Here is a 57671-nt window from a genome sequence, read left to right on the forward strand (position 1 = left end):
ATCGAACCACCCCGCGGTCGCGTAGTCCTCGTTCATCGGCATGTAGGTCCCCGAGCTGCCCGGGTGTACCAGGGCGCTGCTGCCGGCCGCGTCGAGTGTGTGCTCGGCCGCGGTCTGCACCGCCTCGGAGCCCAGCAGCTTCAGCACCGACAGCGCGGGCACGTCCTGCTCGCCGCGGGCCGCCTGAGCCAGAGCCACCGAGCCGAGCAGCTGCAGCGCCTGGTTGTCCATCAGCAACGTCGCGAAGCGGTCGCGGTTCAGCGCTCCGGCCGGCCGGAAGTCGTGGATCAGGTCGCGCAGCCGGTCGGCGAAGCTCATCCACAACAGGGTGCGTTCGTGCCCCAGCGAGCCGTTGGCCACCCCCCAGCCGCCGTTGAGCGGCCCGACCAGGTTCTCGGCGGGGACCACTACGTCGCTGAAGAACACTTCGTTGAAATCGACGTCGTCGTGGTCGCACGCCGAAGCGAACGGCCGCCGCACCACCCCGGGGGCGTCGGTCGGGATCAGCAAGACGCTGATGCCCTTGTGTTTGGGGGCGTCCGGGTCGGTCCGCACGAAGGTCAACAGCACGTCGGCGTCGTGGGCGCCCGAGGTCCACACCTTCTGACCGTTGACCACGAAGTTGTCGCCGTCCAGCACCGCGCGCGTCTGCAATCCGGCCAGGTCCGAGCCGGCACCCGGCTCGCTCATGCCCAGCGACGCGGTGATCTCCGCACGCAGGATCGGGACGGCCCATCGCCGCTTCTGCTCATCGGTGCCGAACGACAGCAGCGATGCCGCGATGATGCCCACTCCCTGCGGGTTGAAGCTGGGGTAGATCCGCCGGCGCGACAACTCCTCGGAGTGCACGTACTGCTGCAGGATCGTGGCATTGCGGCCGCCGTATTCCGGCGGGTTGCCGGGCAGCAGCCAGCCGTTGTCGAACAGCAGCCGCTGCCAGCGCCGCGCCCATTCCGGGACGTGGGAGCACGACCGGGACCGCTCGATCGCCTCGGCGTCGGTGGGCAGATGTTCGTCGAGGAACGCCGAGAACTCCGCCCGGAAATTCTCGACGTCGGAATCAAAGGCCAGTTGCACCGACACTCCTCAGCTCGGGCGTCCCGGGCTCTCCATCCGGACCGGCTCGGATGTTGCGAGTCCGCTTCCCTAGACGCAGCGATGAGAATATCATTCTCGAATGGAGAAGTTGCGATCTCAGAATCGTCAGCGCCAACCCGGTGTGGCGCGGCGCCGGCTGGTTACCGTCCAGTACAGTTGCGCTGTGCCTCGCCTACCGCACACCCGCCCGGAGTGCCGGTGACCAGCCCGAGCGAAGAACCCGCCTGGAAGCAGCGCGCGGTCGAACGCTCCATCAAGACAGCGAAAATCCGCGCGGCACAACGGGTCCAACGGTTCCTGGACGCCGCCCAGTCGATCATCATCGAAAATGGCAGCACCGACTTCACCGTGCAGGAGGTCGTCGACCGCTCGCGGCAGTCACTGCGCAGCTTCTACCTGCAGTTCGACGGCAAGCACGAGCTGCTGCTGGCACTGTTCGAGGACGCCCTGAGTCGCGCGGCCGAACAGATCCGCGCCGCGGCGGCCAATTACACCGATCCGTTGGAACGCCTCAAGGTCGCGGTGGAGTTGCTGTTCGAGTCGTCGCGGCCCGACCCGGCGGCCAAACGGCCGCTGTTCACCGACTTCGCCCCGAGCCTGCTGCTGACCCACCCCGCCGAGGTCAAGGTCGCCCACACCCCGCTGTTGGCGTTGCTCACCGAGCTGACCGAAGACGCGGCCGCCGCCGGACGGTTGCGCGCCGGCTCCAATCCCCGACGGGTGGCGGCGATGATCATGCAGACGGTCATGTTCAATGCCCAATCCAGCCCGGCCTCAACGGATCCGGCGGTCAAACCGCTGACCGCCGACGAGGTGTGGGACTTCTGCGCGAACGGCTTCGCGCGCAGCTGATCGACCGGGCCCGGCCCGGTTCGCCCGCACGCTGATCGTCGGCGGCGGGCCGGACCAGTCCGCACTTCCGAACCCTGGACTTCCCCTCGTGAAGCGCATAACCTCATGCTGCGAACCTAATTTTCAAAAATCGAGAAGAGGATTACCCATGTCGGTGCGCACGGTGCTGGACGACATTCGGAAAGTCCCCGGTACCGGTGACGTGATCCCGATCATCGATCCGGCCACCGAAGAGCAACTCACCGAGTTCACCGACTGCGGACCCGAAGCCGTCAACGACGCCGTCGCTCGCGCCAAGGCCACCGCCGAGTCCGGGGTGTGGTCGCAGATGGCCGACTACGACCGGGCCCGGGTGCTGTGGCGGATCGCCGACCTGATCGACGAGAACGCCGAGATCCTCGCCGAACTCGAGTCCGTCAACGCGGGTATCCCCGCCTCCCAGGCCGCCATCATCACCAAGGTCGGCTCGGAGTGGTTCCGCTACTACGCCGGTTGGTGCACCAAGATCGATGGCATCGCGCGCGACGTGAACACCGGCGGCCTGACCGGCATCGAGTCGCACCAGCACGTCTACACGCTGCGCGAGCCCTATGACGTGGTGGGGCTGATCTTCCCGTGGAACGGCCCGGTCTTCAATTTCTGCGCCAAGCTGGCCCCATCGCTGGCCGCCGGTTGCAGCAGTGTCGTCAAGCCGGCCGAGGAGACCCCGCTGTCGGCGCTGGTGCTGAACCGCATCCTGAGCGAGGCCGGCGTGCCCGACGGCGTGGTCAACATGGTGCTGGGCTACGGCCACACCGCCGGCGCGGCGATCACCGCGCATCCCGACGTGGACAAGGTCGCGTTCACCGGGTCCACCGAGGTCGGCCGGGAGATCGTACGGGCCTCGGCCGGAAGCAATCTCAACAAGGTGACCCTGGAGCTCGGCGGCAAGTCTCCGGTGCTCATCTACGACGACGCCGACCTCGACATGGCCATCACCATGGCCTCGTTCGGCACGTTTGTGCACTCCGGACAGGCGTGCGTGTGCGGCTCGCGCATCTTCGCCCAGCGCGGCGTCTACGAGCGGGTCGTGGAGGGCGTCGCCAACATGGCCAACAGCATGCAGCTCGGCGGGCCCCGCGACGACGGCGTCATGGTCGGCCCGCTGATCAGCCAGAAGCAGCTCACCCGGGTGCTCGGCTACCTGGAGCAGGGCAAGTCCGACGGCAACGAGCTCGTGACCGGCGGGCACCGGCTGGACCGCAAGGGCTACTTCGTGCACCCCACCGTCGTCACAGGCGTCGACCCCGACTCCAGCCGGCTGTTCCAGGAGGAGATCTTCGGGCCGGTGGTCACGATCCTGCCGTTCGACGACGACGACGAGGCGATCGCGCTGGCCAACAACAGCAGCTACGGGCTGGCCGCCACCGCGTGGACGTCCAACCTGGGCCGGGCGCACCGGCTGGCCAAGCGGCTCAAGGCCGGAACGGTGGGGTTGAACTGTCAGATGCAGTTCGACCACTCGATGCCGTTCGGCGGGTACAAGCAATCCGGCTGGGGCTACGAGTCCGGCAAGGCCGGTATCGAGACCTATCTCCAGACGAAGGTCGTCTGGGCGCAGATGTAGGCAAGACAAGGTGATACATATGGCGACCGTCCCCTATCGGATCGTCCAGTGGACGACGGGCAACGTCGGCAAGAGTTCCGTCCGGGCGATCGCCGCCAGTCCCGACTACGAACTCGTCGGAGCGTTCGCATGGTCTGATGACAAGGTCGGCCGCGACGCGGGCGAACTGGTCGGCATCGATCCGCTCGGGATCCCGGCCACCAACGACACCGCGGCGCTGCTGGCACTGAAGCCCGACTGCGTGGTCTACAACCCGATGTGGATCAACGTCGACGAACTGGTGGAGATCCTGTCGGCGGGCGTCAACGTCGTGACGTCGGCGTCGTTCATCACCGGTCACAACCTCGGCGACGACCGGGCCCGCCTCGAGGAGGCGTGCCGCAAGGGCGGCGCCACGCTGTTCGGTTCCGGCGTCAGCCCGGGCTTCGCCGAACTGCTGGCCATCGTGGCGGCGACGGCCTGCGACCGGGTCGACAAGATCACCATCACCGAAACGGCCGACACCACGCTCTACGACTCCCCCGACACCGAGCGTCCGGTGGGCTTCGGCGCCGCCATCGACGACCCGGACCTGGCGCCGATGGCCGGCAAGGGCACCGCGGTGTTCGCCGAGGCGGTGCAGCTGGTCGCGGACGCGATCGGCGTCGAGCTCGACGAGATCACCTGTGTGTCCGAATACGCGCAGACCACCGAAGATCTGGCGATGGCGTCGTGGACCATCCCGGCGGGCCACGTCGCGGGTGTGTTCGCCAGCTGGCGGGGCATCGCGGGCGGCGAGACGGTGATCGACATCAATGTGCGGTGGCGCAAAGGCCAGACGCTGCAACCAGATTGGCAGCTCGACGGGGACGGCTGGAAGATCACCATCGACGGCCGCCCGACGGTCAACATGCAGGTCGGTTTCACACCGCCGCCGGACATGATCGCCTCGGCGACGTCGATCGACGATTTCTTCGAGCTCGGCCACATCATGACCGCGATGCCGCCGATCAATGCCATCCCGGCGGTGGTGGCCGCCGAACCGGGCATCGCCACCTACAACGACCTGCCGCTGCACCTGCCGCGCTGGCCGGCCCGCAACCGGACCTAGAACTCCTCCGGCGACAACAGCCGCTCCGCCGCCGAATACGGGTCGTCGCTGCCGTCGACGACCGACTCGGCGAGTCTGTTGAGCCCCGGGTGGGACCGCAGCCGGGTCTGTGCCAACGACAGGATCTGCGACCGCGCCCGCGCCAGCCGGCGCTCCCGACTGTCGGTGCGGTGGTGGGCCTCGATGGTGTCGACCAGCTCACCGAGCCCCTCGCCCCGCGCGGCGATCAGGGTGAGTATCGGTGCGCCGGTGTGCTTCAGCTCGACCCGGAGGTCACGTACGGTCTGTTGCGCGCCTTCGCGGTCGGCCTTGTTGACCACCACGATGTCGGCCACCTCCAGCAGTCCGGCCTTGGCGGCCTGCACCGCGTCGCCGGCGCCCGGATTGAGCACGACGATGGTGGGGGCGGCAATCGCGGCGATCTCGATCTCGGACTGGCCCACCCCGACCGACTCCAGCAGCAGCACGTCGTAGCCGAGCCCGGCCAGCAACTGGATGGCCGCGGGCACCGCTTCGGCCAGCCCGCCCAGGTGGCCGCGGGAGGCCACCGAGCGGATCAGCACCGCCGGATCGTTGATGTGCGCAGCCATCCGGATGCGATCGCCCAGCAGCGCGCCGCCGCTGAACGGCGAGGACGGGTCGACGGCCAGCACCGCCACCCGCATGTCCCGTTCGCGGTATGCCCCGACCAGGGCCGCGATCGTGGTGGACTTGCCGGCGCCGGGCGGCCCGGTCACCCCGATGACCCGGGTGGTGGCGGGCCCCACGGCGGAGAGCACCTCGGTGCGCCGGCCGCTTTCGACCAGGCTGAGCAGCCGCCCGGTGGCACGCACCGAGCCGTCCCGCGCCGCGGCGAGCAACTCGGCGATCTGCATCAGCGGGGTCAATTCTTCTTCGCGATGAGCCGATCGATGATGGCGTTGAAGTCGTCGGTCATAAACGACTGGTCCTCGGCCATGTTCGCGAAGTCCAGGGTGGCCAGCACCGCCCGCTCCAGGTGGATGTTGAGCAGCCGCTTGGTGCTCTCCACCGCCTGGCGGGGCAGTTCGATGATGCGCTTGGCACACGAGATCGCCTCGGCCACCGGGTCTTCCACCACGTGGTTGGCCAGGCCGAGCTCTACCGCCCGGGCGGCCGGAATACGGGCCCCGGTCAGGGCATACTCCTTGGCCTGCAGCAGGCTCATCTGCAGCGGCCAGGTCAGCGGGCCCCCGTCGGCGGCGACCAGGCCGACCTGCACGTGCGGATCCGCGAGATAGGCGCCTTCGGCCATGTAGACGATGTCGCTGAGCGCCACCAGGCTGCAGCCCAGCCCGACGGCGGGCCCGTTGACCGCGGCAATCACCGGGGTGCGGCAGCGCGCCATACCCAGCACGATCTCCCGGCCGTGCGCAATCGTCCTGGCCCGCAACTTCTCGTCGCGGCGGATCTCGTCGAGGTAGGTGAAATCGCCGCCGGCGGAGAACGCCCGTCCGTTGCCGGTCAGCACCGCGGCCCGGGCATCGTGATCCTCATCGAGCTGGACCCACAGCTTCGCCAGACCGGTGTGCAGCGCGTCGTTGACGGCGTTGAGCGCATCGGGACGGTTGAGCGTGATGATCCGCAACGGACCGTCGGCGCGCACGTCGATTTCAGCAGGCATGTCGTACATGTCTAAACTCCCAATCCCAGGATTCGGCCGGCAACGATGTTCTTCTGAATCTGCGAGGTCCCGCCCATCACACTCTGGGCCCGACTGTAAAGGTAGGCGCTGAGCAGGTCGGGGTCGTCGACGCCGCCGACCGCCAGCGCGGCGTGGCCGACGGACTGTTCCACCCAGGTCATCAGCAACTTGTCCAGCGAACCCTCGGGGCCGTGCGAGAGCCCGTCGAGCTGTTCGGACAGCCGCCGGCGGACGTGCAGCCGCAGCATCTCGGTTTCCACTGCCGCCCAAGCCAATTCCTCGGGCACGTCGGCGCCGTCCTGACCCACGCGAGCCGCCATCTGGCGAACCAGTTTGCCGTAGCGGGCGGAGTACCCCAGCGTCGACGGCTCACGCTCGTGGCCGACCACGGTCATCGCCAGCTTCCACCCCTCGCCCGGTTCTCCCACCATCTGACTGGCCGGGACCGTGGCGCCGTCGAAGAGCACCTGCCCGAATTCGGTGGTCACACCGTTGATCATCTGCAGCGGCCGCTGGGAGATGCCGGGCTGGTGCATGGAGATGATGAACGCCGAGATACCGCGGTGCCGCGGCGCGTCCTTGTCGGTGCGGGCCAGCAGCAGGCACCAATCGGCGACGTCGGAGTAGCTGGTCCAGATCTTGTGGCCGGCAATGACATAGTCGTCACCGTCGCGGGTCGCGGTGGTGGTCAGCGACGCCAGGTCCGAGCCGGCTCCGGGCTCGGAGAACCCCTGGCACCAGCGCTGGGTGCCGTCGATCATCCCAGGCAGGAATCGTTGCTGCAGTTCCTTGCTCGCGTGGCGGCCCAGTCCGACGACCAGGTAGCCCAGGCTCGGCCGCGGCGGGGCGCCGGCGGCGGCCAGTTCCTCGTCGACGATCACGTCGTAGACCGGTGCCAGCTCCTGGCCGCCGTATTCGCGGGGCCAGGACACCCCGAAGAAGCCGGCGCCGTAGAGGGCCTGATGCCATTCCCCCTGGCGCTCCCAGTACTCGTCGTCGCCCGCGGCGGGGAAGGTGTCGGCCCGCTCGGCCAGCCAGGTCCGAAGCCGGTTGCGGAAGTCGGCCTCGGCGGGCGAGTCACGAAAGTCCATCAGCGATCTCCCTTATCGTCACGGGCCACAGGCCGGTCGAGGTCAGCGCGCGCCGAAGGTACACGTGCGCCAGGCATTCCCAGGTGTTGCCGATACCGCCGTGCACCTGGATCGCGGTCTCGCAGACCGTCCGGGCGGTGCGGGCGCAATAGATCTTGGCGATGCGGGCGGCACGCACCGCGTCGGCCGCGTCGGCCTCGTCGACCGCCCAGGCGGCGTGCCGCAACACGCTCACCGAGCCCTCGATCAGCGCCAGGCCCTCGGCGAGCAGATGGGCGATGGCCTGATAACTGCCGATCGGTTTGCCGTACTGTTCCCGGATCTTGGCGTAGTCGCACGCCAGCGCGTGCGCGCCGCGCGCGGTGCCGATCAGATCGGCGCCGGTGGTCACCAGCGCCAGCGCGTGGGCGGCCGCGGCGTCCTCGGCGCTGAGCTCGCCGACCTGGCGCGGCTCACCGGCCAGTTCGGCGCCGGGCCGGGTCAAGTCGGCTCCGCACCGCAGCGCACCGAGCGGGGCGGTCAGCACCGCGTGCTCGCGCACCGTGACGGCCTGCTCGGCCCCGCGGGCGTCGACGGCGCTCTGGTGGTGGGTGACGGTGGCCGGTTCTGCTCCCAGCTTCACGTGCCGGACCAGGTCGTCGGCGAGCACCGGACCGAGGAACGGCACGTCCACCAGGCCGCGACCGAACTCCTCGGCCACGATGGCCACTTCCACGCCGGACGCTCCGTCGGAGCGCAGCTCGCGCCAACCCGTCTGGACGACAGCCTTTTCCAGCCGGGCCACTCGACCGGCATCGTCGAGTTCTGCGACCGAGCCGGGCCCCAGATCGTCGGCGAGCTTCGCCGCGGCCTCCCGCAGTTGTCGCTGCTCGGCGTTCAGCCGGACATCCATAGGCGCTCCTTCAGTAGTCGACGCAACAGCTTTCCGGACGGCAGCCGGGGTATCTCGGGAACGATCACCAGCCGGCGCGGATGCTTGTAGGAGGCGAGCCGACCGGCCACCAGCTCGGTCAGCTCGGCCTCGGGGACCGGGGCGCGCAGTGCGACCGCTGCCACGACGGCCTCCCCGTCGCGCTCGTCGGGCACCCCGAACACTCCGCAGTCGGCGACGGCGGGGTGCTCGTGCAACACCGCCTCGATTTCGGCGGGGGCCACCTGGAAGCCGCGCACCTTGATCATCTCCTTGCAGCGGTCGGTGATCCGCAACCAACCGTCGGCGTCGAGATAGCCGACATCGCCGGTGTGAAACCACCCGTCGCGCACCACTTCCGGCGTGGCCTCGTCCGGGAGATAGCCGGCCATCAAGGACTCCGAACGGGCCAGGATCTCGCCGGGGACGCCCGGCGGCAGCGGTTCGCCGGTGGCCAGGTCCACCACCTGCAGCTGCACCCCGGGGACCGGGCGGCCGACGGTATCCAACACCGCGTCGTTCCCGCCGGCTCCGTCGGTCGGGCTGCAGGCCAGCACCGGCAGTTCGCTGGTGCCGTACGCCGGCACCCAGCCGACCCCGGTGCGCCGGGTGACCTCCTCGGCGACGGCGGCGGTGATGGGGGTGGCGCCCCACATGATGTACCGCAGCGACGACAGGTCGAACGATTCCAGCTCGGGGTGCGCGGCGATGGCCAGCGCGATCGGCGCCACCGCCATCTCCACCGTGATCCGGTCTTCGCCGATCGTTGCCAGCATCACGTCGACGTCGAAGCGGCGGTGCAGCCGCACCTGCGCCCCGACGCTCAGCGCGGTCAGGATGTTGAGCAGGCCGAGGATGTGCGACGGCGGGGTCACCACCTGAATCCGGTCATCGGCGGTCAATCCCAGCGCATCCCGCCAGTGCCGCACCCCCGCGGCCAGCGAGGCGTGGGTGTGGCGGACCGCTTTGGGCAGGCCGGTGGTACCGGAACTGAATACCAGCAGCGCGTCGGCGTCGGGCGGCGGTGGATCACCCTCCCAGGTTCCGGCCGGAATCTCGGCCGTCACGTCATCGAGGTGGCGCATCGGCATCAGCTCGGCCAGCACCGGGTGGTCGCCGAGCGCATAGCGGGGCCGGGTCAGCGCCAGCGCGTTCGCCACCTCGTCGCGCTTCCAGGCGGGACTGATCAGGGCGGCCACCGCCCCGAGACGCCAGATGGCCTGCACGGCGACGACGAACTCCGGCCGGTTCGACGCCATCAGCGCGACCCGATCACCGGCCGTCACGCCGTCGCCGGCCAGCGCGGCCGCCAGTGCGCCGGCCCGCGCGTCGAGCTCCGGCAGGGGTAACTGCCGGTCCTCGAACGTGAGCGTCGCGGTGGCTGCCGCACCCAACCCAGAAGACATTTGAGAAGATCCTATCGGTTTGAGAGAATACTATTCTCTGTAACGAAGAACGCAAACCGGAAGGGGTGGTCATGGCGGTCACTCAAATTTTCCAACGGGCGACCGTGACCCGCATCGTCAAGGAGACCGCTGACGCGTACACGTTCGTGCTGGACCCGCACGAGGGGTCGTTCCCCTACCGGGCCGGTCAGTACTCGACATTCCAGGTACACGTCGACGGCGAGGAGCTCTACCGGTCCTACTCCATGTCGAGCGCCCCGGAGACCGACACCGAGCTGATGACCACGGTCAAGCGGGTGCCCGGCGGGAAGGTGTCGAACTGGTTGCTGGACAACCTCGCCGAAGGCGACGAGTTGACCATGACCCGCGCGGCGGGGACCTTCTGCCTGGACTCCTCGGACTCCCCGCTGCTGGGATTCTCCGGCGGCAGCGGCATCACGCCGATCCTGTCGCTGGCCAAGAGCGCGCTGGCCACCACCGACCGCACGGTGCGGCTGCTCTGCGCCGACCGCGACGCCTCGGCGGCGATCTTCGACGACGCGCTGAGCGAACTCGCCGCCCGCTATCCCGGCCGGCTGTCGGTGCAGCGGCATCGCGACGCCGAGGACGGGCTGCTCGACGCGGCCGGCGTCGCCGCGTTCGTCGGCGCGGACACCGGGGCCGACTGCTATCTGTGCGGCCCGGAGGGATTCATGGCTGTGGTGCGCGAGTCCTGGCCCGGGCCGGGACGGCTGTTCGTCGAGGACTTCGAAGTGGCGACCGCACCGGCGGCACCGCTCGGCGCCGGCACCGCGGCCGAGGTGACCGGGACGGTGACGATTCACCTCGGGCGCAAGAAGGAGTCGGTGCCGCGGGTCGCCGGCGAGACCCTGCTGGAGAGCGCCCGGCGGGCCGGGCTGGCACCGCCGTTCTCCTGCGAGGCCGGCAACTGCGGCACCTGCATCGCCCACATCAGCGAGGGCAGCGCGAAGATGATCGCCAACACCGCACTCGACGACGACGAGGTCGCCGACGGCTACATCCTGACCTGCCAGGGTGTCCCCGAGGGCGGCTCGATCACCGTCCACTACGAGTAGTCATCGAATAGTCGTGCCAGGCCGGGCCCGGCCACCGGTTGTCAGCCGGCGGCGGCCCCGTAGCCCAACGTGCTCTTGATCTCCAGATATTCGTGGAAACCGGCATCGCTCCACTCGCGGCCGTTACCGCTGCGCTTGTAGCCGCCGAACGGTGCGTTCATGTCGAAGGCGTGGTTGATCGCCACCGAGCCGGCCCGGATCCGGCGGGCGATGCCGCGTGCGGCGTCGAGGTCGGCGCCCGATATGTAGCCGGCCAGGCCGTAGTCGGTGTCGTTGGCGATCTCGACGGCCTCGTCCAGGTCGTCATAGCCGAGGATGCACAGCACCGGGCCGAAGATCTCTTCGCGCGCGATCGTCATCTGGTTGTTCACGTGCCCGAATACCGTCGGCCGCACGAAGTAGCCGCTGTCGAGCCCGTCGGGCCGGCCCGCGCCGCCGGCGGCGACGGTCGCGCCCTCGGCGATGCCCTGCTCGATCAGGCCCTGCACCTTGGCGAACTGCGCCGCCGAGGCCACCGGGCCGATCGCCTTGGCGTCGGCGGGGTCGCCCACCTTCACCTGCTCGGCGACCGCCTTGGCGATCGCGATGGCCTCGTCCATCCGGGAGTTGGGCACCAGCATCCGCGACGGCGCATTGCAGCTCTGCCCGGAGTTGACCATCATGACCGACACGCCCGCCGTCACGCTGGCGGCGAACGCATCGTCGTCGAGCACGATGTTGGGGCTCTTGCCGCCGAGTTCCTGGGTCACCCGCTTCACCGTCGGCGCGGCGTTCTCGGCCACTGCGACACCGGCCCGGGTCGAACCGGTGAACGACACCATGTCGACATCGCGATGTTGCGCCAGGGCAACCCCGACGCCGGGCCCGTCGCCGTTGACCATGTTGTAGACGCCGGCCGGGACGCCCGCGGCGGCCATGATCTCGGTGAAGATGTAGGCCGAGAACGGCGCGACCTCCGAGGGTTTGAGCACCATGGTGCAACCGGTCGCCAGCGCCGGATAGACCTTCACCGCGATCTGGTTCAGCGGCCAGTTCCACGGGGTGATGAGACCGCAGACCCCGATCGGCTCCCGCACCACCAGGGTGTCGCCGCGCTGTTCTTCGAACGCGAAGTTCTTCAGCGCCTCGATCGCGGTGAGCATGTGGCCGAGCCCGAGCTGCACCTGGGTTCCTGCAGCCAGCGCCGGCGGCGCCCCGATCTCCTCGTGCACCGCATCGCCGAGATCACCGCTGCGGCGCTGATATTCGGCCAGGATCGACTGCAGCAGATCCAGGCGCTCGGTACGGCTGCTCTGCGACCAGCCGGGAAACGCCCGCCGTGCCGCGGCGACGGCACGGTCGACGTCGGCGGCCGAACCGAGTGCGATCTTGCCGGCGACCTGCTCGGTGGCCGGGTTCTCGACGTCGAGGGTGTTGAGCTCGACCGGGTCCACCCACTGGCCGTCGATGTAGAACTTGAGGTATTCGCGCATCACTACACTCCTTTGAACTACCGGGTTCCCTGGGTCTCATCGGGCGCCTGGCCGGGGTGGGCCAGGCCGAAGCTGTATCGGATGTGGTCGGCGTGGCCGTCCGGCACCACCGGGAAGATCACCGGCGCCGTGACGTCCCGGATCTCCTCGATTCGTTCGGCGACCTCGTCGAGTGTCCACGACGGCTGGTAGACGCCGGGGCTCTCGGCCACCACCGCCCGGGCCACCCGGCCCGCCAGCGCGATCAGCACTTCGCCGGTGACCGAGCAGGATTCGTGTGCGAGCCAACCGACCACCGGCGCGACCAGATCCGGTTCCATCGGCGGGTAGCCGGAGGTGTCGATCCCCTCGGCCATCCGCGTCACCGCCGCCGGCACCACAACGTTGCACCGGACACCGGCGGGCGCCCCCTCCAGCGCCACGACATTGCTCAGCCCGATCACTCCGGCCTTCGCGGCCGCATAGTTGGCCACGCACGAGTTGCCGTAGAGGCCACCGATCGACGAGGTCAACACGATGCGACCGTATCCCGCGTCACACATCACCGGGAAGGCCGGGCGCACCACGTGGAAGGCCCCCCGCAGGTGCACGTCGAGGACGGCGTCGAAATCTTCCGAACTCATCTCCCGCAACGAGCCCCGCCGGACGTTGCCGGCGTTGTGGATCACCGCGTCGAGCCGGCCGTAGTGCTGCAGCGCCGCCGCGATGATGTCCCGGCCGCCCTGCGGTGTCGCGACCGACGCGGTGCAGGCGATCGCGTCGCCGCCGGCGTCGCGGATCTCGGCGGCCACCGCCTCGGCGGGATCCTCGCGCACGCCTTCCCCGCTGAGGTCGGCCCCGGTGTCGTTGACCACGACACGCCCGCCCCGCTCGGCCAGCAGCTGCGCGTAGGCACGACCCAGCCCCCGCCCGGCGCCGGTCACCACGGCGACCCGGCCATGGAAGTTCAGCGGCTGCCCTGTGCTCAAGCGAAGGGTTCCTCACCGGCGAGCTTGGTGCGGCGCAGCATCCGGCCCGAGTCGGGGTCGTACGGCAGCGCCCGGTGCATCGTGCCGGTGTTGTCCCACATGACCAGATCACCGACCGACCATTGGTGGCGGTAGACGAACTGCGGCTGGGTTGCCCAATCCCGGAGCCGCACCAGGGTTTTGACGCCCTCGGAGTACTCCATGCCGACGACGTTGCTCGCGGTGCAGCCCAGGATCAGCGATTTGCGCCCGCTGCGGTGCGTCCAGACCACCGGCAGCTCGGTCTGGCCGATCGCCATCATCTGCCGCAGTGTCGCGAAGTCGGGCTCGGGATCGTGGTAGAGCAGCGAGTTCCAGGCGGAGTGCATCGCACGCAGCGACGCGATCTGGCCCTTGTCGTCTTCGGGCAGCTCCTCGTAGGCGGCATAGGTGTTGCAGAACTCGGTGTCACCGCCGCCGCCGGCGGGCAGCACCTTGCTGGACAGCAGCGAGGCAAGGATCGGCACCTGGTTCATGGTGCCGTCCAGGTGCCAGTAGAAGGAGCCTTTGAGGTAGTCGGCCTGCTTGTTGACCTTGGTGTCCAGGGTGACGTCGTAGACGGCCTCGCCGTCTCGCTCGGGTGCCAGCGTGCCCAGCGTTTCGGTGAAGGCGACCTGTTCGGCGTCGGTGAACCCGATCTGCGGGAACACCAGCACGCCGCGCTGTTCGAGCAGCTCGCGGATCGCCCCGGCATGCTCGCCGCTCAGCAGCGCCTCCTTGCCGGCGCGGACCTCGGTTCCGATGCGCTCGGTGAGGTCGCGTATCGACAACGTGGTCGTCGTCTTCGATGTCACTGCAGCTCCATACCTTTCAGGTCGCCCGCCTCGCGCCACTGCTTCAGCAGATCATCGAAGGCGTAGAAGCCCGGGGAGTACACCTCGCCCAGGAACGAGCGGCCGCCGTCGCCGAACCCCCGGCCTTCGTTGTTGTAATAGCCGGGCGTGCATGACAAGTCGAACGCCGAGTTGTCGAATGCCAACTCCCGGATGGTGTTCACCCAGGCGTCCTGGCCCTCTTGACTGGGCTCGACGACCGTCGCTTTCCGGTTGAGGGCCTCGGCGATGACGTAGGCGATGTGCTCGGCCTGTTGCTCGAACATCGCGGTGGTGTTGGCGGACACGCCGCCCTGGATGAAACCGGTGTGGAACTGGTTGGGGAATCCGCGGCTGGCCATCCCGTGCAGCGTCTGGAACCCGTCGCGCCAGTGGTCGAACAGCGATACCCCGTCGCGGCCCTCGATGACGTCGATCGCGTACCGGCGGCTGATCTCCGTGGAGATCTCGAAACCACTGGCGAAGATGACGCAGTCGACCTCGTACTCGACTCCGCCCGCGACAATACCCTTCTCCGTGAGTTTTTCGATGCCCTTGGACTCGGCCACATCGACCAGCGTGACGTTGGGCCGATTGAACGCCGGCAGGTAGGTGTCGCTGGAGGTCGGGCGCTTACACATGAACCGGTAATACGGCTTGAGCGCCTCGGCGGTCTGCGGATCCTCGACGATGTCGGCGATCCGGCGACGCAGCCGCTCCATGATCTTGTAGTCCTCTTCTTCCCGCATCGCCATGATCTCCTCGACGCCCAGCGCCGTCGGGTCGGGACTGGCGCCGATGCGAGCGGTCAGGTTGCGGCCCAACTCGGTCCAGAAGTCGCACACCATGTCGGGGGCGTCGAACACCACGCCCTCGAACGGCGACCAGCGGTGAAAGTTGCGCTTGCGCTCGGCCTGCCAGCCCGGCTGCAGCGACGCGGCCCACTGCGGGTCGGTGGGCTCGTTGCCGCGGAAGTCGACCGACGACGGTGTGCGCTGGAAAACGTAGAGCTGCTTGGCGTCCCGGCCCAGATGCGGGACGAGTTGCACGCCCGTCGCGCCGGTGCCGACCAGCGCCACACGCTTGTCGGCCAGCTTGTCCAGGCCACCGTTCGCGTCGCCGCCGGTGTAGTCGTAATCCCAGCGGGCCGAGTGGAAGACATGGCCGCCGGCGTTCATGAAGTCCGTGATGCCCGCGATGCCGGGCAACTTGGGCCGGTTGTAGGAGCCCTGCGCCATCACCACGAAACGCGCCCGCAGGTCATCGCCCCGGTTCGTCGTCAGCCGCCAGCGCCTGATCTCCTCGTCCCAGCGGACGGTGCGTACCTGGGTCGAGAAGATCGCCCCGTCATAGAGGCCGAAGTGCTTGCCGATGTTCTGGCAATGCTGGAATATCTCGGCGCCGTCGGCGAACTTCTTGGACGGCATGAAGTCGAGCTCTTCGAGCATCGGGACATAGCAGTAGGCGTCGTTGTCGCACTGGATTCCGGGGAAGCGGTTCCAGTACCAGACGCCGCCGAAGTCGCCGCCCATCTCGATGACCCGCACGTCGCGCACGCCGGCCTTCTTCAGGTAGGCGCCGGCCAGCAGTCCGGCGATGCCACCGCCGAGGACCGCGACTTCGATGTCGGCGTCGATGGGGTCACGCGGAGTCACCGCGGTGTGCGGATCGACCTCGGCGAACTCCACGAAGTCGTCTTTGAGTTCAAGGTACTGACTCGAGCCCTCGGGGCGAATGCGTTTGGCCCGCTCGGCGGCGTACTTCTCCCGGGTCGCCTCGATGTCGAAGTCATCCGGGGTCTGGGTCGGCCGGCAGTCCGTCATCGATCGTTTCCTGTCGGGATCTGCTCGGGCTCGCCGGCGGCCATGTACTTCGCCAGCTGGTGGTGCAGGTTGACGATGGCGCGCTCCCGGTAGGGATTGGGTCTGGCGCCCTGGTAGCCAAGGGATTTCATCCCCTGCTGCACGGCGGCCATGTTGGAGAAGTCCTGCGGCAGCACCGATCGCCACCGCGGGTCGCCCACCGGGGTGTACTCCCAGCGGGTCTGCGGCGCTTCGTCTTTGGGGAAGAGTTCGAACACCGCGACCTCGAAGATGCACTTGTCCGGGTTGTAACTGGGATGCGGCCGGGCGCTGTAACACAGCGCGCTGGTGAGACCCTGGCCGATCTGAAAGTTCGGGAAGATCTGCCACGCGGTGCCGGCCTGCCCGAGCACGTCGGCCGAGATCGTGGGCCAGATGACGCCGCGGGCTTCGTCGTCGCGGCGCGCCGAGGCCAGCCAGTGTTCGAGCACCTTGTCCGCCGGGGTCCCCTCGGGAAGCTCGTCGACCAGTCGCTTGGCGGCATTGACCAGCGTCGTCGTGGTGGTGGCGTTGGTCTCCTCCATGGTGTAGATCTGCATCTCCGCGGTCGACACCCGAGGGTCGGCGCCGGTGCCCAGCCGGATCTTGGACTTGGTGGTCTCCAGATCCGCGGGCGCGTCGTAGCCGATGTTGCTGTGCTTGCCCTGCACCTTGGCCCAGCCCTTGAACTCGCCGAACCTGTTGAACTCCGGGTGGGTCGTATAGACGTGGTAGGTCTCGTTGAAGGCCTCCATCGCGACCTTCCAGTTGCAGTCGAATTCCAGCCACTTGCGCCACTTGTAGCGCATGTTCTCCAGGCCGAACGGTTCGAGGATCTTCGCGGCGGGGAACAGGTAGTCGGCCAGTGATTCGCAGTCCGCGTCCATGTTGATCCAGACCCAGCCACCCCAGGTGTCGACGCGCACCGGGCGCAGGTGGGTGTTCTCCGGGGTCAGCGTGCCCTGCCAGTCGTCTTGCTCGCGGATGTGGGTGCAGGCGCCGTCCAGGCCGTAGCTCCAGCCGTGGAAGCCGCAGACGAACGACTTGCGGGTGCGCGCGCAGGCGTTCTTCTCCCCGGCCGGGGTGTCGACCAACCGGCGGCCGCGGTGCATGCAGACGTTGTGATGCGCTGCAAAGGCGTCCGGTGCGGTGCGCACCACGATGATCGAGTCGTCGAGGATGTCATAGGTGAGGTAGCTGCCCACCTCGGGCAGGTCTTCGACCCGGCCGGCCTGTTGCCACACCTTGCGCCACAGCTTGTCCCGTTCGGCGCGGGCGTAGTCGCCGCAGGTATAGGCCTCGACGCCGATCGTCATCGGTTGCGAGAGTTCTTCGGCCGCTTGCGGATCGGTCATCACATCCTCCTTATCGCCGCACGGAAGGTGTCGTCTTTGAGGAACAGCGAGGTATTGTCGGCGGCCAGGTGACTCCACTTGAGGTCGAGCCCGCCGTCGACCAGCAGGGTTTGGCCGGTGATGTAGCTGGACAGCTCGGACAGCAGGAACAGGATCGGCCCGGCTTGTTCCTCGGGCCGGCCGCGGCGTCCCATCGCGATCGCCTGCCGGTCGCGCTCGGAGTCGTCGTCGACGTAGGTGGCCGATGCCGCGGTCTCGGTGACGCCCGGAGCCACCGCATTGACCCGGATCCGGGTGGCCGCCAACTCGAGGGCCATGGTGCGGGTCATCGCCACGACGCCGGCTTTGGCGGTGCCGTAGGCGATGTGGAACGGCGCGGTGTTCATCCCGCTGATCGAGGAGATCGACACGATCGAGCCCGGCAGCTGCTGCGCCACCAGTTCGGCGGCGACCGCGCGACTCATGAAGAACGTCGTTTCCAGGTTGTGCGCGAAGATCTCCCGCCAATCCGAGCGGGCCACCCGGGTCGAGGGCATCCAGGTCGAGGGCGCCGCCCCGCCGGCGACGTTGACCAGCCCGTAGAGCTGCCCGTCGGCGCTGCGCGCCGCGTCCAGCACCGCGGCGACGCCGTCGTCGGTGCCGGCGTCGGCGGCCACCGGCACCACCGGCAGGCCGGCGGCGGCCAACGGCCCGATGTGCTCGTCGAGGTTGTCCGCCGAGCGGCTCACCGCGATCACCGTGGCGCCGGCCTGCGCGGCCATCGCGGTGACCGTCGTGCCGATGCCGCCGCCACCGGCTCCCGACACGACGACGACACGGCCATCAAGGCTCAGCAGGCTGGTGTGATCCGCCATGACCCGCCTTCTCCTGGCACAAGCAGCAGATCCGCACTCCCGGCTGGCAAGCTGAGGCACCGGGTATGCGGATTTGTCCGGACAACATACGTGATTCTTCGTTCTGAAGAACACTATTCCGCAGCACGATGGGCACAGTCAAGGGCAGAGCCGCGCCGCCTGGCGGTTTTATTGTCTGGACTAACGCGCCGAGCCCGGAGCGCCTGCCGCGGCGCGGCGGGCCCACCCTGCGCACGACGTCGACCTTCGGGCCGGCCCGGTCCGCCTGTCGACCGGCGCCGAACCGGGGTGAATCACCGCCGGACGAAGACGCCCCACCCCCGCCTTGCGTCATGATGGAACTCGGCAAGCGCAGGAACGACCACCATCGTTGCCCGACCCTAGGAGAGCTGAAGTGCCGTCCGGTCACCGCCGGGGCCGCTGGTCCGGGGTCCCACTCGAGGAACGCCCGGCCCTGCGCCGGGACGAATTCATCGAGGCCGGCGTCGGGCTGCTCGGCGGCGAGAGCGGACCCACGCTGACCATCCGGTCGCTCTGCCGCGCCGCCGCGCTGACCGAACGCTACTTCTACGAGAGTTTCACCGACCGCGACGAATTCGTCCGCGCGGTCTACGACGACGTGTGTACCCGCGCGATGACGACACTGCTGTCGGCACAGACGCCGCGAGCGGCCGTGGAAGCCTTCGTCACGTTGATGGTCGACGACCCGGTGCGCGGCCGGGTGCTACTGCTCGCCCCGGCGACCGAGCCGGTGCTGACCCACTCCGGCGCCCAATGGATGCCCAACTTCATCGGGATGCTGCAGCGCAAACTCACCCGGATCGGCGATCCGTCCCTTCAGCACATGGTCGCGACCGGGTTGATCGGCGCGCTGACGGCCCTGTTCAGCGCCTACCTGGACGGGCGGCTCGCAGCCACCCGCAGCGAGTTCATCGACTTCTGCGTCGACATGCTGCTCAATACCGGCCGGCCCGAAGACGGCGGCGACAACACGCCCGCGCGAACTTGATGTCACCGGAAGACACAGATATATTGCCTGCAACTAGCGGACACAGATACCAGGAGCTGTTATGGCGCGTGAGTGGACCGATCTGGAGCTGCTGCACGAACTCGAGCCCGTCGTCGAGAATGCGGTCAACCGGCACTTCTCCATGACCAAGGACTGGAATCCCCACGACTACGTCCCCTGGTCGGAGGGCAAGAACTACTACGCCCTCGGCGGGCAGGACTGGGACATCGAGCAGTCGAAACTGTCCGAAGTCGCCCGGACGGCCATGGTGCAGAACCTGCTGACCGAGGACAACCTGCCCTCCTACCACCGCGAGATCGCGATGAACTTCACCATGGACGCCCCGTGGGGCACCTGGGTGAACCGGTGGACCGCCGAGGAGAACCGGCACGGCATCGCGCTGCGTGACTACCTCGTGGTGACCCGCAACTGCGACCCGATCGAGCTGGAAACCCTGCGGATGGAGACCGTCAACCGCGGCTTCAGCCCAGGCCAGAACCAGCAGGTCTCCGGCGACCTGTTCGCCAAGAGCCTGTTCGACTCGGTCGTCTACGTGACCTTCCAGGAGCTCGCCACGCGCATCTCGCACCGCAACACCGGCCGGGCCTGCAACGACCCCGTGGCCGATCAGCTGCTGGCCCGGATCTCGGCCGACGAGAACCTGCACATGATCTTCTACCGCGACATCAGCGCAGCCGGTTTCGACATCGCGCCGGAGCAGGCGATGTACTCGCTGCACCGGGTGCTGGCCAACTTCCAGATGCCCGGGTACGTGGTCCCGGAGTTCCGCCGCAAGGCGGTGATCATCGCCGTCGGCGGTGTTTACGACCCGCGCATCCACCTGGACGACGTGGTGATGCCGGTGCTGAAGAAGTGGCGCATCCTCGAACGAGACTTCACCGGCGAAGCGGCCCGCTACCAGGACGAGATCGGCAAGATCGTCGCCGAACTGGAACAGACGTGCGAGAAGTTCGAGGTGGCCAAGCAGCGCAGGCTCGAGCGTGAGGCCAAGGTGGCCGAGAAGCGCGCCGCCAAGAAGGAATTCGCCTCATCAGCGCCGTAGTCGGCGGCAGCGGCGGTAACGTGCTGACCGCACAGCGTCGCGGACTGCGGATCGGTTCGCTCACCCTCGCCAGCCCGGTGGTGCTGGCCCCGATGGCCGGCGTGACCAACGTCGCCTTCCGCACACTCTGCCGCGAGCTGGAACAGTCCCGGGCCGGAACGGTCAGCGGGCTCTACGTGTGCGAGATGGTGACCGCTCGCGCGCTCGTCGAGCGCCACCCGGCCACCCTGCACATGACGACGTTCTCCCCCGCGGAGTCACCGCGCTCGCTGCAGCTCTACACCGTGGACCCGGACACCACCTACGCCGCGGCGAAGATGATCGCCGACGAAGGCCTGGCCGACCACATCGACATGAACTTCGGCTGCCCGGTGCCCAAAGTGACCCGGCAGGGCGGCGGATCGGCGCTGCCCTACAAGCGCCGGCTGTTCGGCAACATCGTCGCGGCCGCGGTCAGAGGAGCCGGCAGCGCCAATATCCCGGTGACCGTGAAATTCCGCATCGGGATCGACGAGACCACCCACACCCACCTCGACGCCGGACGTATCGCCGAGGCCGAGGGCGCCGCGGCGGTGGCCCTACACGCCCGGACAGCGGCGCAGCGCTACTCCGGCACGGCCGACTGGGAGCAGATCGCCGCGCTCAAGGCGCAGGTGCGTTCGATTCCGGTGCTCGGCAACGGAGACATCTTCGAGGCGGGCGACGCCCTGGCCATGATGGCAGCGACCGGCTGCGACGGCGTCGTCATCGGCCGCGGCTGTCTCGGGCGCCCGTGGCTGTTCGGCGAACTGTCCGCGGCCTTCGCGGGCCGCCCCACCCCGACCCCGCCCACGCTGGGCGAGGTCGCCGGCATCATCCGCCGCCACGGCGAACTGCTGGCATCGCACTTCGGCGAGAACAAAGGCATGCGGGAGATCCGCAAGCATGTGGCCTGGTACCTGCACGGGTTTCCGGCCGGCTCGGAGTTGCGGCGCGGGCTGGCAATGGTCACGAGGCTGGCCGAACTCGACGCGCTGCTCGAGCAGCTCGACGGATCGATCCCGTTCCCGGCCGCCGCGACCGGACCCCGCGGTCGGCAGGGCTCACCGGCCAAGGTCACCCTTCCCGAGGGTTGGCTCGCCGACCCCGACGACTGCACGGTGCCGAGCGGAGCTGACATTATGCACTCGGGTGGCTGAAATGAGACGTTCTCGACATCGCGTGTCTGGAAACTTCTCAGTAGAATAAGTAGCTTGTTGCCCCAGGGGGTTGTTCCCCCCTGCGGGGGCGGAAACAGGCACGGAGAATCAACGGCGATCACCCGTGCCAGGCTGACGTCGTGATCGACGCCCGTCAGTCCCGAAGACTCGGAGGCCCGTGAGGACATGAGTGACGGCGATAGCGCCACTCCTGGACGCTGGCCCGGAGAGGGCCGGGACGACGGTGACCATCAGCTGATGACGATGACGCCGCCCGGACCCGCGCCGTGGGAGCGCTGGCAGACTCCGGCCGACGACCCCCCGCCGGCCGCGCGCCGGCCGGCCGCCGCAGGCCGCCGCCACCGCGGTGACGGCTCGGTGACCGTGGCCGACCTGATCGCCAAGGTCAACGGCGGTGTTCCGCCGTCCGGCGGCCGCAGCCAGCGCCGTACCGCCACCGTCGCCCCGGGATCCGCCGAACCTGCCGAACCCACGGGGGCCCTGGGAACCGACGAGCCCCTGGAAGCCGCCCCCGACCAGGAACCGGAAGCCCGGGCAGCCCTCGCGCCCACCGACGTGCCGGATTCCACCACCGACATCGCGGCGGTGGCCTTGCCCTCGGAGTTGCCCGACCTCGACCGGATTCACGGCACGCAATACGGCGACCCCGGCGAAACCGGCTGGCCCGACGACTGGGCCGGGTTCGAGCCCACCACCGAACTACCGGGTTCATTCGGCAGTCCCAGCTTCGCCTCTCCTCCGTCGAGCCTCGCTGAACCGCCGGGTTCATTCGGCAGTCCCAGCTTCGCCTCTCCGCCGTCGAGCCTCGCTGAACCGCCGGGTTCATTCGGCAGTCCCAGCTTCGCCTCTCCTCCGTCGAGCCTCGCTGAACCGCCGGACGTGGTCCGCGAGCTGCCGCCGGTGCGGAGCGACCCGCCGGGGCACGACGAGCTTGAATCCGACGAACCGCGGCCGCGCAAGACCGGTCGCGGGGCGCTGCTGGCCGGCCGGGCGATGGCGGCCATGATGGCGGTTCTCGCGCTGGTGCTGACCGGGTCGGCCTGGCAGTGGAGCACCTCGAAGAACCGCAGTCTCAACCACGTCAGCGCGCTGGACCCCAACTCGCACGACATCCTCGACGCCGCCGGACAGTACGGTGACGAGAACTTCCTGATCGTCGGCGCCGACACCCGGGCCGGGGCCAACAGCAATATCGGCGCCGGCAGCACCGAGGACGCCGAGGGCGCCCGGTCCGACACGATCATGCTGGTCAACATCCCGGCGAACCGTAAACGCGTGGTGGTGGTGTCCTTCCCGCGCGACTTGGCGATCACGCCGATCCAGTGTGAGACCTGGAATCCCGCGACCGGCGCCTACGGCGCGATCTACGACGAGGACACCGGCACCTACAGCGACGACACGGTCTACACCGAGACGAAGCTGAACTCGACGTACGCCTTCGGCGGCCCGAAGTGTCTGGTCAAGGAGATCCAGAAGCTCTCCGGGCTGGCGGTCAACCGCTTCATGGCCGTCGACTTCGTCGGTTTCGGCAAGATGGTCGACGCGTTGGGCGGGGTCGAGGTGTGCACCCCCAGCCCGCTCTACGACCTCGAATTGGGCAGCGTGCTGGAGAACAGCGGCCGACAGCGGGTCAACGGCGCGACCGCACTGAGCTACGTGCGGGCCCGCAACGTCACCACCGAGGACAACGGCGACTACGGCCGGATCAAACGCCAGCAGCTGTTCTTGTCGTCGCTGCTGCGCTCGCTGATCTCCACCAACACCTTCTTCTCGCCGACCAAGCTCAACAATGTGGTCAACATGTTCATCGGCGACAGCTACGTGGACAACGTCAAGACCAAAGACCTGGTAAACCTGGGTCAGTCGCTGCAGAAGGTGTCCGCCGGCCACATCACCTTCGTCACCGTGCCGACCAGTGAGACCGACGAGAACGGCGACGAGGTCCCGCGGATGGACGACATGCGGGCGCTGTTCGACGCCATCATCAACGACGACCCGCTGCCCGGCGAGAACGACCACAACGCCACGTCGGCCCCCACCACCGCGACCAGCCCCACCCCGCATTCCACCCTGGCCGCGGCGGCACCGGCCAGCCCGGCCGCCCAGCCGCACAGCGAGCAGGTCCGGGCGGTCACCACCTCCCCCGGCGAGGTCACCGTGCGGGTGTCCAACGCTACCGACCAGTCCGGCCTGGCCGCCGCCACCTCCGAGGGCCTGCAGCACTGGGGCTTCGACGTCGACAGCGCCGACGACTACCCGGCAACGGTCAAGACCACCAAAGTGCTGTACTCCCCGGGCAATGAGCAGGCCGCCGCCACGGTGGCCTCAGCGCTGACGGGCGCGCCGATCGAACGGGTGACCGGGCTGGGCGGCATCGTGCGAGTAGTGCTGGGCGCGGATTTCCGCGCCGTCAGCAGGCCTGCGGTCACCGGCTCGCAGATCAATGTGCAACTCAACCGGGGCGCCAGCGTCGAACCCACCGAGCTGCCCGACGACCTGACGGTCACCAACGCCGCCGACACCACCTGCGAGTAGACGCGGCTGCGGCGCGCACCCGCTGTGCCCGGTCCGGGTTAGTCTTGAGGGCATGCGAACCGCCTACCACGAGCAACTCTCGGACTTGGCCGAACAGCTCGGCCAGATGTGCGGCCTGGCCGGAATCGCCATGGAACGTGCCACCCGGGCCCTGCTGCAGGCCGACCTGGTGGTGGCCGAGCAGGTGATCACCGACCACGAGAAGATCGCCGCGATGAGCGCGCGCGCCGAGGAGAGCGCTTTCGTGCTGCTGGCGTTGCAGGCACCGGTGGCCGGGGACCTGCGGGCCATCGTCAGCTCCATCCAGATGGTCGCCGACATCGACCGGATGGGCGCGCTGGCGCTGCACGTCGCCAAGATCGCCCGCCGCCGGCACCCCCAACACGCCCTGCCCGAAGAGGTGAACGGATACTTCGCCGAAATGGGCAGGGTGGCAGTCGAATTGGGAAATAGTGCACAAGAGGTGCTGCTGTCTCGGGACCCGGAGAAAGCCGCCCGGATCCGCGAAGAAGACGATGCGATGGACGACCTGCACCGGCATCTGTTCTCGGTGATGATGGACAAGGAGTGGCGGCACGGCGTCGCGGCGGCCGTCGACGTGACCTTGCTCGGCCGGTTCTACGAACGGTTTGCCGACCACGCCGTGGAGGTGGCCCGCCGGGTGATCTTCCAGGCGACCGGCAAGTTCCCCGACGAGAACACCCTCCCCCCGCCCGACTAGGACTGCTGCCCGCCAGATCAGGTTTTCGGGGCGATTTTCAAGAGGAATATCATCCTTTTTTTTAACAGCAGGCGTTAGTCTGCTGGCAGCCCGCGTCGTGGTTGCTCCGTGCGGTTTTCGCGGCCGGGCCGATCCGGTGATACAGCGGGTGTATTCCTCAACCCTGATTCGACCCGAAAGGCCCCGAGATGACACGGAACCGTTACGGCGCTGCGCTGGGCATTCTGGCGGCCGGCACGCTGGCACTGTCCGGCTGCGGCAGCGACCCCAACAGCAGCTCCCCCGGCGCCGCTTCCCCCGGAGGTTCGTCTGCCGACAGCGACTGCGGCGGCACCGAGACGCTGAAGGCAAGCGGATCCACAGCCCAGCAGAACGCCATGGCCAGATTCGTCAAGACGTTCATCGCAGAGTGCCCCGACCAGACGGTGAACTACACCGCCAACGGGTCCGGCGCCGGCATCCGGGAATTCGTCGGCGGCCAGACCGATTTCGCCGGCACCGACGTGCCGCTCAGCGCCGATGAGTACGCCCAGGCCCAACAGCGCTGCGAGTCCCCGGCCTGGAACCTGCCCGCGGTGTTCGGTCCGATCGCCATCACCTACAACATCGCCGGTGTCGACAATCTGATTCTCGACGGCCCGACCGTCGCAAAGATCTTCAACGGCGCCGTCACCAGCTGGGACGACCCCGCGGTGAAAGACCTCAACCCCGGCGCCGCACTACCGGCCGCACCCATCCATGTGGTGTTCCGCAGCGACGAGTCCGGCACCACCGACAACTTCCAGAAGTATCTGGAGGGCGCCTCCGATGGCGCATGGGGCAAGGGCACCGGGAAGTCATTCAACGGCGGCGTCGGCGAGGGCGCCAAGGGCAACGACGGCACCGCGGCCGCGATCAGCACCACCGAAGGCGCCATCACCTACAACGAGTGGTCGTTCGCCCAGGCCAAGAACCTGCCCACCGCGCAGATCATCACGTCGGCCGGTCCGGAACCCGTCGCGATCAGCGCCGAATCGGTCGGCAAGACGATCGCCGGAGCCACCATCAAAGGCGAGGGCAACGATCTGGTGCTCGACACCGCGTCGTTCTACAAGCCCAGTAACGCCGGCTCGTACCCGATAGTGCTCGCCACCTACGAAGTGGTCTGCTCCAAGTACCCCGACGCCGAGGTGGGCACCGCCGTGCGGATGTTCCTGAAATCGACTATCACCTCAGGGCAATTCGGCCTCGACGAGTACGGTTACGTGCCGATCCCGGACGCGTTCAAGCCGCGCCTGACGACCGCAGTCGACGCCATCGAGTGATCCTGCACCACCGATCACCGCGGTCTCGAGGGTGTTGTCGCCATGGCCGATAACACCTCGGAATCGTCGGTGCCCGTACCGCTCCCCCGCAAGAGCGGGTCCGGCGGGGAACGGATCTTCCGCGCGGTCGCACTGTCGGCCGGTTCGACGGTCGTCGTCGCGATCGCGCTGATCGCCATCTTCCTGCTGATCCGCGCCGTACCGTCACTGCAAGCCAACAACGCGAACTTCTTCACCACCGCAACCTTCAGCACCGGCGGCACCGACGGTCTGGCGTTCGGTATCCGGGACCTGCTGGTGGTGACGGTATTGACCTCACTGCTCGCATTGGCGGTGGCGGTGCCGATCTCGATCAGCATCGCGATCTTCCTCACCCGCTATGCACCGCGGCAGCTGTCCCGGCCGTGCGGCATCGTCATCGACCTGTTGGCGGCGGTCCCGTCCATCATCTTCGGGCTGTGGGGGATCTTCGTGCTGGCGCCGATGCTCTATCCGGTGACGAAGTTTCTCAATCAGCACCTGGGCTGGGTGTTCCTGTTCGCCAAGGGCAACGTGTCACTGGCCGGCGGCGGAACCATCTTCACCGCGGGCATCGTGCTGGCGGTGATGATCCTGCCGATCATCACCTCGGTGTCCCGGGAGGTGTTCCGGCAGGCCCCGACCGCGCACATCGAGGCGGCTCAGGCGCTGGGGGCAACCAGGTGGGAGGTGGTGCGGATCGTGGTGCTGCCCTACGGCCGCAGCGGCATCATCGCCGCGTCGATGTTGGGGCTGGGCCGCGCCCTGGGCGAAACGATCGCCATGCTGATCATCTTGCGGGCGGCTCCCCGGCCCGGCAACTGGTCGCTGTTCGACGGCGGGTACACCTTCGCGTCCAAGATCGCTTCCGCCGCATCGGAGTTCAGTGCCCCGCTGCCGACCGGCGCCTACATCGCCGCCGGCTTCGCGCTGTTCGTACTGACCTTCGTCGTCAATGCCGCCGCGCGCGCGGTGGCCGGCGGAAAGGTCAACGGATGAGCGCCACCGCACTGACCGCACCGGTCAAGTCCCGGGTGAGCAGCCACATCAGCATCAGGCGCCGGATCAAAGACCGCTTCGCCGCGCTGATATTCGTGCTCTCGTTCGGCATCGCGACGGTGCCGCTGATCTGGCTGCTGTGGGTGGTGATCGCGCGCGGCTGGCGGGCAGTCGTCCACGCGTCCTGGTGGACCCACTCGCTGCGCGGCATCTTGCCCGACGAACTGGCCGGCGGGGTGTATCACGCGTTGTACGGAACGCTGGTGCAGGCCGGGGTCGCCGCTGCACTGGCGGTCCCGCTCGGCCTGATGACCGCGATATACCTGGTCGAGTACGGGTCGGGCTGGTGGGCCCGGTTGACCACGTTCATGGTCGACGTGCTCGCCGGGGTCCCGTCGATCGTCGCCTCGCTGTTCGTCTTCAGTCTGTGGATCGCCACCCTGGGCTTCGAGCAGAGCGCGCTGGCGGTTTCGCTGGCACTGGTGCTGCTGATGCTGCCCATCGTGGTGCGATCCGCCGAGGAGATGCTTCGCCTGGTCCCCGACGAGCTGCGCGAGGCCAGTTACGCGTTGGGGGTGCCGAAGTGGAAGACGATCATCCGGATCGTGATTCCGACCGCCCTGTCAGGAATCCTGTCCGGAACCTTTCTGGCGCTGGCCAGAATCATCGGTGAGACCGCCCCGGTGCTGGTCCTGGTCGGCTACAGCCGCTCGATCAACTACGACATCCTCCACGACAACATGGCCTCGCTACCGCTGCTGATCTACAGCGAGCTCGCCAACCCGGAGGCCGCCGGCCACACCCGGGTGTGGGGCGCGGCCCTGACCCTGATCATCGTGGTGGCGCTCAGCGCCGCCATGGCCGCGGTGGCGACCCGGCTCACCTCGGTCCGCCAGCGCTGACCGGCCGAACCGCTATGAGCCGGCAGCCAGCTTGACCACCCGGTTGTTGCCGCGGTCAGCCACGTACAACGCGCCCTCGGCGTCGACCACCACCTGCAACGGGGTGTTGAGGCCGACGAACGGCAACTTGGTCTGGTTGTTGGTCACCACGTCCAGCTTCATCACCTTGTGGTTCTCGTGGTTGGTGACGTAGACGTTGTCGGCGCGGTCGACCGAGACGCCCCACGGGGAGGACAGCCCGGTGAACGGAAGGTCCGTCTGGGCGTTCGACCCGGCGCTCAGCCGCACCACCCGGTCGTTGTCGGTGTCGGTGACGTAGACGTTCCCGCTGCTGTCGACGGCCACGTCGTCGGGATGGCGCAGCCCGGTGAAGGGCAGCACGACCTGCGCGTCGGCGCCGGCCGGCAACTTGACCACCCGGTTATTACCCCGGTCGGCGACGTAGACACTGCCCTGAGCGTCCACCGTCACCCCCTCGGGATAGTCGAGCCCGGCGAACGGCAGTTCGCTCTGTTCGCCGGTGTCGGCCGCCAACTTCACCACCCGGTTGTTGAAGTCACTGACATAGATCGAGCCGTCGCTGGCCACGGCCACCCCCTGCGGCTCGTAGAGGCCGGTGAACGGCAGCACTTCCGGGTTGGTCGAGCCCGGCGCCAGCTTCAGCACCCGGCCGTACATGCTCTGGTTGGTGATGTACAAGTTGCCGTCACCGTCGAGCGCCAGGCCACCCGGGGACAACCGGAAGCTCAGCCCGTCCAACGCCACGACGCTCTGCCCATCCACCGAGGCGGCATTCGTCGCACTCGACTCACGGGTGAGCGCATACCCACCTGCCACGCCCACCACGGCGAGCACCAGCGCCGCCACGGCGGCCGGCAGCAGCCACTTGCGCCGGCGCCGGTGCGGTGCCGCCGCGGCGAACGACCGGCTCTCGAATCGTTCCGGCGCCGGCCGCTCCCGCCATGACTCGGCGACCGCGGGGCGGGCCATGGTCGCGTCGGATCCGCCGATCTGCCCGGGACCGGGTCCGCCCCTCTGCCCGGGACCGGGATAGCCGCCGTTGGGACGGTCGGTTCCGCCGCCGACCGCGACTCCGGCAACGCTGACCGCGCGATCGGCTTCCTCACCCCGCCGGACGATCATGGCGGCCCGATGCTGCTCCGCGACCGTCAGCGCGTCGTGCGCGGCGTGGGCCAGATCGCCGGCGCTGCTGTAGCGGTCCCACGGGTTCTTCGCCATGCCCCGGGCGACCACCTGGTCGAGGGCTATCGGCACGACCCCGGGCCGCAATTGACTGGGCCGCGGCGGCGGCTCCATCAGGTGCGCGGTGATCAGCCGCTCGACGCTGTCGACCCGGAACGGCGGCACACCGGTCAGGCACTCGTTGAGCACACAGGCCAGCGAATAGATGTCGGACCGGTAGGTGACCTCGTCGGCGCCGAACCGTTCCGGCGCCATGTAGTTGTAGGTGCCCAGCGCGGTACCGGTCTGGGTCAGTCCCGGATCGGTCGCGGCGCGGGCGATGCCGAAGTCGACCAGGTAGGCGAAATCACGATGGGTGATCAGGATGTTCTCCGGCTTGACATCACGGTGCGTCACGCCGTTGCCGTGGGCGGCGTCGAGGGCGGCGGCCACCTGATCGATGATGGCCACCGCTCGGGCCGGGTTCATCGGACCGGAGCGCCGCAGCACGGCGGCCAGGTCATCGCCGTCGATCAATTGCATCGCGACGAACATCTGACCGTCGATCTCGCCGTAGTCGTGGATGGGCACCACGTGCGGTTCCCTGAGCTGTCCCGCCGCGTCCGCCTCCCGTTGCATTCGGGCCCGAAACCTCGGGTCACCCGACAGCGGCGGCGAGATCAGCTTCAGCGCCACCGACCGATGTTTGCGGACGTCTTCGGCTTCGTAGACCTCGCCCATCCCGCCACGACCCAGCAGTCGCAGCAGCCGGTAGGGCCCGAATTGCGTACCTACCGCCGAACTCGCCTCACGACTGTCCACGACACTCCCTCCGACCCGGCCACGCCACCGGCGTGACCCGTTCTGCGGCATGACCGCAGCGACCTCCCAGATGAAGGGCAGGTTAACCAGAGGTTACAGGTGAACCTTAAGGTAGGGCTACATTCCTGGTCAGAATGAAATTCACAAGAACCACGAATTCGTATCGGCAGCAGCAACTGCGGTGGCCGCCAGTGGGCCGGGGACCGGTCGGCTATTGGATCGCGTCGATCGCTGTCCGCAATTTCGCCCGGAACGTATCCGGCAGCGGTATGTAGCCGTACTGATCCAAATCCTCCTGGCCGGCGCCGATCGCCGCGCTCATGAAGGCCTTCACCGCCTGCCCATTGGCGGCGTTGGGGTACTTCGAGCAGACGATCTCATAGGTCACCAGCACGATCGGGTAGGCCCCGGCCTCGGTCGGCTTGTAGAACGATGACGTGTCGACCACCAAATCGTTGCCCTCACCGATGAACTTCGCACCGGCAATGGTTTTCTCCACCGAGTCGGTCGAGATCGTCACCGGCTCCGGGCCAGCCGAAGTGATGATCCGAGCCATTTTCAACTGCCGTCCCACCGCAAAAGACCATTCGTTATAGGTAATCGATCCCTCGGTGCTGCGCAGTAGCGCCGAAGTGCCGTCGTTACCGCTCGCCCCCACGCCGACACCACCATTGAAAGCCTTACCGGCGCCCCTGCCCCAAGCGCCGTCGGAGGCAGCGTCGAGATACTTCTGGAAGTTGTCGGTGGTCCCGGACGAGTCACCGCGGAACAGCACGTGGATCGGCTCGGCCGGCAGCTGGACCTCCTTGTTGAGCGCCCGCAACGCGGGATCGTCCCAGCTGGTGATGGTGCCGTTGAAGATCTTCGCCAGCGTCGGGCCGTCCACGGTCAGATCACCGACACCGCTGACGTTGTAGGTGACCGCAATCGGGCCGAAGACCGTGGGCAGATGCCATGCCGGCGACCCGCAGCGGGCCGCCACCCGTTGCGGCTCGCCCGTCGACGGGTCCAGCGGGGAGTCCGACCCGGCCAGCTCGGTGTGGCCGCTGGCGAACTGTGCCACCCCCGTGCCCGAACCGTTGGCCCGGTAGTCCAGCGTGTAGTCCGGGCAGGCCCGGATGTAGGCGTAGACGAACTGCTCGATGGCGTGCGCCTGGGCGGTCGAACCGCTGGCGAGCAGTTTCTTCTTTCCGCCGCACTGCACCGGGATGTCCGAGGCCGAGTCCGACGACGTCGAACTGCCACAGCCCGCGACCAGCAGCAGAGTCGTCACCATCAGACTCAACGCGATGCGGAATCGATTGGGCTTCACACATTCCTCCCGCCGACGCTGGTCGTTACACCGTAGTCGATGCCGGTGCCAAAAATACCGGCTACATACCCGGCGGTCCGGGCGCGCTGTCAGCCGAAACGGCCGGAGATGTAGTCCTCGGTCTCCTTGCAGCTGGGGTTGGAGAAGACCTTCTCGGTGCCGTCGATCTCGATCAGCCGGCCCGGCTTGCCGACGGCCTCGAGGTTGAAAAACGCGGTCTGGTCACTGACCCGGGCGGCCTGCTGCATGTTGTGGGTGACGATGACGATGGTGTAGTCCTGCTTGAGTTGAGCGATCAACTCTTCGATGGCCATCGTCGAAATCGGGTCCAGCGCCGAACACGGCTCGTCCATCAACAGCACATCGGGCTGCACCGCGATCGCCCGGGCGATACACAATCGCTGCTGCTGTCCGCCCGACAGCCCGCCGCCGGGCCTGTCCAGCCGGTCCTTCACCTCGTTCCACAGGTTGGCGCCGCGCAGCGAATGCTCCGCGGTCTCGTCGAGTAGCTTGCGGTTGCGAACACCCTGCAACTTCAGCCCGGCGACCACGTTGTCGCGGATCGACATGGTGGGGAACGGGTTCGGACGCTGGAACACCATGCCGATGGCCTTCCGCACCCCGACCGGATCGATCGCCGGGCCGTAGATGTCCTCGCCGTCGAGCAGCACCGACCCGTCGACCCGGGCGCCGGAGATGACCTCATGCATCCGGTTCAGGGTGCGCAACACCGTCGACTTACCGCATCCGGACGGTCCGATGAACGCGGTCACGCTGCGCGGGGCGACCGACAGCGTCACGTCGGCAACGGCATGGAAGGCCCCGTAATAGATGTTGAGATCGGTCAGGTCCAACCTTTTAGCCACCGTGCAGCACTCCTAATCGTTCATCTCCCACCGCTTCGCGCTGGATTGCCGTCAGACTAGAACTTCTTGGGCGCGAACATCCGCGCACCGAACCTGGCCGCGATGTTCAGTATCGCTATCAGGACGATCAGCGTCAGCGCGGCACCCCAGAGACGATCGGTGGGAACCGCGCTGGTGCCCGCGCCCGCCGAAGTCTGGTCGTACATCATGCCCGGCAGCGACCCCATGAAGCCCTGGAACATGTCGAAGTTGATCGCCTGCGAATAACCGACCAGGATCAGCAGCGGCGCCGTCTCGCCCATCACCCGGGCCAGTGCCAGCAGGATCCCGGTGATGATGCCCGACAGCGCGGTCGGGATCACGATGCTGACGATGGTCTTCCACTTCGGCGCGCCCAGCGCGTAACTGGCCTCTCGCAGGTCCATCGGAATGATCCGGAGCATCTCCTCGGTCGCCCGGACGATCACCGGCACCATCAGCAGCACCAACGACAACGACACCGCGAAACCGGAGCGTTGGAAGCCCAGGGTCGCCACCCACAGCGCATAGATGAACAGCGCGGCCACGATCGACGGGACCCCGGTCAAGATGTCCACCATGAACGTCGCGAGCTTGCCGAGCCGGGTGTCCGCACCGTATTCGACGAGATAGATCGCCACGAAGATGCCGAGCGGGATCGACAGCGCCGCGCACACCAGTCCCTGCAACAGGGTTCCCACGATCGCGTGGTAGGCGCCGCCCCCGGCTGCGAACGCGGTCATCCCGGCCTGCGAATTCGTCCACCAGACACTGGAACTGACCGCGCCGAACCCGCGTTCGAACACCGAGTACATCACCCAGATCAGCGGCACCAGCGCGACTCCCATCGCGACGGTGACCAGCACCGTCGCGATGGCGTTGGCCACCCGGCGACGCAGGCTCACCGCCGCGAAGGTGCGCTCCTTGACGGGCCGGTCCAGCAGGGCGGTCATCAGTGCACCTTCTTCGTGATGGCGGCACGCGCCAACGCGTTGACCACCAGGGTCAGCACGAACAGCACGAGTCCTGCCGCGATGTAGGCGCCGGCCTTGTACTGGTCGTTGAACTCCGATGCGGTGGCGGCGATCTTGGTGGCGAAGGTGTAGCCGCCGTCGAACAGCGACCAGTTGAACGCCGTCTGGGTGGCCCGCAGAATGATCAGCAACGCGACCGTCTCACCGAGCGCACGCCCCAGCCCCAGCATGGCGGCGCTGATGTAGCCGGACCGCCCGAAGGGCAGCATCACCACCTTGACCACTTCCCACCGGGTCGCACCCAGCGCCAGCGCGGCCTCGACCTGGCCGCGCGGGGTCTGGGCCAGCACCTCCCGGGTGACCGCGGTGATGATCGGCAGGATCATCACCGCCAGCACGATCCCGCCGGTGAAGACGGTGCCGCCGCCGGCCACGGAGGCGTTGCCGGTGGCGAACAGAAAGAATCCGCTGAGGTTGTCGTTGAGCCACTGCGCCGAGCCCCGCAGCTGCGGCGCCAGCACGTACAGCCCCCAAGCCCCGTAGATGATCGACGGCACGGCCGCCAACAGTTCCACCATGTAGGCGAGCGGTCCGACGAGCCGCCGGGGGGCGTACTCGGTGAGGTAGATCGCGACGCCGAGCGCCACCGGCATGGCCAGCAGCAGGGCGAACACCGAGACGAACACCGTCACCTGCAAGAGCTCCGCGACACCGAAATGCATGGCGGAGGTGTCGGTGGTGACCCAGTTGCCGCCGTAGGTGAAGAAGTTCTCCTTGTTGCGTTGCAGCGCCGGAATGGCACGCAGCAGCAGGAACCCGCCGACGGCCGTGATCAAGACGATGATCAACACGCCGGAGCCTTCGGCCACCCGCCGGAACAATCGGTCGGTCAGCGAACCCGTTGCGGAGCGCCTCGTCGGCGGAGTCAGCGGCGACTTGTTGGCCACCGGTGACTCCGCCACGCTGAAACTCGACGACTCGGCGATACTAGACACCCCTTCGGTTGCGCGGTGCCGCTACTGAATAGCGTCGATAGCGCTGCTCAGTCGCCGCTTGAGCTGGTCGGGCAACCGGACGTAACCCACGTCCGCCAACCCTTCCTGACCGGTGGTCGACGCCGCCCGCAGGAAGGACTTCACGCCCGCCGCCGTGTCCGGGTCGTAGCCCTTGGAGCAGACGATCTCATAGGTCACCAAGACTAGTGGGTAGGCGGCGGCCTGCTTGGTCCCGTAGAGCGAGCGCAGGTCCAGTCGCATGTCATTGCTGTCCTCGGTCACGAACCCGGCGGACTGGATCGCCGCGCCGGCCGCCTCGTCGGTGGCCGCGACCACGCCGGCACCCGAGTCGATCATCGCCGACAGCAGGTTCGCCTGGTCGGCGAAGCCCTTCTCGACGTAACCGATGGCGCCCGGCGTGCTCTGCACGGCCTGCACCACCCCGGCCGACTTCTGTGCACCCTCACCGACGCCGCCCTGGAACTCGCTGCCGTCGCCCCTGGTCCAGGCCTGCGGCGCGGCGGCGCTGAGGTACTTCTGGAAGTTGTCGGTGGTCCCCGAGGAGTCCGACCGATAGATCGGTGTGATGGCGAGCGCCGGAAGTTCGGCGCCCGGGTTCAGGGCGGTCAGGGCGGGGTCGTCCCAGCTGGTGATCGATCCGCTGAAGATCCGGGCCAGCACGTCGGCGTTGAGCACCAGGTGCTCGACCCCGTCGAGGTGGTAGGCCATGCTGATCGGGCCGAAGACCAGCGGCAGATGCCAGGCGGGGTTCCCGTCGCAGCGCTCGGCGGCCTGTGCGACCTGCGCCTCGCTCAGCGGCGAATCGGACCCGGCGAAGTCGACGTGCCCGGCGATGAACTGCTCCCGGCCCGCACCCGACCCGGTCGGGTTGTACGACAGGTTCTTGCCGGCGCACTCCTTGCCCCACACCTGGTTGAACACCGCGATGGCGTTCTGTTGGGCCGTTGAGCCCTCGGCGGTCAGCGTGCTCTTGCCGGCACACTCGGCGGATCCCGACGCGCCGGCGCCGGCCGCACCACCGGAGTTGTCGTCACTGCCGCACCCGCTCAGTGCCAGCCCCAGGGTCGCCGCCAACAGGGCAACACCCGCCGTTGTGGGTTTCATCGCTCCTCGCTTCCTCGCTCAGGTTCAAATCCCCCCGGAACGTATGCGGCACTCATGGATGGGAACCGCATGGCAGGTGAACGCGCGGTGAATAGATCGCCGCCCGGTCAACCTCCCTCCACCCCGGCGTAGGCGGTGTCGACGCTGTGGACGGTGAAACCCAGCTGCCGGTACGTCCGCAGCGCCGCGGTGTTATCCGCCTCGACGTAGAGCAGCACGATCGGCGCGTCGAGATCGGCGAGCTCCCCGGCCAAGTGGGCCAGACCAACCTCGGTGAGAACTCGACCCAGGCCGCGGCCCTGAGCGGCCGGATCGACCCCGACGACGTACACCTCCCCGGCGGGGTCGGCGCCGGCGGCGCCGGGGTGGATCTTGGTCCAGTGGAATCCCAGCAGCGTCCGATCGTCGCCTTCTGGAGACTCCGGGAACGCCTGGAACAGTCCGCGTGGATCGAACCAGTCCTCGGCCCGCCGTTCGGCCAGGTCGGCCGGTGTCCAGCCGCCCTGCTCCGGGTGCCAGGCGAAGGCGGCGTTGTTCACCCGCAGCAATTCGGCGTCGTCCCCGGTGCCCGCATAGCCGCGGATCGTCACCCCGGCCGGAATCGACGGCTCGGGGATCCCGCGCAACGACCGTCGCATCTGCAGCAGCTCGCGCACCGTGACCAGCTGCAGCGCCGCGGCGGCGGCCCGGGCTGCCGGCAGCGTGCCGTGCGCCCAGAACCGGGTGCGCCCATTGCTCTTCGTCAACGCGGCGCGAATCATCGCCGAGCCGATACCGCGCCGCCGGGCGTGCGGTGCGACCACCAGTTCGGCCATCGGAGCGGTGTCGTCCGGCGGCGCACTCAGGTTCAGATAGCCCAGCAATCCGTCCGCGCCGGCCGCGACCAGATGCCCGCTGCGGGTGGCGGACAGCTCGCGCAGCACCTGCTCCCCGACCGGCTCGACGCCGTCGTGGTGGGCTGCGGCGGCGATCAGCTCCCGAACCTGCCGCTGCTCGTCGTCGGTGAGCGCCTCGCGCCACCCCGGGGTGGTCACTGACTGGCCAGCGACTCGGGCGCGCCGCCGCCGGCGGAGTCGGCACCGTCGTCGACCGCGAGATCCTCGCCCGCCCCGCCCTCGTCGTCGGATGCGCCCCCCGGCTTGCCCCGAACCGGCCGGACCGCCTTGTAACCGACGTTGCGCACCGTGCCGATCAGCGACTCGTATTCGGGCCCGAGCTTTGCCCGCAGCCGCCGCACGTGCACGTCGACGGTGCGGGTGCCCCCGAAGAAGTCGTACCCCCACACCTCCTGCAGCAGCTGCGCCCGGGTGAACACCCGGCCGACGTGCTGGGCGAGATATTTGAGCAGCTCGAATTCCTTGTAGGTCAGATCCAGCGGCCGGCCGCGCAGCCGCGCGGTGTAGGTGCCCTCGTCGATCACCAACTCACCCAGCTTGGTCTGACCGGAGGCCTGATCGGCGGCCGGTGCGGCGCGCCGACCGGTCAACAACCGCAGCCGGGCGTCGACCTCGGCGGGCCCGGTGCCCGGCAGCAGGATCTCGTCGATACCCCACTCGGCGTTGACGGCCACCAGCCCGCCCTCGGTCACCACCGCTATCACCGGCACCGAACCGGCAGTGGTGCTCAGCAGCCGGCACAGCCCGCGGGCGCCCGCCAGGTCGGTGCGGGCATCGACGATCACCACCTCCGCCGACCCTGCCTCCAGCAGCGCCGAGACCTCCGGCGGCGCTGTCCGCACGCTATGTGCCAGCAGCGACAGCGACGGCAGCACCACTTCCGGGTGCAGGTCAGCGGTCAACAGCAGTAGCTCCAACGTGGCCCTCCAGCGTCCCAGGTGATCTAACGATAGCGTGCGACCTGCCAGAATGACCGGGTGCGCAGGGTGCTTATCGGGATATCGGCCGTGATCGCGGCGGTGGCGGTCGCAGCTGGCGGGGTCGATTTCGGGACCAGCGTCTACGCCGAATACCAGTTGTCCCGGGCGGTGCGCCGGGCCACCGACCTCGGATCCGATCCCTTCGTCGCGATCCTCGGGTTCCCGTTCATCCCGCAGGCACGGCGGGACCACTACGACGAAGTGGAGATCAAAGCCCCTGCCGTCGAACAGCCGATGGTCGGCAAGGCGATGCTGGAGGCCACCATGCATTCCGTCGACCTGAGCGAGGCGTCGTGGCGATTCCGGCCGGGCGCCAAGATCTCGGTCGCCAAACTGGAGAGCCGGATCATCATCGGCTCGGTGTACCTGGGGCGCTATCTGGGCATCCGCGATCTGATGGTGGAGGCGCCGCCGAACGAGACCAACGACGCCACCGGCGGCACCACCGAGTCGGGGATCTCCAGCAATCACGGCCTGGTGTTCACCGGCACGCCGGCCGGCTACGGCAAGCGGGTGAGCGTGGCGGTGGACCTGTCGGTCGGCGGCGCCGACCACAGCACGCTGGTGATCACCCCGACCGGAGTGCTCACCGGCCCGGACACCGCCGACCAGCACGTGCCGGACGACCAGCGGGCCGCGGTGCTGGCGGCGTTCCACGGCAGCGTGCCGCAGCAGCGACTGCCGTTCGGGCTGGTGCCCACCAGCCAGGGCGCCCGCGGCTCCGATGTGATCATCGAGGGCATCGCCGAGGACATGACCGTCACCCTGCCGGAGTTCCGCCCGCGGTGAGCGTGCTCGCGATACTCACCGGCCTGCTGCTGGCGGGCGTGATCGGGTGGCGGATGTGCCGGCGGGCGGGGCTGCCCGAGGCCGTGGCGGCCACGGCCTGGGGGACCGGCACCGACGACGGCGGCGGGGCTGCGTTTCTCGGGTTGCCGCCCGGCGGCCCGGCGGTGGTGCATTTCTCCGCGCCGTGGTGCGGGCCCTGTGCCGCGGCGCGGCGGGTGGTCGAGGCGGTCTGCGACGATCTCGGCGTCGCACACCGCGAAGTCGACATCGATGCGAACCCCGCTGCGGCGCGACGGTTCTCGGTGCTGTCGTTGCCCACCACGCTGATCTTCGACGCCGAGGGCCGGCAGCGTTACCGGGCCGCAGGTGTGCCGACGACGGCTGTGCTGCGGTCGGCGCTGGAGCAGTTATTGGCTTGAACGCCCCCGCATTGGGTAGGCTGTTCGTCGTGTTCGCCCGCCTTGAGCTTGTGCTCACCAAGCGTCGCGCAGTCGATCTGTGCCGCACCGCGGGCTGCTGCTGTTGTCGCTGTCGCTGAGTCGCCGCGTTCTCGCGTCGCTCTGGGAGCCGCCCGGTGAATCCGTGGCATGTCTCCATCCAGCCATTTGCCACGACAGCCAGGGAGCAACACCATGCCGGACACCGCATCCGACACCGGGCGGGTAGGCGTCCGGGCAATCTCCGGTTTCGCCGCCTCCCGGGTGGTGAGTGCAGTTGCGCGGGCGCCCGCCGGTGGCATGACCGCAGCGGCTGCCCCGACTCACCGAAAGGATGTCCGCCATGGCTCGCTCTGACGTCCTGGTCTCCACCGACTGGGCCGAGAGCAATCTCGACGCGCCGGACACCGTCTTCGCCGAAGTCGACGAGGACACCAGCGTCTACAACACCAACCACATCCCGGGCGCGATCCGACTGGACTGGCGAACGGACCTGCAGGACCCGGTCCGTCGCGATGTGGTCGACGCCGCCGGATTCTCCAAGCTGCTCTCCGAACGCGGTATCGCCAACGACGACACGGTGATCCTCTACGGCGGCAACAACAACTGGTTCGCGGCGTTCGCCTACTGGTACTTCAAGCTCTACGGCCACGAATCGGTCAAACTGCTCGACGGTGGCCGCAAGAAGTGGGAGCTCGAGGGGCGCCCGCTCTCCGGTGAGCAGGTCACCCGGCCGGCCACGTCCTACACCGCCAAGCCGCTGGACGAGTCGTTGCGGGCGCGGCGCGACGAGGTGATCGCCGCGATCAACACCAAGAACCTCATCGACGTGCGCTCCCCGGAGGAGTTCTCCGGCAAGATCCTGGCCCCGGCGCACCTGCCCCAGGAGCAGAGCCAGCAGCGCGGCCACATCCCCAGCGCGATCAACGTGCCGTGGAGCCGCACCGCCAACGAGGACGGCACCTTCCGCTCCGACGAGGAGCTGGCCAAGTTGTACGCCGACGCCGGCCTGGACGGCGAGAAGGAGACCATCGCGTACTGCCGGATCGGTGAGCGCTCCTCGCACACCTGGTTCGTGCTGCACGAACTTCTCGGTCACCGGAATGTCAAGAACTACGACGGCAGTTGGATGGAATACGGCTCCCTGGTGGGCGCCTCGATCGAATTGGGAAGCTGATATGTGCTCTGGACCGAAACAAGGACTGGTCTTGCCGGCCAACGTCGACCTGGCCAAGGAGACGGTGATCACCGGCCGCGTGGTGGACAGCTCCGGTGCGACCGTCGGGGGCGCCTTCGTGCGACTGCTGGACTCCTCCGACGAATTCACCGCCGAGGTGGTCGCATCGGCGACCGGCGACTTCCGGTTCTTCGCCGCACCGGGCCTGTGGACGGTGCGAGCACTGTCCACGGCGGGCAACGGTGACGCCGTGGTGTCACCGTCGGGCGCCGGCCTCCACGAGGTCGACATCAAAGTCGCCTGACGGCTCGCGATAGACTTCCCCTCGTGGTGCTGTTCTTCGAGTTCTTGCTGGTGGCGGCTACGGGCCTGATCACCTGGTTCGCGCTGTACACGCTGTACCGGCTGATCACCGACGAGATGTGAGCGCCTCAGGCGGTGGCGCGCAGGGCGCCGGCGAACGTCCGGTCATCCCCGGTTCCGGTGACCGTGCGATAGCCGCGGCCGCCGAACGGGCCGGCCAGACCGCGTCGCGCAACCTCCCGGTCTTCGACGACCTTCCGGTCAGCGACACGGCCAACCTGCGCGAAGGCGCCGATCTGCACGACGCCCTGCTGGCACTGCTGCCGTTGGTCGGGGTGTGGCGCGGTGAAGGCGTGGGCCACCGTGCGCACGGCGACTACCGGTTCGGCCAGCAGATCGTGGTCTCCCACGACGGGGGCGACTACCTGAACTGGGAGGCGCGGTCGTGGCCGCTCGATGATGCCGGCGAGCCCACCGGGCCGGCCCTGCGCGAAACCGGCTTCTGGCGGTTCAGCGCCGATCCCGACGATCCGGCGGAGTCCCAGGCGGTCGAACTGCTGTTGGCGCACGCGGTCGGCTACGTGGAGCTGTTCTACGGGCGCCCGCACGGCCCGGCGTCCTGGGAGTTGGTCACCGATGCGCTGGCGCGCACCAAGTCGGCGGGACCGGCTGCCGTGATGGGCGCAGCCAAACGGCTTTACGGCATCGTCGAAGACGGCGACCTGGCCTACGTGGAGGAGCGGGTGGACGCCGACGGCGAACTGGTGCCGCACCTTTCGGCGCGGTTGGCCCGCTTCGTCGGCTGATCGGCCGCGGCGTCAATGGCCGATGGCGCGATCCACCAGCCTGCTGAACTCTTCGCCGGGCACTCTCGGGTTGAGCACCCGACCGTCCAGGGTGTTCACCCGGGCAGCCAGCGTGATGCTTGAGACCAGCCAGATGTCTTGTGCGGCAACAAGGTCCGTGGCACGCAGCGGCACGTACTCGCAACGGTAGCCCGCGCCGCGGGCCACCTCGAACAGTGCCTCGGCGGTGGTGCCGCGCAGGATCGGCTGCGATGACGGCGGGGTGATCAGCCGGCCGGGTTCCACCAGGATGACGGTGGAGCGCGGGCCCTCCAGGACGAAACCGTCGGAGCTGACGAAGATCACGTCGTCGGCGCCCTGCTTGGCGGCGTGGCGCAACGCGGCCATGTTGACCGCATAGGACAGGGTCTTGGCGCCGGCCAGCAGCCACGGCATCGGCTCGCCCTGCGCCGGCATGCCGCGGTCCAGGGTCAGCGCCGCCACACCCGCTCGCCGTGCCGCGGTGATGCGAGCCGGCAGCGGGGTGATCATCACGTATGCGGTCGGCTGCGGGTCGTTCTGGGAGTCACTTTCCCGGCCGCGGCTGTAGATCAGCCGCAGCGCCCCCTCGCCGGCCGCCGTCCACTGCCGCACCGCCGTGTCGATGGCACCGCGCCACTCGCCCAGGTCCGGCGCGGGCAGATCCATCAGTTCGGCCGAGCGGGCCAACCGCTGCAGATGGGCGTCGAGCAGACAGACCGAACCGTCGCGCACCAGCAGCGTTTCGAAGACCCCGTCGCCGCGCAATACCGCCAGGTCGTCCGCGTGCAACAACGGGTGGTGTGCGGCCACCGGGCCACCGCCCACGGTGACGATGGTCACGGCAGGATCGGCGGGCATGGACCCTGAGCGTAGCGGCTCCGTAGAGTCGACATGTGTCCGCCGTCCCCGCCCCCGAAGCCGGGCCCGACGCCGGTGCGATCTGGCACTACGGCGATCCGTTCGGCGAACAGCGCAGCGCCCAATCCGAGGCCGTCCTGGTGGACCGGTCCCATCGCGCCGTGCTCACCGTGAGCGGCCCGGAGCGCCGGACGTGGCTGCACACGCTGTGCACCCAGCACGTCGCCGAGCTGCCCGAGGGCGCCACTACCGAGAACCTGACCCTGGACGGCAAGGGCCGCATCACCAATCACTGGGTGCAGACCGAACTGGGCGGGCGCACCTACCTCGACACCGAGCCTTGGCTGGGCGAACCGCTGACCGACCACCTTCGCAAGATGGTGTTCTGGGCCGACGTGACGATCGAGCCGGCCGATCTCGCGGTGCTGTCACTGCTGGGCCCCCGCGTCACCGACCCTGCGGTGCTCGACGCACTGGGTGTGGCCGCACCGCCCGGGGCGGCTGCGGTGGCGTTCGCAGACTCCGCCGGCTTCGTGCGCCGCGGCCCCGGCGAGCACACGCTGGACGTGCTGGTGCCGCGCGCCGAGAAGGGCAACTGGCAGCGTCGGCTGACACGGGCCGGGGTGAAGCCGGCCGGTATCTGGGCCTACGAGGCCCAGCGGGTGGCGGCGCGGCGGCCGCGGCTGGGATTGGACACCGACGAGCGCGGCATCCCGCACGAGCTGAACTGGATCGGCGGCCCCGGCGCCGGCGCGGTGCACCTGGACAAGGGTTGCTACAGCGGACAGGAGACGGTGGCGCGGGTACACAACCTGGGCAAACCGCCCCGGATGCTGGTGCTGCTGCATCTGGACGGATCGGTGGACCGGCCCTCGACCGGCGATCCGATCACCGCCGGCGGACGCCCGGTGGGCCGGCTGGGCACGGTGGTGGACCACTTCGAGCTGGGCCCGATCGCGCTGGCACTGCTCAAGCGCGGGCTGCCGGCCGAGACGCCCCTGTCGACCGGGCCGGACGGGGAAGTCAGCGCGGTGATCGACGCCGAATCGATGCCGCCGCCGGACGCGCCGGGAGCGGGTCGGGTCGCCGTCGACCGACTGCGCGGCCGGGCCTGATCCCGGAGTTGACGGGCGTCACACCTCACAGGCCAGGTCGGCAGTCGCGCGCGCGGCACGGTAAGCTGTCGGCAGGACAATAAACACACTCAGATCGGAGCCGCCTGCTCGTTGGGGCCGCTCCGTTATTGCGCGAGGGGGTCCCCCCATGGGCCGCGGCCGGGCTAAGGCGAAGCAGACCAAGGTTGCTCGTGAGCTCAAATACAGCTCACCGACGACTGATTTCAGCCAGCTACAACGTGAGCTGGCTGGGTCTGACAAATCCAACCACGACGGCGACGACTCGTGGAGCGACGACGACTGGCGTCGCTGACCACTGCGGCATAGCGCCCGGCGTCAGAACCTCGGGTGCTGGCCGACCAGCTTGACGCCGGCACCGGTCTTGGCGCTCTTACCGGCCTTGGCGACCGTACCGAGCGGCCAGCAGTCGACGTGCCGAGCGGTCAGGATCGCAAGCGCCCGGTCGGTGTCCTCGGGCGCGACGATCGCGACCATGCCGACGCCGAGGTTGAACGTCTTCTCCATCTCGGCCCTGCTCACCCGGCCGCGCTGCGCGATCATGCCGAACACCGGCGCGGGCGTCCAAGTGCCGCGATCCACCTCGGCGATCAATCCGTCCGGGATGACGCGGGCCAGGTTGCCGGCCAGCCCGCCACCGGTGACGTGGCAGAAGGTGCGCACCTGGGTCTCGGCGGCCAGCGCCAGGCAGTCCTTGGCGTAGATGCGGGTCGGTTCCAGCAGTTCCTCGCCCAAGGTGCGGCCGAACTCCTCGACATGGCCGGCCAGGTTCATCCGGTCGATGTCGAGCAGTACCGCACGGGCCAGCGAATAGCCGTTGGAGTGCAGTCCCGACGAGCCCATCGCGATCAGCACGTCGCCGGGGCGAACCCGCTCTGGTCCCAGCACATCGTCGGCCTCCACCACGCCGACACCGGTCGCGGAGATGTCGTAGTGGTCCGGTTCCATCAGGCCCGGGTGCTCGGCGGTCTCGCCGCCCAGCAGCGCGCAACCGGCCTGCACGCAGCCTTCGGCGATACCGGACACGATCGCGCTGACCCGTTCGGGCACGGTGCGGCCGACAGCGATGTAGTCCTGTAGGAACAGCGGCTCGGCGCCGCACACCACCAGGTCGTCGACCACCATCGCGACCAGGTCGATGCCGACGGTGTCATGCTTGTCCATCGCCTGGGCGATCGCCAGCTTGGTCCCCACCCCGTCGGTGGAGGACGCCAGCAGCGGCTCCCGGTAGTCGTTGCGCAGGGCGAACAGCCCGGCGAATCCGCCGAGCCCGCCCCGCACCTCCGGCCGGGTCGCCCGGGCTGCCAGCGGCTTGAACAATTCGACGGCCCGGTCACCGGCCTCGATGTCCACACCGGCCGAAGCGTAGGTGACGCCCTGGGCGCTCGAATGTGCTACGGGATCCGTCATCGCGGTAAGGCTACCGTGCGCGCGCGTGCCGCGGTCACGCCCTGTTGTGTCGGACCTGGTTGAACGGGACGCCACGGTCGGCGGCGTATTCACGGGGTAGTCCGAGGACCCGCTCGGCGATGACGTTGCGGGCCATCTCGTTGCTGCCACCGCCGAGTGCCACCGTCTGGCGGGACAGGTACCGCTTGCCGACCTTGAGCAACTGCGCCTCGTCAGCAGCCGGGCCGACCACGCCGAGCGGGCCTGCGACCTCGGTGGCGGTGTCGACCTCCAGGAAGGTGACATCGGAATGGAACAACCGGATGAGCGAACCCGCGGCCGGCGGCAGCGCCCCGGTGCGCATGGCCCGCCCGACGTGGTCGACCAGACAGTCGCGGACCATCCGGCGGGCCAGCACCCGGCCGATCTTGTCCTGGGTCACCGGGTCGTCTGCGGTCCCGGCGTCGGCGGCGAGGGTGAGGAAGTCACCGGCGGCCATCTCGGTACGTTCGGCGCCCCGGCCGCTGGCGAACTCCGAGCCCTGCCCGACGGCGCGCCGCTCATGGAAGAGCAGTCGGGAGGCGACGTCCCAGCCCTTGTTGACCTCACCGACCACCGCGTCGTCGCCGAGGCGCAGTCCGTCGAAGAACTCCTCGCAGAACTCGTTGGATCCGTCGACCTGTTCGATGCGCCGCAGTGTGACGCCGGGCGCGTCGATCGGCATCAGGAACATGGTCAGGCCGTCGTGCTTGGGCACCGTCACGTCGGTGCGGGCCAGCAGCAGCCCGTAGTCGGCGGCGAACGCGCTGGTACTCCAGGTCTTGGCCCCGCTGATCACCCAGCCGTCGCCGTCGCGGTCGGCGCGGGTGATCAGCCCCGCCAGGTCCGATCCGCCGCTGGGCTCGGAGAGCAGTTGGACGAGCACCTCGTCACCGCGTAGCGCGGCGCTGATGTGCTCGCGCTTCTGCTCTTCGCTACCGGTGTCGAGCAGGGTCGCGCAGCAGATGGTGAAGGTCGGAACGTTGAGGATCAACGGCATCTCGTAGCCGTCGGATTCGATGTCGAAGGCCTTCTGGTAGCCGATGTCCAGTCCGAGGCCGCCGTATTCGCGCGGGAAACAGATCCCGGCGAACCCGCCCTCGAAGAGGCGTCGCTGGAGTTCGCGGGCGCGCTGCCAGGCGCCCTCGTCGTCCCGTCCGTTGCGGGGCGGTTGCTGCGGGTCCAGCCGCGGCATGTTGTCGGCCAGCCAGGCACGCGCTCGGGAGGCGAACTCCGCGACGCTGAGTTCGGTTGCGGCGGTCTGGCTCATGCGGCGGGCTCCGTGGTGTTCGCGGCGGTGAAGATGGCCTGGTGATGCTCGCTCGGGGTGCCGAGCAGGTTGCTGTACAGCGTGATCCTCCGCAGGTAGACGTGCAGGTCGTGCTCCCAGGTCACGCCGATGCCGCCGTGCAGCTGGATGCACTCCTGGACCAGCAGCCCGGCGTGCTCCCCCAGATAGGATTTGGCGGCGCTGGCCCACATCCCGGCGTCCGGGGTGCGCGCCGCGATCTTGTCGACGGCGCCGGCGGTGATGGCGCGTGCGGCGTGCAGCCACATGGTCATGTCGGCGAGCCGGTGTTTGAGCGCCTGATACGACGCCAGAGGCCGGCCGAAACTGTAGCGGTCCCGGCACCACTCGATGGTCAGGGCCAGCACGGCGTCCAGGATTCCCACGGATTCGGCACACGCCAGCGCGATGCCGACCTGGGCCTGCCGGTCGATGAGGGCCGCCGTTTGCCCGGCGGTGCCGACGACTGCCGCCGCCTCGACCTCGACGTCGTCGAACTCGATGCGGGCGTACTGCTTGACCAGGTCGACGCAGGTCTGCGGGCGCACCGTCACCCCCGGGGCGTCGGTGCGGATCAGGAACTGCCGCAGCGCGCCGTCGTCGGTGCGGGCGCCGAGGAGAACCAGGTCCGCCTGCGCGCCGGCCTCGACCCGGTCCTTGACGCCGTTGAGCCGGTAGCCGGTCCCGGTGGCCAGGACCGTGGCCGTCGTGGTGGCGCTCGGCGCGTGCGGCCGGAAGGGCCGGCCCGGTTCGTCCGCGGCCCAGGTGGCCACCTGCTCCCCGGCTACCAGTGCGGCGATGCTCTCGGCGTGGGCATCGGCGTTGTCGGCGTCCGCCAGACCGGCCAGCACGGTGCTGACCGGGTACAGCGGCCCCGGGCCCACCGTGCGACCGATCGCCTGGGCGATCGCCGCCAGGTCGTGCAGACCGCTTCCCGAGACGCTGCCGCCACCGAGCTCCTCGGGAACCAGCAGGCCGGCCCAGCCGAGTTCAGCCGCCCGTTGCCACCATGCCGGCTGATAGGACAGGCCCTGAGCATGCAACTCGCGCTGCCCGCTGATCGCCGCGGTCTTGTCGAGAAACGCCCGCGCGGTCGCGACGAACAGCTCACTCTCGGTGGACAACTCGGTCATGTGGTCTCCTCCTGGACGCTAAAGGCCTTGACCGCCACGACAAGTAGACAACATCCCCGACTGTGCTGATATACCGGCTCCAGGCGGGTCACCGAATGGGCTCGTCGCCGAGCACCGTGGTGCGCAGCATCTCCCGCGGCGAGTCGGGGTCGTACGGGGCGGCGCGGTGCAGTACGCCGCGGTTGTCCCAGATGACGGTGTCGCCGACCGACCAGGTGTGCCGATAGACCTTGTCGGCGACGGTGGCGCGCTCGAGCAGTTCGGTCAGCAGCGCGCGACCCTCGTCCAGATCCATGTCGACGATGTAGTCGGTGGAGGCGCCCAGCACCAATGACTTTCGGCCGGTCCGGTGCGTCCACACCAGCGGATGGGTGTGGGTGGGGCGGGCCCGCCATCTCGCCAGCTCCTCCGGCGTCGGGTCGGGGGTGACCCGGCGCTGGGAGGCTTCCAGCGAGTGCACCACCCGCAGCGAGCCGAAACGCCGCTTCTCGTCGTCGGTGAGCGCGTCGTAGGCGGCGTATGAGCTGGCGAACTCGGTCTCGCCGCCACGCTCGGCCACCTGGACCGCGGAGAGCACGGTGGCCTTCTGCGGACACTCGTCGCCCGTCGGCGTGCAGCCGTCGATATGCCAGTCGAAGGTGGCGCGCAGATAGCTCGCGGCGGAATTCTTCGCACTGTTGAGGGTGACCGGGTAGATGCCGGCGACCTCGTGGTGGCCGTCGGAGGAGAAGTCGACGCTGCCCAGTCGCGCACAGAACGCCACCTGGTCGCGGGGTTCGAGCCGCAGATCGGGGAAGACCAGCACCCCGTTGTCCTCCAGCGCCTCGAGCACCGCCGCACCGAGCTGGTCGTCGTCGACCAGCCGTTCCGGCTGGACACCGACGACCTCGGCGCCCACTGAGGAGGTGAGTTTGTTGATGGTGAGCAGACTCATCGGCTGCGTCCTTTCGGCACGGGGTTTCCGGCGGTCACGGAACGGGCCAGCCGGTGCGGGTCATGACGGCGTCGGCGGCGTCGACGGGGGCGGGCTGGCCCATCACCTCCACCGCCATGGCCACCATGACCAGCGAATAAATCAGGTGTAGCAGGTTGAGCGCGTCCTCGGGCAGCTCGTCGAGGGCGAACTTGTCGCAGTAGTCGATCGCCTCCTCCAGCCGCGGGAAGAATGCGTCGTAGAACATCCGCAGCTCCGGGATGGTGCTGGCCAGCCGCTGGTTGAAACGTTCGGTTTCGGTTGGCAGGCACCATGTTTCGGCGAACTTCTCCAGCTCGGAGAAGGCACTGGGCAGCCGTGCGGCGGTCATCGGAGAGCTCCGGCATCGGCGTGGTCGCTCCGGTAGTCGTCCACCCAGTCGCCGACCACCTTGTGCAGGTGCCGGACCAGGATCTCCTGATCGTTGAGGGGGAAGTCGTCGACGATGCCGTACTCCAGTGCTGCCTGGGTGCCGCCGAGCATCCCGGCGTCCTGCAGCGCGAATTCCTTGAGCACCACCGAGGCCACCTCGTGCTCGATGCGTTCACGCACGGTGCGGGCCGGGTGAAAGTAGGTGTGGGCCTCGAATCGGTGGGTGTTGTAGGAGGTGGGCCAGTATCGGTAGAGCAGGTACCAGCCGCCGTAGATGAGGATCTCGGTGTTGGGGAAGATCTGGAAGTTGCTGATCCCCCACGGTTCGATGCCGCCCGGGTTCACCCCTGCCGGTATGTCGCCGATATCGGGGGTCTCCCAGGGTCCGACAAGTCCGCTGCGGGTGGCCCGTTCGATCGGGTACATGTATTCCGGCGGCAGCAGCCAGCGGCGCCGGCCCGCGGTCGACACCAACCGGTGCGGCCCGTCGAGCTGGAAGTGTCCGCAGGTGAAGCCGGCGTCCGGAACCCGCACCGCGGCCGGCACCTGCTGCGAATGCAGCGCCGGCACGTGGTAGTACTCCTGGAAGGCGTCGGCGAAGATCTTCCAGTTGCTGTTGTTGTGCGCCACCCAGTCGTAGCGTTCGGTCAGTTTCTCGAACGGGTAGTCGTCGAGACCGGTGACCATCGGCCCGAGGAAGTCGCGTAGCCCCTGTCGCGGTTCGGCTGCGAAGTTGATGAAGATGAAGCCGTTCCAGATATCGCAGTGCACGCCGACCAGGTCCGGGTTCGCGCCGTCGAATCCGTGGCTGCGGCGGCAGCGCTTGCAGCGGAACTCCTGGCACTGCCCGGCGGTCTCGCGATCCGGGTAGTCCCGCCAGGCCAGCTTCGTCGCGCACCGGGGACAGATGTTGTGGTAGGCGCGGATCCCCTGGTCCGAGCGGACCACGATGACCGATGCGCCGGCCGCTTCGATCTCCTTGGTGACGTAACTGCCGAGGGCGGGCACTTCATCGACGCGGCCGATGTTGAGCCAGGCGCGTTTGAACACCGCCTCGCGTTCGACCTCGTAGAACTCGCGTGAGGTGGAGTCGGTGAACGACACCGGGCCGGTGCCCAGTTGCGGGTAGTGCTCGGTCCACGAGCCCTCCGCGGGCCTACCGGATCGTTGCATCTGAACCTCCCTGTTTGCCGATGTACGGCGAAATATGCTGTGTCACATCACTGATCCGCCGTTGACGCCCAGCACCTGGCCGGTGATGAAGCCGGCTTCCTCCGAGCACAGGAACCCGACCGCCGCGGCGATGTCGGCGCCGGTGCCCAGCCGGCCCAGCGGGATGTTGGCGGCGATCTGCTCGTTGGGCGGTAGGTGCCCGGCCGCCTGCGACTGGTGTTGCATGGGCGTCTCGATCCCCGAGGGCGGGATGTTGTTGACCGTGATGCCGTGGCCGGCGTACTCGCGGGCCAGCGACTTGGTCAAGGTGATGACCGCACCCTTGGAGGCCGCATAGTGGGCCGCGAACGGCGTACCGCGCTGGGCGCTGGACGACGAGATCATCACGATGCGCCCCCAGCCGGCGTCGACCATGTCCGGCAGCGCGGCCTGGCAGCAGTGGAAGGTGCCGGTGAGGTTGACGTCGATGAGTCGCGCCCAGTCCTGCGGGGTGATGTCGGCGAAGGCGGCGTAGCCGAAGACGCCGGCGCTGGTGACCAGTGCGGCGACCGGACCCAGCTGGCTGCGCACCTTGGCGAGGCCGTCGTCGACGGCGGCCCGATCGGTGACGTCGACCCCGATTCCGAGCGCGGTGACGCCGTCGCCGCGCAGGTCGTCGGTGACCCGCTGCGCGGCTTGGTCATCGACGTCGAGAACGGCGACCCGGTAGCCGCGTCGGCCCAGTTCGTGGCAGGTGGCCTCGCCCATGCCCGAGGCTCCGCCGGTGACCACGGCGACCCGCGGCGACACCTTTGTGGTCATTGCATCCCCTTCAGCGCCGATCGGCGAATCACAACCCCGGACTGCATCGTGGCCGATATTATCAAGTACTTGTCATTAATCTCAAGTGCCGGAGACCGGCGCACAACCGGTCAGGGCAGCTTGATCATCGAGACGTACATCGCAACGACGGGCCGATAGAGGTCGACATCGTCGAGCCGACTGGCCAGCACGGCCGAATCACTGGTGGCGACGAGCACCCGGGCCAGCGTCTGTGCCGGGATCAGCAGCGTCCCGCCGAGCCGTTCGACGCCGGCGACGATGAACTGCGCCAGCTTTTCGACGACCTCGCCCCGCTTGGCGGCGACCCGCTCCCGGGCATCGGGGTTGCGCAGCAGATACAGCGCGAACTCGTGCCCGAGCGCGGCGTGCTCTGCGCCGCGGTCTTGGCTCAGCTGCCGCCACCGCTCGGCGATGTCGTCGAGTTCCCGCGCCCCGACCTGGCTCGCCTCCGCCATCACCTCGGCGAAGTTGTCGAAATAGCGTTGCCAGTACCGGTCGCTGACAGCCAGGAAGAGCTCCTCTTTGGCGCCGAAGTGCTTGTAGATGGCGCCCTTGGTGTAGCCGGCGGTTTGGGCGATGTCATCGAGAGTCGCTGTGGTGAAGCCTTTTTCGGCGAACACTTCTTCGGCGGCGTCTAGCAGCAGCGAACGCGTGTGAGCCAGTCTGCGCTCCCGGGTCCACCGCTCCACCATGCCGGCGATCATCCCACAGAATCTGCGATACCTATTGGCAACTCAGATACTGATGAGTATATTTCGGCACACACTGCGTCATCGGGAAGGGAACCGCAACATGGGTAGCGGCGTGCCAAGCCAACAGAACGTGTCAGTCACTGCGCGACCGGAAGCCGCCGGCAGCCGCAGCGGCGGGGCCATCCGGATCTGGGCGGCCGCCGGCGGGGCACTGCTGGCGCTGCAGCTGTACGTGTGGGCGCGCTGGATCACCGGCCCATATTTCGAACGCGTCCCGGTCGGGCCGAACGATCCGCCGATGTACATGAAGGTGCCACTGATGGCCAACGCCGCCGTGCTGTGGGTCGGCCTGCCGTTCGCCATCTGGTGGTTCTTCATCCGCCCCTGGCGTCGGGAGCGGCGAATCACGCTGGACGGCATGCTTTTTTTGTCGATCGGCCTGATGTTCTTCCAAGACCCGCTGCTCAATTACTTCAACACCTGGTGCACCTACAACACCTGGCTGTTCAACCGGGGTTCCTGGACGTCGCACATTCCGGGGTGGGCGTCACCGGAGGAACCCGGCCGCCAGGTCGCCGAGCCGCTGTTGACGAACCTCCCGGGCTACGCCTACGGGGTGCTGCTGATCACCATCGTCGGATGCGCCGTGATGCGAAAGATCAAGGCACGCTGGCCCGGAATAAGCAACCTGCGGCTGATCGCCGTGACCTACGCGATCTCGTTCGTCTTCGACTTCGTGATGGAGGGCCTGGTCCTGCTGCCGATCGGCCTCTACACCTACCCCGGGGCCATCCGCTCGGTGTCGATCAATGCCGACACCTACTACCAATGGCCCGTCTACGAGGGACTCATGTGGGGAGCCGTACAGGCGGCGCTGTGCTGCCTGCGTTACTTCACCGACGATCGTGGCCGCACCGTCGTCGAGCGCGGACTGGACGGCGTCCGTGGCGGATTCGCGCGGCAGCAGTTCACCCGGTTCCTGGCGATCTTCGCCGGGGTCAGCGCGTGCTTCTTCGCCTTCTACATGGGCCCGGCGCAATGGATCGCCCTGCATGCCGACCCGTGGCCGCAGGACCACCAGAAGCGCTCCTACTTCACCGGTGGCATCTGCGGCGACGGCACCGACAAGCCGTGTCCGCACCCGGCCCTGCCGATGCCGTCCAACCGGTCCGGCTACATCAATGTCGACGGTCAACTGGTGCTGCCCGAAGGCGTTTCGGTGCCCCCGATCGTGCCGTTCGAGCGGGGGAACTGACCAAGGTGCTGCACACCAGCCACGCAGCGGCCGAAAATCGTTCCGGGGCGCCCTTTTACCGGGCGATCGGCGATGAGATCGAGGTCTTCCGGGCGGCGGCGCGCCGCGGGCTGCCGGTGCTGTTGAAGGGCCCCACGGGATGCGGCAAGACGCGGTTCGTGGAGGCCATGGCCGAGCAGTCGGGTCGCGACCTGATCACCGTCGCCGGACACGAGGACATGACGTCGGCAGACCTGGTGGGCCGGTTCCTGCTCAAGGGAGCAGAGACCGTCTGGGTCGACGGGCCGTTGACCCGTGCGGTGCGCGAAGGCGCCATCTTCTACCTGGACGAGGTGGTCGAGGCGCGCCAGGACACCACGGTGGTCATCCATCCCCTCGCTGATCACCGCCGAGCGCTGCCGGTCGACCGACTCGGCACGACGGTGCCGGCGGCACCGGGGTTTCAGCTGGTGATCTCCTACAACCCCGGGTATCAGAGCGTGCTGAAGAACCTCAAGGAGTCGACCCGGCAGCGGTTCGTCGCCATCGAGCTCGGCTTCCCGCCCGCGCAGACCGAGATCGACATCGTCTCGCACGAGACCGGGGTGGATCCGCAGACGGCGCAGGCACTGGTGGCTCTCGGCAACGCGATCCGGAACCTGGACGGCTCACCGCTGCGCGAGGGCGCCTCCACCCGGATGCTGATCCTGGCCGGCGGCCTGGCCGCCGAAGGCCTCGGCCTGCGCAGCGCGGTCCAGGCCGCCATCGTCCAAGTCCTCTCCGACGACGCCGATGTCATCCGCGCACTCGGCGAACTCGCCGACGCCGTTCTTCCCCCGATGTGACCGCGTCGGATCCGGCCACCCCCGACCGGTTCAGGTTCGTCGCCGGCTACCTCGCGGGCCGGTCGGTCGAGGTGTCGCAGGCGTCGGCGGGCGAGGCCGCACACACCAACGGGCAGGCCATCTTCGTGTCGGCCGACGCTTCGACGGCGACGCAGCGCCGCGAGATCCTGGTCCAAGGCGCGCTGCTGGGAGCCGGGAGCCTGGAACCGCGGCTGGTCAAGGCGCTGCGGGCACGCCCGTCGGTGGCCCGGCGCTACCTGGCACTCGAGGGCGACCGGGTGCTGTGCGAGATCGCCACCCGGCTGCCGCTGGCAGCGACACTTCGCCCGGGGTCGCCGCCGCGTACGGCGACGGCCGACGAATCGCTGCAGCTGGCCCGGAGCCGGATGCACATCGCCGACCCACCGAAGTGGTTCGGCGTCATCAAGCCCGCCCGGCTGTTGCGGTCGGCCGGCGCCACCGGTGGCAAGGCCACCGATGCGGACCTGCGTCTCGGACTCAACGTCACCGAAGAACCGGCGGACGGTGACGATGACGAGGCGGACGGCGGCGAGAGCAGAATCCTCAGGCTGTTCGACAACCCGGTCTTCAATTCCCCAGCCCTCTCCGAGTTCCTGCGAAAGCTGCTCGGCGGCTCGCGGTCCGGCGACAGCAACTCCGGCGGTGAGTCGGCGGCCCGCGCGCTGCGCCGGGCGCGCTCGGCGGGGCCGAACGCCCGCCCGCTGCCCAGCCGGATCCGGTTCACCGACGCGAGGCCTGCCGCAACGGCGGGTGTCGGCGGAGCCTGGTATCCCGAGTGGGATGTCTTCAGCAACGCCTACCGGCCCGATTGGTGCCGCGTCGTCGATTTCCCGCTCGCCGCCGCCGCAGCCACCTCCGACTCCGGGGTGATCCACGATGACGTGCTTCGCCGGCGACTGTCACGGGTCGGTCTGGGCCCCAAGGTGTTACGCGGCCGGCCCGACGGGGATGAGCTGGACCTCGAGGCGCTCATCGATGTGTTCGTCGACTTGCGCTCCGGGCATTCGCCCCCGGAACACGTCTACACCGAACGCCGCAAGCTGGCCCGCAATCTCGGTGTGCTGATCTTGCTGGATGCCTCCGGGTCCTCGACCGACACCGATCCGGCCGGCCTCGCGGTGCACGACCATCAGCGACGGGCCGCGGCCACGCTGGCCGTCACGCTCGAGGAACTCGGCGATCGGGTGGCCGTCTACGGGTTCCGGTCACAAGGCCGGCACTGTGTTGAGCTGCCGGCGATCAAGACCTTCGAACAACGTTTCGGCGCCGTCGGCCGGGCCCGGCTCAACCGGCTCCAGCCGTCGGGCTACACCCGGCTCGGCGCCGGAATCCGCGGCGCCGGGCAGATTCTCAAGACGCATGCGGGCACTCCGAATCGGCTGTTGCTCGTCTTGTCGGACGGGTTTCCCTACGACGTCGGCTACGAAGGCCGTTACGCCGAGGCCGACGTCAGCAAGGCCATCGAGGAACTCCGCTCCGATGGTCTGGGCTGCCTGTGTCTGACCATCGGCGCCGCCGGTGAGTCCGACCGGCCGGTCTTCGGCGCCGCAGGCCATGCCGGCGCCATGACGCTGGCCGAGTTGAGCCCGCGGATGGACGAGTTGTTCTCCGCGGCGCTGGCCGAACTCGCCGCGCCGCGGCCCGGGCCCCGACGGTCGCGCTAGTCAGGCTCGACGTGGTCGTCGAACAGCGTGTGCCCGGTGCCCTGCTCGACCACCCGGGTCAGCAGCGCCCGCAGCGTCTCCTGCTCCGGTGCGGTCAGCACGCCGAACACCTTCTCGTGCGCGGCGATCGCGTCGGCGACCACCGCCGACGCCACCGAACGTCCCTCGTCGGTGAGATACGCGCGCAGGATCCGGCCGTGCCGCGGATCCTGCTTGCGCTCCACCAGGCCGCGGCCCTCGAGTGCGCTCAGCGCCAGTTGCACCCCCTGCGGGGTGATGAGTAGCCGGCGGGCCAACTCCGCGCCGGACAGGCCGGGTTCGCCGGCCAGTTGCCGCAGCAGCCCGATCTGCGCGGTGCTCACCCCGTAATCGCTGATCGCCTCGTTCACGGTGGTCAGCGAGTAGTAGAAGGCCTGCTTGAGCAGCCACAGGGTGTTGCGGTTGAGATCCATGTCCCCACTTCCCTCATCAGCTGCGTTTGTAGACTCGGCCGTCCTTCATCACGAACCGCACGTCGCCGGTGGTGGCGATGTCACGGGTCGGGTCGCCCGGCACCGCGATGATATCGGCGCAGTAGCCCGGCGCCAGCCGGCCCAGGTCGTGCTCGGCGTCGATGAGTTCGGCGCTGGTGGTGGTGGCCGCCCGCAGCGCCTGCACCGGCGTCATGCCGCGCTGCACCAGCGCCGCCAGCTCCTTGGCATTCTGGCCGTGCGGGATGGCCGGCGCGTCGGTGCCGCACGCGATCCGCACGCCCGCGGCGATGGCCTTGGGCAACATGGCTTTTGCCCGCGGAAAGACCTCGGCGGCCTTCTTCTTCAGCTCGGGGGCGATACGGTCGACGGCCATCGCGTCGGTGAGATAGGTGGTGGACACCAGGAAGGTGCCGTGATCGACCATCATCGCGATGGTCTCGTCGCTGGCCAGGAAGCCGTGCTCGATGCAGTCGATGCCGGCCCGGATGCAGGCCTGGATGGCGACGTCACCGACGGCGTGGGCGGCCACCTTCACCCCGGCGCGGTGGGCCTCGTCGGCGATCGCGGCGAACTCGGCGTCGGAGTACTGCTGAGCACCCGGCGAGGTACTGTGCGACATCACGCCGCCGGACGCCGAGACCTTGATCAGCTTGGCGCCGTGGCGAATCTGGTAGCGCACGCAGGCGATCACATCCGGTACCCCGTTGGCGATGCCCTCGGCGACCGACAGTGGCATGATCCCGGGCGCCAAGCGCTGAAAGACCGTCGGATCCAGATGCCCGCCGTAGGGCGTGACGGCATGGCCGGCGGGATAGATGCGCGGCCCGACGTGCCAGCCCTGGTCGATGGCGCGCTGCAGCGCGACGTCAAGCAGATAACCACCGGTCTTGACCATCAGCCCGAGGTTGCGCACGGTGGTGAACCCGGCTTCCAGCGTGGTCCGCGCGTTCACCGCCGCCCGCAACGTGCGATAGGCCGGGTCGTCCTGCACCCCGTGCATGGGCGTGGGTAGCCCTTCGGGGCTGCCCGGGCCGCCGATGAGCAGGTTGAGTTCCATGTCCATCAGGCCGGGCAGCAACGTCACGTCGCCGAGGTCGATGTCGTCGGCGGCATCGGCGACCGGCGCTTCGGGATTGATCGCCGTGATACGCCCGTCGTCGATCACGATCACAGCCGGCGACCGCAGCACGCCGGCGTCGATGTCGAGCCACCGGGCGGCCCGCAGCACCGTGGTCCCGGTGCCGCTCACGGGAACGGCTCGACGACGCACTCGATGACGGCGGCCCCGGAGTCGGGAACCCGTGGCTGCTTCCAGGATTCGGCCGGGAACGCCACCGTGATCATCGAATACAGCAGATACATCAGGTTCAGCACGTCCTCGGGCAGATCGTCGAGGCTGAACTTGTCGCAGTAGGCCAGCGCCTCTTCGGCGCGTGCCGTGACGGCGTCGTAGAACGCCTGCATGTCCGCCATCGAACTGGCCATGCGCTTGGCGTAGCGCTCCGGCTCAGAGGCCAGGCACCAGTCGTTGAACGGTTCGAGGTCGGCGAACTCCGCCGGCAGCATCGCGGTCATTCGAACTCACACCTTCGCGTTCGCGCGCTCGTAATCGGCGATCCACGCGGCGGTTTCGGCGTGGAAGTGCCGGATCAGGATCTCCTGGTCGTTGAGCAGGAAATGGTCCACCGCGCCGGTGCCGAGCATCGTGTGGGTGGCCTCCAGGGTGCTGGCGTCCTGCAACCCGTACTCCTTGAACGACACGGCCGCGAGTTCCTGGGCGACCCGCTCGCTGGGCGTGCGCGGCTGCGGAAAGTACAGCGTGCCCTCGAAGATGTGCGAATCGTGCGAGGTCGGCCAGTAGTGGTAGGTCAGATACCAGCCCTGGCCCCAGAACAGAATGGTGAAGTTGGGGAAGATCTGGAACGAATCCAGGCCCCAGGGATCGCATTTCGCCGGGTTGAGCCCGTCGGGTACCGGGCCGATGTCGGGTGGGTCCCACGGGCCGAACAATCCGCTCTGGCAGATCTCCTCGATGGGCTTGCGCATCTCCGCCGACATCTCCCAGGCCCGCACCCCCGAAGTGCTCACCAACCGGTGCGGCCCCTCCAGCCGGTAGTGCGGCGCTTCGAAGCCGGCCTCCTCGGCCGCCACCCGGAAGGCGGCGGGTGTCTGGTTCCCGTGCAGTACCGGGGCGTGGTAGAACTCCTGGAACGCGTCCAGGAACAGCTTCCAGTTCGAGTTGACTTCCGAACGGTACTGCCAGCGCGACGTCATCTTCCCGAACGGGTAACCCTCCAACGCCGTGACCATCGGGCCGAGGAATTCACGCAGCGACTGCTCGGGCGTCACGGCGAAGTTGACGAAGATGAAGCCCTCCCAGACCTCGCAGTGCACGCCGACCAGCCCGTAGCGACTCTTGTCCAGGTCGAAGAATTCCTCTTCCTGCTGCACGTAGGTCAGGTTGCCGTCGAGGTCGTAGCGCCAGCCGTGGTACTTGCAGGTGAACTGGCGGCAGTTCCCGCTGGTGTCCTCCAACGGCATGGTGTCCCACACCAGCTTGTTGCCGCGATGCCGGCAGACGTTGTGGTAGGCCTTGACCTCGTCAGATGTGGTGCGCACCACGATGATCGAGGTGTTGGCGACCTTGAGTTCCTTGGTGTAGTAGCTGCCCTTGCGCGGAAGCTGTTCCACCCGACCGACATTGAGCCAGGCGCGCTTGAAGATCGCCGCCCGCTCCTTCTCATAGACCTCGGGGCTGATGGAATCCCGGTAGGACACCGGTTCGGTACCGAGTTCGGGATAGTGCTGGGTCCAACTGCCCTCGGGCGGCTTGGGGAAACGCGCCACAACCACTCCTGTCCTGGCCGACGATGTCAGGGATGAGCCTCGATGGCGCCGACGCTATCGAAGTGACCGATCCAATGTCAAGTAGTTGATATATATGGCCGGGGTTCGGCCCGAAAGACTGCGGGAGAC

General features: G+C 68.3%; 55 protein-coding genes and 1 pseudogene (1 of these 56 running past the window's edge). 23 read left to right on the forward strand and 33 right to left on the reverse strand.

The features are described from left to right. On the reverse strand, positions 1–1077 hold the 5' portion of the coding sequence (locus AWC24_RS09285; RefSeq protein WP_085084353.1) for an acyl-CoA dehydrogenase family protein. 99 nt of this gene lie to the left of the window's left edge; only the first 1077 of its 1176 coding nucleotides appear in the window; the start codon lies at positions 1075–1077; the stop codon falls past the left edge of the window. A 219-nt stretch (positions 1078–1296) separates the two neighbouring features. Between AWC24_RS09285 and AWC24_RS09290 the strand changes: the two genes are divergently transcribed. From AWC24_RS09290 to AWC24_RS09300, 3 genes are all read left to right on the forward strand, one after another. Further along, a complete protein-coding gene (locus AWC24_RS09290) occupies positions 1297–1950 on the forward strand; it encodes a TetR/AcrR family transcriptional regulator (protein WP_174813696.1) in 654 nt (217 codons plus the stop codon). Between the two features lie 148 nt (positions 1951–2098). Beyond that, complete coding sequence (locus tag AWC24_RS09295; RefSeq protein WP_085084193.1) at positions 2099–3556, forward strand: aldehyde dehydrogenase family protein; 1458 nt, start codon at positions 2099–2101, stop codon at positions 3554–3556. Between the two features lie 19 nt (positions 3557–3575). Continuing rightward, positions 3576–4646 (forward strand): NAD(P)H-dependent amine dehydrogenase family protein, encoded by a 1071-nt coding sequence (locus AWC24_RS09300; RefSeq protein WP_085084195.1) that lies wholly within the window; start codon positions 3576–3578, stop codon positions 4644–4646. On the opposite strand, the gene meaB is transcribed toward AWC24_RS09300, so the two are convergent. From meaB to AWC24_RS09325, 5 genes and pseudogenes are all read right to left on the reverse strand, one after another. Further along, positions 4643–5521 (reverse strand): methylmalonyl Co-A mutase-associated GTPase MeaB, encoded by an 879-nt coding sequence (gene meaB / locus AWC24_RS09305; RefSeq protein WP_085084197.1) that lies wholly within the window; start codon positions 5519–5521, stop codon positions 4643–4645. The two genes, AWC24_RS09300 and meaB, sit on opposite strands and share 4 nt — an antisense overlap. Before the next feature lie 8 nt (positions 5522–5529). After that, positions 5530–6297 carry an enoyl-CoA hydratase/isomerase family protein gene (locus AWC24_RS09310; protein WP_085084199.1) on the reverse strand — a complete coding sequence of 256 codons (768 nt, stop codon included), beginning with the start codon at positions 6295–6297 and terminating at the stop codon, positions 5530–5532. Between the two features lie 2 nt (positions 6298–6299). Then, positions 6300–7400 (reverse strand): acyl-CoA dehydrogenase family protein, encoded by a 1101-nt coding sequence (locus tag AWC24_RS09315; protein ID WP_085084201.1) that lies wholly within the window; start codon positions 7398–7400, stop codon positions 6300–6302. After that, complete coding sequence (locus AWC24_RS09320; RefSeq protein WP_085084203.1) at positions 7387–8292, reverse strand: acyl-CoA dehydrogenase family protein; 906 nt, start codon at positions 8290–8292, stop codon at positions 7387–7389. Before AWC24_RS09320 ends, AWC24_RS09315 begins: the two co-directional genes overlap by 14 nt. Beyond that, positions 8276–9716 (reverse strand): annotated as a pseudogene (locus AWC24_RS09325) (class I adenylate-forming enzyme family protein); the annotation flags it as partial. The pseudogene AWC24_RS09325 and the gene AWC24_RS09320, both read right to left, overlap by 17 nt. Before the next feature lie 71 nt (positions 9717–9787). Between AWC24_RS09325 and AWC24_RS09330 the strand changes: the two are divergent. Further along, positions 9788–10792 (forward strand): ferredoxin--NADP reductase, encoded by a 1005-nt coding sequence (locus AWC24_RS09330; RefSeq protein ID WP_085084355.1) that lies wholly within the window; start codon positions 9788–9790, stop codon positions 10790–10792. A gap of 41 nt (positions 10793–10833) precedes the next feature. Here AWC24_RS09330 and AWC24_RS09335 read toward each other — a convergent pair whose 3' ends face one another. The 6 genes from AWC24_RS09335 to AWC24_RS09360 are packed head-to-tail and all read right to left on the reverse strand — an operon-like array spanning position 10834 to position 18133. Beyond that, positions 10834–12264, reverse strand: coding sequence for an aldehyde dehydrogenase family protein (locus AWC24_RS09335; protein WP_085084207.1), 1431 nt, complete (start codon positions 12262–12264; stop codon positions 10834–10836). Positions 12265–12281: 17 nt separating this feature from the next. Then, positions 12282–13232: an SDR family NAD(P)-dependent oxidoreductase gene (locus AWC24_RS09340; RefSeq protein ID WP_085084209.1), complete on the reverse strand. Its 951-nt coding sequence runs from the start codon at positions 13230–13232 to the stop codon at positions 12282–12284. Then, positions 13229–14065, reverse strand: coding sequence for a TauD/TfdA dioxygenase family protein (locus AWC24_RS09345; RefSeq protein WP_085084211.1), 837 nt, complete (start codon positions 14063–14065; stop codon positions 13229–13231). The genes AWC24_RS09340 and AWC24_RS09345 overlap by 4 nt, the downstream gene beginning before the upstream one ends. Then, complete coding sequence (locus AWC24_RS09350) at positions 14062–15906, reverse strand: flavin-containing monooxygenase (RefSeq protein ID WP_085084213.1); 1845 nt, start codon at positions 15904–15906, stop codon at positions 14062–14064. The genes AWC24_RS09345 and AWC24_RS09350 overlap by 4 nt, the downstream gene beginning before the upstream one ends. After that, complete coding sequence (locus AWC24_RS09355; RefSeq protein WP_085084215.1) at positions 15903–17279, reverse strand: aromatic ring-hydroxylating oxygenase subunit alpha; 1377 nt, start codon at positions 17277–17279, stop codon at positions 15903–15905. The genes AWC24_RS09350 and AWC24_RS09355 overlap by 4 nt, the downstream gene beginning before the upstream one ends. Next, on the reverse strand, positions 17279–18133 hold the full coding sequence (locus tag AWC24_RS09360; protein WP_085084217.1) for an SDR family NAD(P)-dependent oxidoreductase: 855 nt from the start codon (positions 18131–18133) through the stop codon (positions 17279–17281). The genes AWC24_RS09355 and AWC24_RS09360 overlap by 1 nt, the downstream gene beginning before the upstream one ends. A 394-nt stretch (positions 18134–18527) precedes the next feature. Between AWC24_RS09360 and AWC24_RS09365 the strand changes: the two genes are divergently transcribed. The 8 genes from AWC24_RS09365 (at position 18528) to pstA (AWC24_RS09400) (ending at position 27883) form a co-directional block, all read left to right on the forward strand. Further along, the gene (locus AWC24_RS09365) at positions 18528–19142 is read left to right on the forward strand and encodes a TetR/AcrR family transcriptional regulator (RefSeq protein WP_085084219.1); all 615 of its coding nucleotides are present in this window, start codon (positions 18528–18530) and stop codon (positions 19140–19142) included. A 61-nt stretch (positions 19143–19203) separates the two neighbouring features. Then, entirely contained in the window at positions 19204–20205 is a 1002-nt protein-coding gene (locus AWC24_RS09370) for an acyl-ACP desaturase (RefSeq protein WP_085084221.1), read from the forward strand. 44 nt (positions 20206–20249) lie between these two features. Further along, on the forward strand, positions 20250–21383 hold the full coding sequence (gene dusB, locus AWC24_RS09375; protein WP_085084357.1) for a tRNA dihydrouridine synthase DusB: 1134 nt from the start codon (positions 20250–20252) through the stop codon (positions 21381–21383). A 186-nt stretch (positions 21384–21569) separates the two neighbouring features. Further along, a complete protein-coding gene (locus AWC24_RS09380) occupies positions 21570–23939 on the forward strand; it encodes an LCP family protein (RefSeq protein ID WP_234807311.1) in 2370 nt (789 codons plus the stop codon). Positions 23940–23991: 52 nt separating this feature from the next. Beyond that, positions 23992–24660: a phosphate signaling complex protein PhoU gene (gene phoU / locus AWC24_RS09385; RefSeq protein WP_085084225.1), complete on the forward strand. Its 669-nt coding sequence runs from the start codon at positions 23992–23994 to the stop codon at positions 24658–24660. Between the two features lie 188 nt (positions 24661–24848). Then, positions 24849–25964: a phosphate ABC transporter substrate-binding protein PstS gene (gene pstS, locus AWC24_RS09390; RefSeq protein WP_085084227.1), complete on the forward strand. Its 1116-nt coding sequence runs from the start codon at positions 24849–24851 to the stop codon at positions 25962–25964. A 42-nt stretch (positions 25965–26006) separates the two neighbouring features. Further along, entirely contained in the window at positions 26007–26981 is a 975-nt protein-coding gene (gene pstC, locus AWC24_RS09395; RefSeq protein WP_174813695.1) for a phosphate ABC transporter permease subunit PstC, read from the forward strand. Continuing rightward, complete coding sequence (gene pstA / locus AWC24_RS09400) at positions 26978–27883, forward strand: phosphate ABC transporter permease PstA (protein ID WP_085084229.1); 906 nt, start codon at positions 26978–26980, stop codon at positions 27881–27883. Before pstC (AWC24_RS09395) ends, pstA (AWC24_RS09400) begins: the two co-directional genes overlap by 4 nt. Before the next feature lie 12 nt (positions 27884–27895). Here pstA (AWC24_RS09400) and AWC24_RS09405 read toward each other — a convergent pair whose 3' ends face one another. From AWC24_RS09405 to AWC24_RS09440, 8 genes are all read right to left on the reverse strand, one after another. After that, entirely contained in the window at positions 27896–29938 is a 2043-nt protein-coding gene (locus tag AWC24_RS09405; protein ID WP_234807312.1) for a serine/threonine-protein kinase PknD, read from the reverse strand. 160 nt (positions 29939–30098) lie between these two features. Beyond that, positions 30099–31199 (reverse strand): phosphate ABC transporter substrate-binding protein PstS, encoded by a 1101-nt coding sequence (pstS, locus tag AWC24_RS09410; protein ID WP_109560384.1) that lies wholly within the window; start codon positions 31197–31199, stop codon positions 30099–30101. A gap of 89 nt (positions 31200–31288) precedes the next feature. Beyond that, positions 31289–32065, reverse strand: a complete 777-nt coding sequence (gene pstB / locus AWC24_RS09415; protein WP_085084235.1) for a phosphate ABC transporter ATP-binding protein PstB — start codon at positions 32063–32065, stop codon at positions 31289–31291. A 56-nt stretch (positions 32066–32121) separates the two neighbouring features. Then, a complete protein-coding gene (pstA, locus tag AWC24_RS09420) occupies positions 32122–33036 on the reverse strand; it encodes a phosphate ABC transporter permease PstA (RefSeq protein WP_085084237.1) in 915 nt (304 codons plus the stop codon). Next, positions 33036–33986, reverse strand: a complete 951-nt coding sequence (gene pstC / locus AWC24_RS09425; RefSeq protein ID WP_407663485.1) for a phosphate ABC transporter permease subunit PstC — start codon at positions 33984–33986, stop codon at positions 33036–33038. Before pstC (AWC24_RS09425) ends, pstA (AWC24_RS09420) begins: the two co-directional genes overlap by 1 nt. A gap of 87 nt (positions 33987–34073) precedes the next feature. Then, positions 34074–35177 carry a phosphate ABC transporter substrate-binding protein PstS gene (gene pstS, locus AWC24_RS09430; RefSeq protein WP_085084239.1) on the reverse strand — a complete coding sequence of 368 codons (1104 nt, stop codon included), beginning with the start codon at positions 35175–35177 and terminating at the stop codon, positions 34074–34076. Positions 35178–35284: 107 nt separating this feature from the next. Further along, entirely contained in the window at positions 35285–36211 is a 927-nt protein-coding gene (gene mshD, locus AWC24_RS09435) for a mycothiol synthase (RefSeq protein WP_085084241.1), read from the reverse strand. Next, a complete protein-coding gene (locus tag AWC24_RS09440) occupies positions 36208–36990 on the reverse strand; it encodes a winged helix-turn-helix transcriptional regulator (RefSeq protein ID WP_085084242.1) in 783 nt (260 codons plus the stop codon). The genes mshD and AWC24_RS09440 overlap by 4 nt, the downstream gene beginning before the upstream one ends. 60 nt (positions 36991–37050) lie before the next feature. Here AWC24_RS09440 and lmeA point away from each other — a divergent pair, with 60 nt between their 5' ends. From lmeA to AWC24_RS09465, 6 genes are all read left to right on the forward strand, one after another. Further along, positions 37051–37842, forward strand: a complete 792-nt coding sequence (lmeA, locus tag AWC24_RS09445) for a mannan chain length control protein LmeA (protein ID WP_085084244.1) — start codon at positions 37051–37053, stop codon at positions 37840–37842. 53 nt (positions 37843–37895) lie between these two features. Further along, positions 37896–38261: a thioredoxin family protein gene (locus AWC24_RS09450; protein WP_085084363.1), complete on the forward strand. Its 366-nt coding sequence runs from the start codon at positions 37896–37898 to the stop codon at positions 38259–38261. 50 nt (positions 38262–38311) lie between these two features. Next, complete coding sequence (locus AWC24_RS23495) at positions 38312–38380, forward strand: putative leader peptide (RefSeq protein WP_353617130.1); 69 nt, start codon at positions 38312–38314, stop codon at positions 38378–38380. Between the two features lie 242 nt (positions 38381–38622). Continuing rightward, positions 38623–39456 (forward strand): sulfurtransferase, encoded by an 834-nt coding sequence (locus AWC24_RS09455; protein WP_085084246.1) that lies wholly within the window; start codon positions 38623–38625, stop codon positions 39454–39456. Between the two features lies 1 nt (position 39457). Further along, positions 39458–39760 carry a DUF1416 domain-containing protein gene (locus AWC24_RS09460; protein ID WP_085084248.1) on the forward strand — a complete coding sequence of 101 codons (303 nt, stop codon included), beginning with the start codon at positions 39458–39460 and terminating at the stop codon, positions 39758–39760. Positions 39761–39926: 166 nt separating this feature from the next. Further along, a complete protein-coding gene (locus tag AWC24_RS09465) occupies positions 39927–40565 on the forward strand; it encodes a heme-binding beta-barrel domain-containing protein (RefSeq protein ID WP_407663484.1) in 639 nt (212 codons plus the stop codon). Positions 40566–40577: 12 nt separating this feature from the next. On the opposite strand, the gene AWC24_RS09470 is transcribed toward AWC24_RS09465, so the two are convergent. Continuing rightward, on the reverse strand, positions 40578–41444 hold the full coding sequence (locus AWC24_RS09470) for an aminodeoxychorismate lyase (RefSeq protein ID WP_085084253.1): 867 nt from the start codon (positions 41442–41444) through the stop codon (positions 40578–40580). A gap of 35 nt (positions 41445–41479) precedes the next feature. Here AWC24_RS09470 and ygfZ point away from each other — a divergent pair, with 35 nt between their 5' ends. After that, entirely contained in the window at positions 41480–42559 is a 1080-nt protein-coding gene (gene ygfZ / locus AWC24_RS09475; protein WP_085084255.1) for a CAF17-like 4Fe-4S cluster assembly/insertion protein YgfZ, read from the forward strand. Between the two features lie 148 nt (positions 42560–42707). Beyond that, a complete protein-coding gene (locus tag AWC24_RS09480; RefSeq protein WP_085084257.1) occupies positions 42708–42872 on the forward strand; it encodes a DUF3073 domain-containing protein in 165 nt (54 codons plus the stop codon). 23 nt (positions 42873–42895) lie between these two features. Here AWC24_RS09480 and purM read toward each other — a convergent pair whose 3' ends face one another. The 8 genes from purM to AWC24_RS09520 form a co-directional block, all read right to left on the reverse strand. Then, on the reverse strand, positions 42896–43987 hold the full coding sequence (gene purM / locus AWC24_RS09485) for a phosphoribosylformylglycinamidine cyclo-ligase (RefSeq protein WP_085084259.1): 1092 nt from the start codon (positions 43985–43987) through the stop codon (positions 42896–42898). A gap of 34 nt (positions 43988–44021) precedes the next feature. Continuing rightward, positions 44022–45275 carry an acyl-CoA dehydrogenase family protein gene (locus AWC24_RS09490; RefSeq protein ID WP_085084261.1) on the reverse strand — a complete coding sequence of 418 codons (1254 nt, stop codon included), beginning with the start codon at positions 45273–45275 and terminating at the stop codon, positions 44022–44024. Then, positions 45272–46426: an acyl-CoA dehydrogenase family protein gene (locus AWC24_RS09495; protein ID WP_085084263.1), complete on the reverse strand. Its 1155-nt coding sequence runs from the start codon at positions 46424–46426 to the stop codon at positions 45272–45274. The genes AWC24_RS09490 and AWC24_RS09495 overlap by 4 nt, the downstream gene beginning before the upstream one ends. An 88-nt stretch (positions 46427–46514) precedes the next feature. After that, positions 46515–47360, reverse strand: coding sequence for a TauD/TfdA dioxygenase family protein (locus tag AWC24_RS09500; RefSeq protein WP_085084265.1), 846 nt, complete (start codon positions 47358–47360; stop codon positions 46515–46517). A 34-nt stretch (positions 47361–47394) separates the two neighbouring features. Next, positions 47395–47730 carry a hypothetical protein gene (locus AWC24_RS09505; protein WP_085084267.1) on the reverse strand — a complete coding sequence of 112 codons (336 nt, stop codon included), beginning with the start codon at positions 47728–47730 and terminating at the stop codon, positions 47395–47397. After that, entirely contained in the window at positions 47727–48944 is a 1218-nt protein-coding gene (locus AWC24_RS09510; protein WP_085084269.1) for an aromatic ring-hydroxylating dioxygenase subunit alpha, read from the reverse strand. The genes AWC24_RS09505 and AWC24_RS09510 overlap by 4 nt, the downstream gene beginning before the upstream one ends. Before the next feature lie 42 nt (positions 48945–48986). After that, the gene (locus AWC24_RS09515; RefSeq protein WP_085084271.1) at positions 48987–49745 is read right to left on the reverse strand and encodes an SDR family NAD(P)-dependent oxidoreductase; all 759 of its coding nucleotides are present in this window, start codon (positions 49743–49745) and stop codon (positions 48987–48989) included. A gap of 110 nt (positions 49746–49855) precedes the next feature. Beyond that, positions 49856–50458 carry a TetR/AcrR family transcriptional regulator gene (locus AWC24_RS09520; RefSeq protein ID WP_085084365.1) on the reverse strand — a complete coding sequence of 201 codons (603 nt, stop codon included), beginning with the start codon at positions 50456–50458 and terminating at the stop codon, positions 49856–49858. A 100-nt stretch (positions 50459–50558) separates the two neighbouring features. Between AWC24_RS09520 and AWC24_RS09525 the strand changes: the two genes are divergently transcribed. The 3 genes from AWC24_RS09525 to AWC24_RS09535 are packed head-to-tail and all read left to right on the forward strand — an operon-like array spanning position 50559 to position 54222. Next, positions 50559–51713 (forward strand): spirocyclase AveC family protein, encoded by a 1155-nt coding sequence (locus tag AWC24_RS09525; RefSeq protein ID WP_085084273.1) that lies wholly within the window; start codon positions 50559–50561, stop codon positions 51711–51713. 5 nt (positions 51714–51718) lie between these two features. After that, positions 51719–52537 carry a CbbQ/NirQ/NorQ/GpvN family protein gene (locus tag AWC24_RS09530; RefSeq protein WP_085084275.1) on the forward strand — a complete coding sequence of 273 codons (819 nt, stop codon included), beginning with the start codon at positions 51719–51721 and terminating at the stop codon, positions 52535–52537. Next, positions 52534–54222 (forward strand): nitric oxide reductase activation protein NorD, encoded by a 1689-nt coding sequence (locus tag AWC24_RS09535; RefSeq protein ID WP_085084277.1) that lies wholly within the window; start codon positions 52534–52536, stop codon positions 54220–54222. The genes AWC24_RS09530 and AWC24_RS09535 overlap by 4 nt, the downstream gene beginning before the upstream one ends. Here the strand turns inward: AWC24_RS09535 and AWC24_RS09540 are convergent. Genes AWC24_RS09540 through AWC24_RS09555 form a run of 4 tightly spaced genes read right to left on the reverse strand, consistent with a single transcriptional unit; the run spans position 54219 to position 57542 of the window. Then, a complete protein-coding gene (locus AWC24_RS09540; RefSeq protein WP_085084279.1) occupies positions 54219–54674 on the reverse strand; it encodes a MarR family winged helix-turn-helix transcriptional regulator in 456 nt (151 codons plus the stop codon). The genes AWC24_RS09535 and AWC24_RS09540 overlap by 4 nt on opposite strands. Positions 54675–54690: 16 nt before the next feature. Beyond that, complete coding sequence (locus AWC24_RS09545) at positions 54691–55944, reverse strand: metal-dependent hydrolase family protein (RefSeq protein WP_085084281.1); 1254 nt, start codon at positions 55942–55944, stop codon at positions 54691–54693. After that, complete coding sequence (locus tag AWC24_RS09550) at positions 55941–56270, reverse strand: hypothetical protein (RefSeq protein WP_085084283.1); 330 nt, start codon at positions 56268–56270, stop codon at positions 55941–55943. Before AWC24_RS09550 ends, AWC24_RS09545 begins: the two co-directional genes overlap by 4 nt. Before the next feature lie 6 nt (positions 56271–56276). Then, the gene (locus AWC24_RS09555; RefSeq protein WP_085084285.1) at positions 56277–57542 is read right to left on the reverse strand and encodes an aromatic ring-hydroxylating oxygenase subunit alpha; all 1266 of its coding nucleotides are present in this window, start codon (positions 57540–57542) and stop codon (positions 56277–56279) included. Positions 57543–57671: the final 129 nt, after the last annotated feature.

Origin of the sequence: Mycolicibacter senuensis, assembly GCF_002101885.1 — a bacterium.
GTDB lineage: Bacteria > Actinomycetota > Actinomycetes > Mycobacteriales > Mycobacteriaceae > Mycobacterium > Mycobacterium senuense.

Coding starts and splice junctions, on each gene's coding strand:
- AWC24_RS09295 (WP_085084193.1), top strand. CDS start 2,099: ATGTCGGTGCGCACGGTGCTGGACGACATTCGGAAAGTCCCCGGTACC.
- AWC24_RS09300 (WP_085084195.1), top strand. CDS start 3,576: ATGGCGACCGTCCCCTATCGGATCGTCCAGTGGACGACGGGCAACGTC.
- meaB (WP_085084197.1), bottom strand. CDS start 5,521: ATGCAGATCGCCGAGTTGCTCGCCGCGGCGCGGGACGGCTCGGTGCGT.
- AWC24_RS09310 (WP_085084199.1), bottom strand. CDS start 6,297: ATGTACGACATGCCTGCTGAAATCGACGTGCGCGCCGACGGTCCGTTG.
- AWC24_RS09315 (WP_085084201.1), bottom strand. CDS start 7,400: ATGGACTTTCGTGACTCGCCCGCCGAGGCCGACTTCCGCAACCGGCTT.
- AWC24_RS09320 (WP_085084203.1), bottom strand. CDS start 8,292: ATGGATGTCCGGCTGAACGCCGAGCAGCGACAACTGCGGGAGGCCGCG.
- AWC24_RS09330 (WP_085084355.1), top strand. CDS start 9,788: ATGGCGGTCACTCAAATTTTCCAACGGGCGACCGTGACCCGCATCGTC.
- AWC24_RS09335 (WP_085084207.1), bottom strand. CDS start 12,264: ATGCGCGAATACCTCAAGTTCTACATCGACGGCCAGTGGGTGGACCCG.
- AWC24_RS09350 (WP_085084213.1), bottom strand. CDS start 15,906: ATGACGGACTGCCGGCCGACCCAGACCCCGGATGACTTCGACATCGAG.
- AWC24_RS09355 (WP_085084215.1), bottom strand. CDS start 17,279: ATGACCGATCCGCAAGCGGCCGAAGAACTCTCGCAACCGATGACGATC.
- AWC24_RS09360 (WP_085084217.1), bottom strand. CDS start 18,133: ATGGCGGATCACACCAGCCTGCTGAGCCTTGATGGCCGTGTCGTCGTC.
- AWC24_RS09370 (WP_085084221.1), top strand. CDS start 19,204: ATGGCGCGTGAGTGGACCGATCTGGAGCTGCTGCACGAACTCGAGCCC.
- AWC24_RS09380 (WP_234807311.1), top strand. CDS start 21,570: ATGAGTGACGGCGATAGCGCCACTCCTGGACGCTGGCCCGGAGAGGGC.
- phoU (WP_085084225.1), top strand. CDS start 23,992: ATGCGAACCGCCTACCACGAGCAACTCTCGGACTTGGCCGAACAGCTC.
- pstS (WP_085084227.1), top strand. CDS start 24,849: ATGACACGGAACCGTTACGGCGCTGCGCTGGGCATTCTGGCGGCCGGC.
- pstC (WP_174813695.1), top strand. CDS start 26,007: ATGGCCGATAACACCTCGGAATCGTCGGTGCCCGTACCGCTCCCCCGC.
- pstA (WP_085084229.1), top strand. CDS start 26,978: ATGAGCGCCACCGCACTGACCGCACCGGTCAAGTCCCGGGTGAGCAGC.
- AWC24_RS09405 (WP_234807312.1), bottom strand. CDS start 29,938: ATGCCGCAGAACGGGTCACGCCGGTGGCGTGGCCGGGTCGGAGGGAGT.
- pstA (WP_085084237.1), bottom strand. CDS start 33,036: ATGACCGCCCTGCTGGACCGGCCCGTCAAGGAGCGCACCTTCGCGGCG.
- pstS (WP_085084239.1), bottom strand. CDS start 35,177: ATGAAACCCACAACGGCGGGTGTTGCCCTGTTGGCGGCGACCCTGGGG.
- AWC24_RS09450 (WP_085084363.1), top strand. CDS start 37,896: ATGTGCCGGCGGGCGGGGCTGCCCGAGGCCGTGGCGGCCACGGCCTGG.
- AWC24_RS09455 (WP_085084246.1), top strand. CDS start 38,623: ATGGCTCGCTCTGACGTCCTGGTCTCCACCGACTGGGCCGAGAGCAAT.
- AWC24_RS09460 (WP_085084248.1), top strand. CDS start 39,458: ATGTGCTCTGGACCGAAACAAGGACTGGTCTTGCCGGCCAACGTCGAC.
- AWC24_RS09470 (WP_085084253.1), bottom strand. CDS start 41,444: ATGCCCGCCGATCCTGCCGTGACCATCGTCACCGTGGGCGGTGGCCCG.
- AWC24_RS09480 (WP_085084257.1), top strand. CDS start 42,708: ATGGGCCGCGGCCGGGCTAAGGCGAAGCAGACCAAGGTTGCTCGTGAG.
- purM (WP_085084259.1), bottom strand. CDS start 43,987: ATGACGGATCCCGTAGCACATTCGAGCGCCCAGGGCGTCACCTACGCT.
- AWC24_RS09490 (WP_085084261.1), bottom strand. CDS start 45,275: ATGAGCCAGACCGCCGCAACCGAACTCAGCGTCGCGGAGTTCGCCTCC.
- AWC24_RS09495 (WP_085084263.1), bottom strand. CDS start 46,426: ATGACCGAGTTGTCCACCGAGAGTGAGCTGTTCGTCGCGACCGCGCGG.
- AWC24_RS09500 (WP_085084265.1), bottom strand. CDS start 47,360: ATGAGTCTGCTCACCATCAACAAACTCACCTCCTCAGTGGGCGCCGAG.
- AWC24_RS09505 (WP_085084267.1), bottom strand. CDS start 47,730: ATGACCGCCGCACGGCTGCCCAGTGCCTTCTCCGAGCTGGAGAAGTTC.
- AWC24_RS09510 (WP_085084269.1), bottom strand. CDS start 48,944: ATGCAACGATCCGGTAGGCCCGCGGAGGGCTCGTGGACCGAGCACTAC.
- AWC24_RS09515 (WP_085084271.1), bottom strand. CDS start 49,745: ATGACCACAAAGGTGTCGCCGCGGGTCGCCGTGGTCACCGGCGGAGCC.
- AWC24_RS09520 (WP_085084365.1), bottom strand. CDS start 50,458: ATGGTGGAGCGGTGGACCCGGGAGCGCAGACTGGCTCACACGCGTTCG.
- AWC24_RS09525 (WP_085084273.1), top strand. CDS start 50,559: ATGGGTAGCGGCGTGCCAAGCCAACAGAACGTGTCAGTCACTGCGCGA.
- AWC24_RS09540 (WP_085084279.1), bottom strand. CDS start 54,674: ATGGATCTCAACCGCAACACCCTGTGGCTGCTCAAGCAGGCCTTCTAC.
- AWC24_RS09550 (WP_085084283.1), bottom strand. CDS start 56,270: ATGACCGCGATGCTGCCGGCGGAGTTCGCCGACCTCGAACCGTTCAAC.